The 57671-nt window shown below is 72.3% G+C and carries 46 protein-coding genes, 2 tRNA genes and 1 riboswitch (2 of these 49 running past the window's edge); of the genes, 28 read left to right on the top strand and 20 right to left on the bottom strand.

Going from position 1 to position 57671, the window contains the following annotated elements; all coding sequences use genetic code 11:
* Both J2S55_RS03755 and J2S55_RS03750 read right to left on the bottom strand, forming a co-directional pair.
* Window positions 1–263: the 5' portion of an MIP/aquaporin family protein gene (locus tag J2S55_RS03755; RefSeq protein ID WP_306857290.1), read on the bottom strand. Its footprint begins 559 nt before the window's first position; only the first 263 of its 822 coding nucleotides appear in the window; it begins with the start codon at window positions 261–263; the stop codon falls past the left edge of the window.
* A 296-nt stretch (window positions 264–559) separates the two neighbouring features.
* Entirely contained in the window at window positions 560–1900 is a 1341-nt protein-coding gene (locus J2S55_RS03750) for an APC family permease (protein WP_306857288.1), read from the bottom strand.
* 240 nt (window positions 1901–2140) lie between these two features.
* On the opposite strand from J2S55_RS03750, the gene J2S55_RS03745 reads away from it, so the two are divergent.
* The 9 genes from J2S55_RS03745 (at window position 2141) to J2S55_RS03705 (ending at window position 17859) form a co-directional block, all read left to right on the top strand.
* A complete protein-coding gene (locus tag J2S55_RS03745; protein WP_306857286.1) occupies window positions 2141–2890 on the top strand; it encodes a helix-turn-helix domain-containing protein in 750 nt (249 codons plus the stop codon).
* A complete protein-coding gene (locus J2S55_RS03740) occupies window positions 2887–5403 on the top strand; it encodes a PEP/pyruvate-binding domain-containing protein (RefSeq protein ID WP_306857284.1) in 2517 nt (838 codons plus the stop codon). The genes J2S55_RS03745 and J2S55_RS03740 overlap by 4 nt, the downstream gene beginning before the upstream one ends.
* A 118-nt stretch (window positions 5404–5521) precedes the next feature.
* Window positions 5522–7066, top strand: coding sequence for a PucR family transcriptional regulator (locus tag J2S55_RS03735; RefSeq protein ID WP_306857282.1), 1545 nt, complete (start codon window positions 5522–5524; stop codon window positions 7064–7066).
* Between the two features lie 145 nt (window positions 7067–7211).
* Window positions 7212–8462, top strand: coding sequence for an NAD(P)/FAD-dependent oxidoreductase (locus J2S55_RS03730; protein ID WP_306857280.1), 1251 nt, complete (start codon window positions 7212–7214; stop codon window positions 8460–8462).
* 87 nt (window positions 8463–8549) lie between these two features.
* Complete coding sequence (locus J2S55_RS03725) at window positions 8550–9572, top strand: hypothetical protein (RefSeq protein ID WP_306857278.1); 1023 nt, start codon at window positions 8550–8552, stop codon at window positions 9570–9572.
* Window positions 9573–10190: 618 nt separating this feature from the next.
* On the top strand, window positions 10191–13016 hold the full coding sequence (locus tag J2S55_RS03720) for a carbohydrate-binding protein (protein WP_306857276.1): 2826 nt from the start codon (window positions 10191–10193) through the stop codon (window positions 13014–13016).
* 156 nt (window positions 13017–13172) lie between these two features.
* Window positions 13173–15272 (top strand): ThuA domain-containing protein, encoded by a 2100-nt coding sequence (locus J2S55_RS03715; protein WP_306857274.1) that lies wholly within the window; start codon window positions 13173–13175, stop codon window positions 15270–15272.
* A 237-nt stretch (window positions 15273–15509) separates the two neighbouring features.
* On the top strand, window positions 15510–16142 hold the full coding sequence (gene ybiA, locus J2S55_RS03710) for a riboflavin biosynthesis intermediates N-glycosidase (protein WP_306857272.1): 633 nt from the start codon (window positions 15510–15512) through the stop codon (window positions 16140–16142).
* A gap of 34 nt (window positions 16143–16176) precedes the next feature.
* Window positions 16177–17859, top strand: a complete 1683-nt coding sequence (locus J2S55_RS03705) for a tetratricopeptide repeat protein (protein ID WP_306857270.1) — start codon at window positions 16177–16179, stop codon at window positions 17857–17859.
* A gap of 39 nt (window positions 17860–17898) precedes the next feature.
* Here the strand turns inward: J2S55_RS03705 and J2S55_RS03700 are convergent, their stop codons facing one another.
* Window positions 17899–18645 (bottom strand): restriction endonuclease, encoded by a 747-nt coding sequence (locus J2S55_RS03700; protein WP_306857268.1) that lies wholly within the window; start codon window positions 18643–18645, stop codon window positions 17899–17901.
* Between the two features lie 503 nt (window positions 18646–19148).
* Between J2S55_RS03700 and J2S55_RS03695 the strand changes: the two genes are divergently transcribed.
* The 3 genes from J2S55_RS03695 (at window position 19149) to J2S55_RS03685 (ending at window position 22297) form a co-directional block, all read left to right on the top strand.
* Window positions 19149–20402, top strand: a complete 1254-nt coding sequence (locus tag J2S55_RS03695) for a DUF418 domain-containing protein (RefSeq protein WP_306857265.1) — start codon at window positions 19149–19151, stop codon at window positions 20400–20402.
* 272 nt (window positions 20403–20674) lie between these two features.
* Window positions 20675–20989 carry a hypothetical protein gene (locus tag J2S55_RS03690; RefSeq protein WP_306857264.1) on the top strand — a complete coding sequence of 105 codons (315 nt, stop codon included), beginning with the start codon at window positions 20675–20677 and terminating at the stop codon, window positions 20987–20989.
* 312 nt (window positions 20990–21301) lie between these two features.
* On the top strand, window positions 21302–22297 hold the full coding sequence (locus J2S55_RS03685) for a phosphotransferase family protein (RefSeq protein WP_306857262.1): 996 nt from the start codon (window positions 21302–21304) through the stop codon (window positions 22295–22297).
* A 172-nt stretch (window positions 22298–22469) separates the two neighbouring features.
* Here the strand turns inward: J2S55_RS03685 and J2S55_RS03680 are convergent, their stop codons facing one another.
* A complete protein-coding gene (locus tag J2S55_RS03680; RefSeq protein ID WP_306857260.1) occupies window positions 22470–24188 on the bottom strand; it encodes a tetratricopeptide repeat protein in 1719 nt (572 codons plus the stop codon).
* 475 nt (window positions 24189–24663) lie between these two features.
* Window positions 24664–25188 (bottom strand): PadR family transcriptional regulator, encoded by a 525-nt coding sequence (locus J2S55_RS03675; protein WP_306857258.1) that lies wholly within the window; start codon window positions 25186–25188, stop codon window positions 24664–24666.
* Between the two features lie 62 nt (window positions 25189–25250).
* Here J2S55_RS03675 and J2S55_RS03670 point away from each other — a divergent pair, with 62 nt between their 5' ends.
* A complete protein-coding gene (locus J2S55_RS03670) occupies window positions 25251–26018 on the top strand; it encodes an alpha/beta fold hydrolase (protein WP_306857256.1) in 768 nt (255 codons plus the stop codon).
* Between the two features lie 1161 nt (window positions 26019–27179).
* The gene (locus J2S55_RS03665) at window positions 27180–27515 is read left to right on the top strand and encodes a hypothetical protein (protein ID WP_306857254.1); all 336 of its coding nucleotides are present in this window, start codon (window positions 27180–27182) and stop codon (window positions 27513–27515) included.
* 428 nt (window positions 27516–27943) lie between these two features.
* On the opposite strand, the gene J2S55_RS03660 is transcribed toward J2S55_RS03665, so the two are convergent.
* Window positions 27944–28342, bottom strand: coding sequence for a GbsR/MarR family transcriptional regulator (locus tag J2S55_RS03660; RefSeq protein WP_306857253.1), 399 nt, complete (start codon window positions 28340–28342; stop codon window positions 27944–27946).
* Between the two features lie 675 nt (window positions 28343–29017).
* Between J2S55_RS03660 and J2S55_RS03655 the strand changes: the two genes are divergently transcribed.
* A complete protein-coding gene (locus tag J2S55_RS03655) occupies window positions 29018–29986 on the top strand; it encodes an AraC-like ligand-binding domain-containing protein (RefSeq protein ID WP_306857252.1) in 969 nt (322 codons plus the stop codon).
* Between the two features lie 155 nt (window positions 29987–30141).
* On the opposite strand, the gene J2S55_RS03650 is transcribed toward J2S55_RS03655, so the two are convergent.
* Window positions 30142–30215 (bottom strand) — tRNA-Ile (locus J2S55_RS03650).
* Between the two features lie 153 nt (window positions 30216–30368).
* Here J2S55_RS03650 and galK point away from each other — a divergent pair.
* Genes galK through J2S55_RS03635 form a run of 3 tightly spaced genes read left to right on the top strand, consistent with a single transcriptional unit; the run spans window position 30369 to window position 32181 of the window.
* On the top strand, window positions 30369–31487 hold the full coding sequence (gene galK, locus J2S55_RS03645; RefSeq protein ID WP_306857251.1) for a galactokinase: 1119 nt from the start codon (window positions 30369–30371) through the stop codon (window positions 31485–31487).
* A 23-nt stretch (window positions 31488–31510) separates the two neighbouring features.
* A complete protein-coding gene (locus J2S55_RS03640; protein ID WP_306857250.1) occupies window positions 31511–31756 on the top strand; it encodes a hypothetical protein in 246 nt (81 codons plus the stop codon).
* Window positions 31753–32181: an SRPBCC family protein gene (locus J2S55_RS03635; protein WP_306857249.1), complete on the top strand. Its 429-nt coding sequence runs from the start codon at window positions 31753–31755 to the stop codon at window positions 32179–32181. Before J2S55_RS03640 ends, J2S55_RS03635 begins: the two co-directional genes overlap by 4 nt.
* A gap of 54 nt (window positions 32182–32235) precedes the next feature.
* Here the strand turns inward: J2S55_RS03635 and J2S55_RS03630 are convergent, their stop codons facing one another.
* Window positions 32236–32859 carry a MarR family winged helix-turn-helix transcriptional regulator gene (locus J2S55_RS03630; RefSeq protein ID WP_306857248.1) on the bottom strand — a complete coding sequence of 208 codons (624 nt, stop codon included), beginning with the start codon at window positions 32857–32859 and terminating at the stop codon, window positions 32236–32238.
* A 65-nt stretch (window positions 32860–32924) separates the two neighbouring features.
* Between J2S55_RS03630 and J2S55_RS03625 the strand changes: the two genes are divergently transcribed.
* The gene (locus J2S55_RS03625) at window positions 32925–34244 is read left to right on the top strand and encodes an MFS transporter (protein WP_306857246.1); all 1320 of its coding nucleotides are present in this window, start codon (window positions 32925–32927) and stop codon (window positions 34242–34244) included.
* On the opposite strand, the gene J2S55_RS03620 is transcribed toward J2S55_RS03625, so the two are convergent.
* The 6 genes from J2S55_RS03620 to J2S55_RS03595 all read right to left on the bottom strand — a co-directional run bounded on the left by J2S55_RS03620 (window position 34190) and on the right by J2S55_RS03595 (window position 42184).
* Window positions 34190–35800, bottom strand: coding sequence for a dipeptide ABC transporter ATP-binding protein (locus J2S55_RS03620; protein WP_306857245.1), 1611 nt, complete (start codon window positions 35798–35800; stop codon window positions 34190–34192). The two genes, J2S55_RS03625 and J2S55_RS03620, sit on opposite strands and share 55 nt — an antisense overlap.
* Entirely contained in the window at window positions 35797–36666 is an 870-nt protein-coding gene (locus J2S55_RS03615; RefSeq protein WP_306857244.1) for an ABC transporter permease, read from the bottom strand. Before J2S55_RS03615 ends, J2S55_RS03620 begins: the two co-directional genes overlap by 4 nt.
* A 127-nt stretch (window positions 36667–36793) precedes the next feature.
* Window positions 36794–37765, bottom strand: coding sequence for an ABC transporter permease (locus J2S55_RS03610; RefSeq protein ID WP_306857243.1), 972 nt, complete (start codon window positions 37763–37765; stop codon window positions 36794–36796).
* Window positions 37762–39387, bottom strand: coding sequence for an ABC transporter substrate-binding protein (locus tag J2S55_RS03605; RefSeq protein WP_306857242.1), 1626 nt, complete (start codon window positions 39385–39387; stop codon window positions 37762–37764). The genes J2S55_RS03610 and J2S55_RS03605 overlap by 4 nt, the downstream gene beginning before the upstream one ends.
* Window positions 39388–39438: 51 nt before the next feature.
* Complete coding sequence (locus J2S55_RS03600; protein WP_306857241.1) at window positions 39439–41193, bottom strand: FAD/NAD(P)-binding protein; 1755 nt, start codon at window positions 41191–41193, stop codon at window positions 39439–39441.
* Between the two features lie 46 nt (window positions 41194–41239).
* Window positions 41240–42184 (bottom strand): glutathione S-transferase C-terminal domain-containing protein, encoded by a 945-nt coding sequence (locus J2S55_RS03595; RefSeq protein ID WP_306857239.1) that lies wholly within the window; start codon window positions 42182–42184, stop codon window positions 41240–41242.
* Window positions 42185–42221: 37 nt separating this feature from the next.
* A riboswitch (SAM riboswitch) is annotated at window positions 42222–42334 on the bottom strand.
* Between the two features lie 52 nt (window positions 42335–42386).
* Between J2S55_RS03595 and J2S55_RS03590 the strand changes: the two genes are divergently transcribed.
* Window positions 42387–42887 (top strand): ribonuclease FAU-1 family protein, encoded by a 501-nt coding sequence (locus tag J2S55_RS03590; protein ID WP_306857238.1) that lies wholly within the window; start codon window positions 42387–42389, stop codon window positions 42885–42887.
* A gap of 45 nt (window positions 42888–42932) precedes the next feature.
* On the opposite strand, the gene J2S55_RS03585 is transcribed toward J2S55_RS03590, so the two are convergent.
* The 3 genes from J2S55_RS03585 to J2S55_RS03575 all read right to left on the bottom strand — a co-directional run bounded on the left by J2S55_RS03585 (window position 42933) and on the right by J2S55_RS03575 (window position 45350).
* Entirely contained in the window at window positions 42933–43706 is a 774-nt protein-coding gene (locus tag J2S55_RS03585) for an enoyl-CoA hydratase (RefSeq protein ID WP_306857237.1), read from the bottom strand.
* Between the two features lie 93 nt (window positions 43707–43799).
* Window positions 43800–44921, bottom strand: a complete 1122-nt coding sequence (locus J2S55_RS03580; protein WP_306857235.1) for a nitric oxide synthase oxygenase — start codon at window positions 44919–44921, stop codon at window positions 43800–43802.
* 356 nt (window positions 44922–45277) lie between these two features.
* A tRNA-Asn gene (locus tag J2S55_RS03575) sits at window positions 45278–45350 on the bottom strand.
* Between the two features lie 165 nt (window positions 45351–45515).
* Here J2S55_RS03575 and J2S55_RS03570 point away from each other — a divergent pair.
* Window positions 45516–45830 carry a YtxH domain-containing protein gene (locus J2S55_RS03570; protein WP_306858553.1) on the top strand — a complete coding sequence of 105 codons (315 nt, stop codon included), beginning with the start codon at window positions 45516–45518 and terminating at the stop codon, window positions 45828–45830.
* Between the two features lie 199 nt (window positions 45831–46029).
* On the opposite strand, the gene J2S55_RS03565 is transcribed toward J2S55_RS03570, so the two are convergent.
* The 3 genes from J2S55_RS03565 to J2S55_RS03555 form a co-directional block, all read right to left on the bottom strand.
* Window positions 46030–46491, bottom strand: coding sequence for a hypothetical protein (locus J2S55_RS03565; RefSeq protein ID WP_306857233.1), 462 nt, complete (start codon window positions 46489–46491; stop codon window positions 46030–46032).
* A complete protein-coding gene (locus tag J2S55_RS03560; RefSeq protein ID WP_306857232.1) occupies window positions 46488–47774 on the bottom strand; it encodes an MGH1-like glycoside hydrolase domain-containing protein in 1287 nt (428 codons plus the stop codon). Before J2S55_RS03560 ends, J2S55_RS03565 begins: the two co-directional genes overlap by 4 nt.
* 87 nt (window positions 47775–47861) lie before the next feature.
* Window positions 47862–51113 (bottom strand): AfsR/SARP family transcriptional regulator, encoded by a 3252-nt coding sequence (locus tag J2S55_RS03555; RefSeq protein WP_306857231.1) that lies wholly within the window; start codon window positions 51111–51113, stop codon window positions 47862–47864.
* Window positions 51114–51295: 182 nt separating this feature from the next.
* On the opposite strand from J2S55_RS03555, the gene J2S55_RS03550 reads away from it, so the two are divergent.
* The 7 genes from J2S55_RS03550 to J2S55_RS03520 form a co-directional block, all read left to right on the top strand.
* Window positions 51296–51520, top strand: a complete 225-nt coding sequence (locus J2S55_RS03550) for a hypothetical protein (RefSeq protein ID WP_306857230.1) — start codon at window positions 51296–51298, stop codon at window positions 51518–51520.
* A 434-nt stretch (window positions 51521–51954) separates the two neighbouring features.
* On the top strand, window positions 51955–53394 hold the full coding sequence (locus J2S55_RS03545; RefSeq protein ID WP_306857229.1) for an aspartate aminotransferase family protein: 1440 nt from the start codon (window positions 51955–51957) through the stop codon (window positions 53392–53394).
* Window positions 53376–54422, top strand: coding sequence for an NAD-dependent epimerase/dehydratase family protein (locus J2S55_RS03540; protein WP_306857228.1), 1047 nt, complete (start codon window positions 53376–53378; stop codon window positions 54420–54422). Before J2S55_RS03545 ends, J2S55_RS03540 begins: the two co-directional genes overlap by 19 nt.
* A gap of 18 nt (window positions 54423–54440) precedes the next feature.
* The gene (locus J2S55_RS03535; RefSeq protein ID WP_306857227.1) at window positions 54441–55496 is read left to right on the top strand and encodes a UbiA prenyltransferase family protein; all 1056 of its coding nucleotides are present in this window, start codon (window positions 54441–54443) and stop codon (window positions 55494–55496) included.
* Window positions 55497–55522: 26 nt separating this feature from the next.
* Window positions 55523–56554, top strand: a complete 1032-nt coding sequence (locus tag J2S55_RS03530; protein WP_306857226.1) for a glycosyltransferase family 2 protein — start codon at window positions 55523–55525, stop codon at window positions 56552–56554.
* Between the two features lie 3 nt (window positions 56555–56557).
* On the top strand, window positions 56558–57568 hold the full coding sequence (locus J2S55_RS03525) for a glycosyltransferase (protein WP_306857225.1): 1011 nt from the start codon (window positions 56558–56560) through the stop codon (window positions 57566–57568).
* On the top strand, window positions 57565–57671 hold the 5' portion of the coding sequence (locus J2S55_RS03520) for a hypothetical protein (RefSeq protein ID WP_306857224.1). Its footprint extends 919 nt past the window's final position; 107 of the gene's 1026 nt are visible here — the first part of the coding sequence; the start codon lies at window positions 57565–57567; its stop codon lies beyond the right edge, outside the window. The genes J2S55_RS03525 and J2S55_RS03520 overlap by 4 nt, the downstream gene beginning before the upstream one ends.

Below are 57671 nucleotides of genomic sequence, written 5' to 3'. Positions count from 1 at the left end.
ACCTTGCGCCAGGAGAAGCCCTTGAAGACCGCCAGCGCGACCGTGACGGCCGGGTTGAGGTGCGCCCCACTGGTCCGGGCCGCGGTGTAGACGCCCAGGGTGACACCCAGACCCCAGGCCCACGCGATGCTGTCGTGATCGCCGAGGTGGGCCGCGACGACCTGCGCCACGACGCCCACCCCGAACAGGATCAGGATCAGCGTGCCCGCGAACTCGGCAGCCATCTCAGCGGCGAGTACGGGGGCTTTCCTTGGGTTCGCCATGTATGCCCCTTCTCGAAGCCGTACGGCTCGCCCTTGCCGCGGGCCGCCTCCCGGGACGGGGACCGGTCACGGGCGGAGCGCCGGGGTCTCACGCCCGCCGGCCGGAGGACTTCCCCCACGGCCGGCGGTCGCCGGACCCCCGGGCGGTCGCCGCGCCTCAAATGCCGGACGGCATTTTCCGATCGCTATTGAGATCTCCGGATATGCCACCGATAACACGTATTCGACCATCAACAGATGGTGCGGACTGCCTAAAGAACAGCACTGACCAGCACGTCGGCGCCGGCGCCGCCCGGTCACACGGCGGACGTCTGACGGCGGGTCACCAGCCAGTTGACCACCCACAGGAGCAGGCCGACGCCCATCAGGACGCCCGCCCGGATGTAGACCTCGGCGGGCCGGCCCGTCAGGGGACTGGCCAGGACGAACGCCAGGACGGCGCCGAGCACGGGCAGGATCGTCGGCACCCGGTAGTGCGGGTGGTCCACGGTGTCCTTGCGGAGCACGAGGACGGCCACGTTCACGACGGTGAAGACGCACAGGAGCAGGAAGGCGGTGGTGTCGCCGAGCCCCGAGATCTCTCCCGTCGAGATCAGGGCGATGGCGAGCGCCGTGGTGAAGAGGATGCCGACCACGGGGGTGCGGCGGCGCGGATCGACCCGGCCCAGGGCGCGCGGCACGACCCGTTCGTTGGCCAGGCCGTACACCAGACGGGAGGCCATCATCATGTTGATCAGCGCGGAGTTCGCCACGGCGAACATCGCGATCACCGCGAACAGCTGGGGCGGGAAGCTGATCCCCCCGGCCTTGACCACCTCGAGCAGGGGCCCGGACGACTTCTCCAGGACCCGGTAGTCGACCAGGAGGGAGGAGGTGAGGGCGACGAGGATGTAGATCGCGCTGGTGATCGCCACCCCGAGGAAGATCGCGCGGGGGAAGTTGCGCGAGGGATCCTGGGTCTCCTCGGCCATGTTCACCGAGTCCTCGAACCCGACGAACGCGAAGAAGGCCAGGGCGGTGCTCCCGAGCAGGGCGATGAACAGGCCGCCCTCCTGGTCGGTGCGGATCTCGGTCAGCCGGGCGGGCTCCCCCGCGCCGGTGGCGACCGCGTACACACCGATGACGATGATCACCACGAGCCCGGTCAGCTCGATGAGCGTGAACACGATGTTGGTCTTCACCGACTCCGACACGCCGCGGTAGTTCAGCAGCGCGACCGCCACGATGAAGACGATGCCGACGATGACGCCGGGCACCGTGACGAACGTCTTCAGGTAGTCGCCGCCGATGGCCCGCGCCGCCGCGCTGGCCGAGGTGAGCCCCGAGCACATCACCGCGAAGGCCACCATGAACGTCAGGAACGGCGTCCGGAAGGCGCGCTGGGTGTAGAGGGCGGCTCCGGCCGCCCGCGGATATTTCGTCACGAGCTCGACGTAGGACATCGCCGTCAGCACGGCGATCACGAACCCGATCAGGAACGGCATCCACAGCGCGCCGCCGACCTTGCCCGCGACCTTGCCGGTGAGGGCGTAGACGCCGGTGCCGAGGATGTCGCCGACGATGAAGAGGAGGAGCAGTCTGGGGCCGATGGCCCGCTTCAGGGATACCTGCCCGGCCTCGGGGGTGGGGGATGTCATGCCCGATCCCGTTCCCCGCTCCAGGCTCCTGACACGGCGATCTCCGGGATTTCACACCGCCGGTCCGGTGCCGCCGCGGGCGGCGGTCACCGGCCGTCCCGCGCGCCCTTCCCCTCCACCCGCCGCTCGCCCGCCCGGCCGTTCCGGAGGGTCGCTCCCGCGCCGGACCGGGGTGTGGTATCAATTAAATGACCAAATAATCGAATCTGGTCATCTTTTGGATGAACGGCGGATGAGACCGTGGAACCACGGACCAGAAGGGCGGGGCGGCCGCCCCAGGACGCCTCCCACCGGCTGGAGCGGGCCCACCGCATCCTCGACACCGCCGCCGACCTGATCCTGCGCTGGGGTTACGACAAGACCACCATCGAGGACATCGCGCGGCGGGCCGGGGTCGCCAAGGGCACGATCTACCTGCACTGGCGGACACGCGAGGAGCTGTTCGCCGCGCTGCTGCGCCGGGAGCGGGTCGAGATGCTCTCCCAGGTGCGGCTGCGCGTCGAGGAGGGAGCCGGCACGCTCCGCGACCTGCTCAGGCTGCTGGCCTCCGAGCTGCTGAGGAGACCGCTGATGAGGGCGAGCCTCCTGGGCGACTCGGAGGTGCTGGGCAAGCTCACCCGGCTGAAGCGGGACCGCGCGGCCACCGCCGACCTGCCCGCCGGGTTCGAGGGCTATCTCGGCGCGCTGCTCAGGCTCGGCGCGCTGCGGACCGACCTCTCGCCCACCGAGCACATGACCACGCTCGCCTCCGTCCTCTACGGCTTCCTGCTCGTCCCGCCGATGCTGCCCGCGGGGTACGGGCTGCCCGACGAGCGGCTGGCCGAGCTGCTGGCCGACGTCGGGAGCCGGGCGGTGGAGCCCGGCGGCCCGATCCCGGCGGCCGGCGCCCGCGCGGTCCCGCGGGCGACCCTGGAGTTTGTCGACTTCGCCGTGGAGACCGCCCAGCGGAAGCTGCGCGCCTCTCTCGGCACTGAGGAGAATGCGACATGAACGTCCTCCCCCTGCACGACGCGGCGGCCGATCTCGCCCTGGCGGGCGGCAAGGGGGCCTCGCTGGCCCGGCTGGCCCGCGCGGGCCTGCCGGTCCCCGGGGGCTTCCACATCACCACGGACGCCTACCGGGACTTCGTCTCCCGCGACGGCCTGCACGGACTGATCATGCGGGCCCTCGCCGACGCGTCCCCCGAGCAGGCCGCGCCGCGGATCGCGGCCCTGTTCGCCGGGCGCGAGATGCCGCCGGAGACCGCCGCGGAGATCCTCGCGGCCTACGCAGAGCTCGGCGACGACACGCCGGTCGCCGTGCGCTCCTCCGCGACCGCCGAGGACCTTCCCGAGATGTCGTTCGCCGGGCAGCAGGACACCTACCTCAACATCCGGGGCGAGGCCCTGCTCGACGCGGTCAGGCGCTGTTGGGCCTCCCTGTGGACCGCGCGCGCCATCGCCTACCGGGCCGGCAACGGCGTCCCCCACGACGACGTGGCGCTGGCGGTGGTGGTCCAGGAGCTGGTGCCCGCCGACGCGGCGGGCGTGCTGTTCACCGCGGACCCGGTCACCGGCGAGCGCGGCAAGGTCGTGATCAACGCCTCGTGGGGCCTGGGCGAGGCCGTCGTCGGCGGACAGGTGACGCCCGACGTCGTCGTGGTCGACAGGGCCGGCGGCGAGGTCGTCGAGGAGCGCGTCGGCGACAAGGCCGTCATGACGGTCCGCACGCCCGGCGGCACCCGGGAGGAGCCGGTGCCCGAGGAGCTGCGCCACCGGCCCGTGCTCGACCGGGCGCAGGCCGTACGGCTCGCGCGGATCGGGACCCGGATCGAGGAGCTGTACGGCACGGCCATGGACGTGGAGTGGGCCGCGCACGACGGGGCGTTCTTCATCGTGCAGGCCCGTCCGGTCACCGGGCTCAGGCAGCCGGTCGAGGAGTGGAACGACAGCCTGACCGGCGACTACCTGTGGACCGGCGCGAATCTCGGCGAGGCCATCCCCGACGTGATGACGCCGTGCACGTGGTCGCTCGTCCAGATCTTCATCCACGAGGCCATGTCCGCCTCGGCCCTGCCCGGCTTCGACCTGGTCGGCAACATCGGCGGCCGGTTCTACATGAACCTGAGCGTCGTGTTCTCGATGGCCAGGGCGCTGGGCATGCAGGGCCGGATCAGCGCGACCGAGCAGGTCTTCGGCAAGCTCCCGCCGGGCCTGGACGTGCCGCTGCTGCCCACCTCACGCCGGCGGATCATCAAGGCCGTGCTGCCGCTCGCCCTGACCCTGCGCAGGAGGGTGGCGGCCGGCCTGGAGAGGATGCCCGGCTTCCTCGCCACGGCGCAGCGGCGCTGCACGGAGCTGCGCGAGCGGGCCGCGACCGCGGCCACCGCGGGCGAGCTGGCCGAGCTGTGGGAGCAGGAGCTGCTGCCGTACTTCGTCGAGTCCTGCCGGATGCTGGAGGCCGCCGGACGCCAGGGCGGCAGCTCCCTGGTCTGGACCCGCGACAGGCTGCGCAGGATGGTGGGCGAGACCGACGCCGAGGCCATGCTCACCGGGGTCAACTCCGACGGGGAGCTGGCCAGCCTCGGCCCGCTCGTCGGCCTGGAGAAGCTCGCCCGGGGCGAGATCGATCGGGAGGCGTTCGCCCTCGCCTACGGGCACCGCGGCCCGCACGAGTTCGAGGTCTCCGTCGCCCGCCCCGGCGAGGACCCTGACTGGATCGACGCGCAGCTCGCGGCCATGTCCGACACCCCGCACGACGCGGACAGGCTGCTGGAGCGCCAGCGGGAGGCGCGGGAGGCGGCCTGGGCGCGGTTCGAGAAGCGCCGGCCCGTGAAGGCGGCGAAGATGCGCCGGCGGGTGAGCCGGTGGAACGCGATCGTCCGCGACCGGGAGACGACCCGCTCGGAGGTGATCCGCGCCTTCTGGGCACTGCGCGCCTTCGTCCGGCGGGCCGGAGAGCTCACCGGCCACGGTGACGACCTCTTCTTCCTGTCGATCCAGGAGATCGTCGCCGTCCTGCGCGGTGACGGCGCCCCGCCGGCGGAGGTGGCGGTCCGGCGGGCGACCTACGAGCGCTACGCGGCCCTGCCCGCCTACCCCACGCTGATCGTCGGCCGTTTCGACCCGGTCCGCTGGGCCGCCGACCCCGACCGGCGCGGCGACATCTTCGACGCCCGGGGCGGCGGCGCCCCGGTGAGCGACACGGTGACCGGCTTCCCCGGCGCGCCGGGCGTCGTGGAGGGCGTGGCCCGCGTCATCGCCGGTCCCGAGGACGGCGACCGGCTCGCCCCGGGCGAGATCCTCGTGACGACACTGACCAACATCGGCTGGACCCCGATGTTCCCCCGCGCCGCCGCCGTCGTGACCGACATGGGCGCGCCCCTGTCGCACGCCTCGATCGTCGCGCGCGAGCTCGGCATCCCCGCGGTGGTCGGCACCGGGAACGCGACCATGCGCCTGCCCGACGGCGCCAGGATCCGGGTCGACGGCGAGCGTGGCACGGTAGAACTGCTGACGACGTGACCGCGCCCCGGCGCCGGTGAGGGAGTCGGAGGGAGAATCGATGGGTGTGGGACGGAGCCGTACGGGAGCCGGCCGTGGGTGAGACCGCGGCGGCGCCGGCGATGGGTGGGCACGGCGGATGCTGAAACTGGACCGGCTGGTGAACGTTCTCGGCGGTTACGGCGCCCGGCTGTGCTGCGCTCCCGCCTCGCGGGAGGTGGAGCTGCGCAGCGTCGTGGTGCACGATCCGACCGACACCCGCCCGGCGACCGGTGACGTGTTCCTGTCGGTCGGCGTGGACTCGGCGGCCGACGCCGTACGGCTGGCCCGGGCCGCGCGCGCCGCGGCGCTGCTGGTGCGCGGTAGCCCGCCGCTCGACGGCGACGCCCTGGCGGACGCCCTGGACAGCGGGATCGCCGTGCTGCTCGTGGAGCCGGAGGTGTCCTGGAGCCAGCTCTTCGGCGTGGTGTACGGCCTGGTGCTCGAAGGCCGCGAGACCGAGGCGGGGCGGGGGCCGACCGACCTGTTCGCCTTCGCGGACACCCTCGCCAAGGAGATCGGCGGCGCGGTGACGATCGAGGACCAGATGTCACGTGTCCTGGCCTACTCCGGCTCGCAGCAGACCGCCGACCCGGCGCGGCTGGAGACGATCCTGGGCAGGCGGGTGCCCGACACCATGCGCCGGCTGTTCGAGCGGGAGGGCGTCTTCGCGCACCTGACGACCTCCGACGAGCCGCTGTTCGTCGCCCCCTTCCCGACGCACGGCCTCAGGGGCCGCATGGTCGTCGCCGTGCGCGCCGGCCGCGAACTGCTCGGGTCGATATGGGTCGAGTGCGAGCACCCGCTGGCCGGCGAGCGCCGGACCGTCCTGGGCGACGGGGCGCGGGCGGTCGCGCTGCACCTGCTGCGCTCCCGGGTCAGCGCGGACCTGGAGCGTCAGGTGGAGTCCGACCTCGTCATCCGGCTGCTGGAGGGCACGGCCGACGCGCCCGCGGTGGTCAGCAGGCTCGGCCTGCCCCGGGGGCGGTTCCGGGTGATCGCCCTTCAGGCGCACATCGCCGAGGAGCGGCACGCCGCGATCCTGCTGGCCTTCGAGCGCGCGACCACGGGCTTCGGGTGGTCGCGGCCGGGGCGCAGCGCCCTGTTCGGCAACACCCTGTACACGCTGCTGCCCTGCGACAACGACGTCACACCCGCCCGTGACTGGCTCGCCGCGATCGTGGGCGTCCTGCCGCGGCAGGTCACCGTCTTCGCCGGCGTCGGCGGGGCGGCGGGGCCCACCGAGCTCTCCGCGAGCAGGCAGGAGGCCGACGAGAGCCTCGCCCTGCGGGCGGCGCGGCCCGGCGGCGACCTTGCGGTCGTCTACGACGACTCGTGGGACGAGATCCTGCTGCAGCGCCTGCGCGCGGCCGCCTCCTCGGGGCGGACCCCCGCCCGCGGCCCGGTCGCCGAGCTGACCCGGCACGACGCGGAGCACGGCACCCGCTACATCATGACGTTGCGCGCCTGGCTGGAGGCGCAGGGGGACCTGGCCGTCGCCGCCGGCCGCCTCGACGTCCACCCCAACACCGTCCGCTACCGGCTCCGGAAGATGGCCGAGATCACTGACCTGCAGCTCGAACTGCCGGAGAAACGGCTGGCGATGATCATCGCGCTGGCCGTCGGCCAGGGCAGGCCGTCCTGATCCCTCCCTGTTTGTCGGAGCCGGACAACGCCTCCCCCGGTGCTTGTCCAACACGCACAGACCGTTCCGCCGTCACGGCGGCGATGCTCGTCTCACGCGGGCGACGCCCGTGGCAGGCAGCGCATGTCAGAGCGGAGAAGTGGTCATGGGTATCGATGGTGGGCCGCGCACGGCGGTGGTGATCGGCGCCGGTGTGGTGGGGCTGTCCACCGCCTGGTTCCTGCAGGAACGCGGCGTGGACGTCACCGTGGTCGACCGTGACGGGGTGGCCGCGGGCGCGTCGTGGGGCAACGCGGGCTGGCTCTCGCCGGGACTGGCCATCCCGCTGAACGAGCCCGGGATCCTCCGCTACGGCCTGCGCTCCCTGCTCGACCGGAGCGCCCCGCTGCACGTGCCCGCCACCCCCGACGTGGGGCTGTGGTCCTTCCTCACCCGGTTCGCCATGAACTGCACCTGGAAGTCCTGGGGCCGCGCCGTCCAGGCCAATCTCCCGTTCAACGAGGAGTGCCTGGAGGCGTTCGACGTGCTCACCGCCAACGGCGTCGAGGCCCCCACGGTGGAGGCCCCGATCATGGCCGCGTTCGAGAGCCCCCGGCAGGCCGTGGGCCTCCTGCACGAGCTCCAGCGGATCAACCGGTCCGGCCTGGAGATCCAGTACACCGCCTTCGAGGGCGACGAGGTCGGCCGGCAGGCGCCGCAGCTGTCCTCCCGCGCGCGGGCCGGGATCCGGCTGGACGGGCAGCGCTACGTCGACCCCGGGCAGTTCACCCAGTCGCTGGCCCGCTCCGTCACCGCCCGCGGCGGCACGATCCGCTCCGGCTTCCGGGTGACGGAGGTGCGCTCCGGCTCCGGCGGGCACACCGTCCTGTCGAGCGAGGGAGACTCCGTCGGGGCCGACGTCGTCGTCCTGGCCACCGGTGCCTGGCTGAACGGGCTCGGCAAGGAGTGGGGGGTCCGCGTGCCGGTGCGCGCCGGACGCGGCTACTCCTTCACCGTGCCGACCGAGCAGCCGGTGCCCGGGCCGATCTACCTGCCCGCCGTCCGCGTGGCCTGCACGCCGTACCAGGGCAAGCTCCGCGTGGCGGGGACGATGGAGTTCCGCGACGCCGACGCCCCGCTGTACCAGAGGCGGGTCGATGCGATCATCGCGTCCGCCCGGCCGCTGCTCGACGGCGTCTCCTGGGAGGAGCGCACCGACACCTGGGTCGGCCCGCGCCCCGTCACGCCCGACGGCCGGCCCCTCGTCGGCGCCACCCACGCCCCCGGGCGATATGTCGCCGGCGGGCACGGCATGTGGGGGCTCACCCACGGGCCGATCACCGGGCGCATGCTCGCCGAGCAGATCACCACCGGCAAGCAGCCCGCGGCCCTGCGCGACTTCGTCCCCACCCGCTGAGGCCCGGCCCGGCCGGCGCGGTGCCGCCCTACGGCTCCCGCCCGGCCGGGAAGAGCTCCGGGCGGGGCCATGCCCTACTATTCTGCGATGCTTGATCACAAGTATGACGATCTTGACAGCGCCATCGCGAACGGGGACGTCCCGGGCCTCTTCGAGGCCATGGGCGGGCTGTGGCAGGCCGCCCAGCAGGCCGGCCCCGGCGATCTGAGCCGCGTCGTGGCCCGCGCCCCCGGCCTCTTCGAACAGCTGCCCTCCATCGGGCTGCGGGCGCATCTCGCCGTGCTGTTCGGCGGGCTGGCCGAGCTCGGCGCCGACCCCGCCCCCCTCGCCGGGCAGCTCGGTGAGGGCCTGACCGAGGCGCTGGAGCTGGTCGTCGAGTACGCCGCGGTCTGGAAGGACGCCGTCCCCGAGGAGCCGCCGCCACCGATGGAGAGCAAGTCCTTCGAGGTCTCCGTCCCCGTGCTCGCCCCTCTCGTCGGTGACGAGCACGCCCAGCGGCTGGCCCAGGGCTGGGCCGAGATCGGCCAGTGGAAGATGGCGGCCATCACGATGCTGCAGAGGTCCAGCACGGTCCGGGGCCACCTGGCCGGCAGCGAGCGGCTCATCGAGGCGATCACCACCGCCACGACCGTGGACCACGATCTCGACTGGCCCACCCGGCTGCTCGCCGTGCTGGACGACGAGCCCCTGCTCGTCCTGCATCCCGCCACGGGGCGCGGTTACGAGCTGACCATCGGCGGCATCGGCGACAACTTCCAGCTCCACACCCTGCTCGCCGACGCGCTCGGCGACTCCCTCGGGGTCGACCGGCCCGACCCGAGCTGGGTCGCCTCCGCCGTCGACGGCCCGCTCGAACCCGAGGTGTGGCCGATCCGGGGCCAGTTCAACCTGGTCGACGCCTACGGCTCCGCGATCTGGAACGAGGGGGTGCCCGCGGACATCCCGATCTTCGAGGGCCGGCGCGTGGTCGTCCTCAAGCCGCCGCCCTACCCGCGGACCTGGAACATCGGGCGGCTCTACCCGATGATGCGCCCGCTCCTGCGCGTCGACAGGCCCCTCCCTCCGGAGGAGGCCGCCACCTGGCTGGGGAAGATCGCCTCTCACGTGTGAGCGCCGGAGAGGCGCCCTGCCACGCGTGAGCGCTGGGAGACGCCTCGTCACGTGTGAGCGCCGGAGCAGGCGCCCCGCCACGCGTGAGCGCTGGAGAGGTGCCCCGCCACGCCCCGCACGAAGTAAGGCACCCCGCCGGAACGGGCACTTCTGCATATTTCAGCAAAAGTACTGAATCCTCAATCAAAAGTATTGACGCTGCCGCCGTAAGTACTTACATTCACGGCAAAAGAACTCCAAAAGGGAGAAGCTCGTAATCTTCGCGGAACAACGGGTGCGGAGGTACGCACGACGGTCCCGGCAGCCGGCGGCCGGGAGTCCGTGCGTCACCGGTCGCCGCGTCCGCTGAGGGGCGTCGACCCGCTCCCCGGGCCGGGGCCCGGCCGCCCGCGCGCCCGGACGGCGCCGTCCCCCACCTCGGTGGCGTCCCGCCCGGGCGCCACCGCCCGACCGCCCAACGTCCTACCGGCTCGCCGCTGAACATCCGGCGGCGCGGTCCGTCCAACGCGCATGCCGTCCTGCCGCCGGCCCGCTCGCGTGCCGTCCGGCCGTGCCCAGATACACCCATGCCCAGATACACCCCCACGCCCAGGTAAACCCCCCATCCCTGGAGAGCCCGTGTATCACAGGAGAAAACGGACACCGAGCGCGGCGCTGGCCGCTGTTCTCGTCGCCGGCGCCACAGCGTCCGCCCTGGCCGCCGGCACCCCGGCGGCGCACGCCGCCGTCATCGACCCGGCGGACTACCAGCAGGTCACCCTCGCCAAAGGCGTGGCCGAGATGGGCGAGCCGATGTCGCTCGCCGTACTGCCGGACCGCTCGGTCGTCCACACCTCCCGCGACGGCGCGCTCCGGCGCACCGACGCCGGCGGCAACACCTCCGTGGTCGCCACGCTGCCGGTGTACAACCATGACGAGGAAGGTCTCCAGGGCGTCGGAGTGGACCCCGCCTTCTCGTCCAACCGGCACATCTACCTCTACTACGCGCCGCCGCTGTCCACCCCGGGCGGCGACGCCCCGGCCACCGGCTCCGACTGGTCGGCGTGGCAGGGCGTCAACCGCCTGTCACGGTTCACCCTCACCACGGACTGGAAGCTCCAGGCGGGCAGCGAGGTGAGGATCCTCGACGTGCCGGCCGACCGCGGCATCTGCTGCCACGTCGGCGGGGACATCGACTTCGACGCCGCCGGCAACCTCTACCTGACCACGGGCGACGACTCCAACCCCTTCGACTCCGATGGCTACAGCCCGATCGACGAGCGCGCCGGCCGCAACCCCTCCTACGACGCGCAGCGCACCTCGGCGAACACCAATGACCTGCGCGGCAAGGTGCTGCGGATCAAGGTGAACGGCGACGGGAGCTACTCGATCCCCTCGGGGAACATGTTCCCGCCCGGCACGTCGGGCACCAGGCCCGAGATCTACGCGATGGGGTTCCGCAACCCGTTCCGGATGAGCGTCGACAGGTCGACCGGTGTCGTCTACCTCGGCGACTACGGTCCGGACGCGGGCGCCTCGAACGCCTCCCGGGGGCCGAGCGGCCAGGTCGAGTTCAACCGGATCACCGGGCCGGGCTTCTACGGCTGGCCGTACTGCACCGGCGACAACACCGTGAACGAGACGTACAACGAGTACGACTTCGCCTCCGGCGCCTCCGGCGCCAGGTACGACTGCGCCGGCGGGCCGACGAACAACTCCCCCCGCAACACCGGCCGGCCCACCCTGCCGGCCGCGAAGCCCGCCTGGATCAAGTACGGCGGCGACGCCGGCTCGCCGCCGGAGTTCGGCGGCGGCTCCGAGTCGCCGATGGGCGGCCCGGTCTACCGCTACGACGCCGCGTCGAGCTCGGAGGTGAAGTTCCCCCAGTCCCTGAACGGCGTGTTCTTCGCGGGCGAGTTCGGCCGGGGCTGGATCAAGGCGATCGAGGTCGGCTCGGACGGCTCCCGCGGGGCCATCAGCGCCTTCCCCTTCACCGGCAAGCAGGTGATGGACCTGGCGTTCGGCCCCGACGGGGCGCTGTACGTCCTGGACTACGGCACCGGCTACTTCGGCGGTGACGCCAACTCGGCCCTGTACCGCGTCGAGTACATCGCCGGCCGCAACCGGGCGCCGGCCGCGAAGGCGGCGGCCGACCGGACCTCCGGGCAGGCGCCGCTGACGGTGGCCTTCTCCTCCTCCGGCTCCTCCGACCCGGAGGGCGGCGCCCTCACGTACTCGTGGACGTTCGGCGACGGCGGCACCTCGACGGCGGCGGCCCCCTCCCACACCTATACGGGCAACGGCACCTATACCGCCACGTTGAAGGTCACCGACCCGCAGGGCGCGACCGGCACGGCAAGTGTGATCATCACGGTCGGCAACACCGCCCCGGTCCTCACCATCACCTCTCCGAAGAACGGGCAGCCGTTCACCTTCGGTGACACGGTCCCCTACTCGGTCACGGTGACCGACCCCGAGGACGGTCCGATCGACTGCTCCAAGGTCACGATGACCTACCTGCTGGGCCACGACAGCCACGGACACGCCATCACCTCCAAGACCGGCTGCACCGGCTCGATCGCGACCCAGGTGGACGGTGAGCACTCCACCGAGGCGAACACCTTCGGCATCTTCGCCGCGGAGTACACCGACGCGGGCGGCCTGAAGGGCACCGCCCAGGCGACGCTGCAGCCCCGGCACCGCCAGGCCGAGCACTACGGCTCCGCGTCCGGGGTGGACCCCATCAACCACACCGGCGCCGAGGGCGGCAAGACGGTCGGCAACATCCACAACGGTGACTGGATCGCCTTCCAGCCCTACCAACTGGACGGCGTCACCTCGATCACCGCCCGCGTCTCGTCCGCCGGCGCCGGCGGCACGCTGGAGGTGCGGGCCGGTTCCAGCACCGGCACCCTGCTCGGCTCGGTCCCGGTGCCGGTGACCGGCGGGTGGGAGACGTTCCAGAACGTCACCACGGCCCTGGCGAAGGGGCCCGCCGGCACCACCGCCCTGTATCTGGTGTTCAAGGGCGGCTCCGGCGCGCTGTACGACCTCGACGCGTTCACCCTGTCGACCGGCGCCACCGGTGGGACCGGTCCGGTCAGGGGGCTGGCGGGCAAGTGCCTGGACATCAGCGGAGCCGCCACCGCCGACGGGACCAAGGTCCAGCTGTACACCTGCAACGGCACCGGCGCCCAGCAGTGGACGGTCAACGGCCAGATCCTCAAGGCCCTGGGCAAATGCCTGGACGTCTCCGGCGGCGGCAGCGCCAACGGCACCAAGGTCCAACTGTGGACCTGCAACGGCACCGCCGCCCAGAACTGGACCGCCCAGCCCGACGGCACCCTGAAGAACCCCAACTCCGGCCGGTGCCTGGACGTCGAAGGCGCCAACCCCGCCGACGGCACCCAGACCATCATCTGGGACTGCAGCAACCAGGCCAACCAGAAATGGACACTGCCGTAGCCGCCCCGACCTGCGGCCCTCCGCGTCGGGCCCGCGCCGTACGCGCGGGCCCGCCGCCGGGGCCCCGGGGGTTCCGGCGGCTCCGTCCGGGAAGCTCCGGCGGCTCCACCCCGAAAGTTCCATCCCGAGAGTTTCATCCCGAGAAGGGAACGCAAGGTGAGAAACTTTCTGCGCCGGGTGTTGCCCCTGGCGGTGGCGGGCATCACGATCATCGCCTGCACCGGCACAGGTATGGCGGCAGCGGCCGCCGACAGCGCCTACAAGGTGCTCGTGTTCTCCAAGACGGCCGGGTTCCGGCACGACTCGATCGCCGCGGGCATCCAGACCATCCGCGACCTGGGGGCGGCCAACGGCTTCGCCGTCGACGCCACCGAGGACGGCGGCGCGTTCACCGCCGCCAACCTGGGCCAGTACGCCGCGGTGGTCTTCCTCAACACCACCGGCGACGTGCTCGACGCCGGCCAGCAGAGCGCGTTCGAGTCCTACATCGGCTCGGGCAAGGGCTTCGCGGGCGTCCACGCGGCCGCCGACACCGAGTACGGCTGGCCGTTCTACGGCGACCTCGTCGGCGCGTGGTTCGCCTCGCACCCGGCCATCCAGCAGGCCACCGTCAAGGTCGAGGACCGGGCGCACGCGGCGACCGCGCACCTCGGCCAGACCTGGCCCCGCACCGACGAGTGGTACAACTACCGCACCAACCCCCGCTCCAGCGCGCACGTGCTCGCGGCCCTGGACGAGACGTCCTACTCCGGCGGCTCGATGGGCGGCGACCACCCCATCACGTGGTGCAAGGCCACGGGCGGTGGGCGGTCCTTCTACACCGGCGGCGGCCACACCCTCGAGTCGTACGGCGACAGCGCCTTCAGGGCCCAGCTGCTGGGCGGCATCCGGTACGCGGCCGGCCAGACGGAGGCCGACTGCCGGCCGGAGACCGGCTACACCAGGTTGTACGACGGCTCGACGGCCGGCTGGTCCCAGGCCGGCCCCGGCGGGTTCACCAACGCCAACGCCACCCTCACCTCCACCGGCGGCCTGGGCATGCTCTGGTACTCGGCCAAGGAGCTGCGCTCGTACTCGCTGAAGCTGGACTGGAAACTGGCCGGCGACGACAACTCCGGCGTGTTCATCGGCTTCCCCGCGAGCGACGACCCGTGGTCGGCGGTCAACAACGGCTACGAGATCCAGATCGACGCGACCGACTCCGCCGACCGCACCACCGGCTCCGTCTACGGGTTCAAGTCGGCCGATCTCGCCGCCCGTGACGCCGCGCTGAACCCGCCGGGAGAGTGGAACACCTACGAGCTGCTGGTCGAGGGCGAGCGGGTGCAGGTCTTCCTCAACGGCTCCAAGATCAACGATTTCACCAACACCGACCCGGCACGCAGCCTGCAGCAGGGCTACATCGGCATCCAGAACCACGGTGACGGCGACGAGGCCGCCTTCCGCCACATCCGTCTCAAGGAAATCGGCGCGTCGCAGGACAGGACCATCGAGGCCGAGTCCTACAGCGCGGTCAGCGGGGCCTCGCCGTTCAGCAAGACCGGCGCGCACGGCGGCAGGACGCTCGGCTACATCGATCCCGGTGACTGGTCGTCGTACGCGGGCGTCGACCTGACCGGCGTGACGGGGTTCCGGGCGAGGGTCGTCTCCGGCGGGCCGGGCGGCACGATCCAGGTCCGGACCGGCTCGGCCACCGGCCCGATCCTCGGCACGGTGAACGTGCCGAACACCGGCGGATGGGAGACCTTCGCCGATGTGCAGACCGGCCTGACCGGCGTGCCGTCGGGTGCCCAGACGCTGTATCTGACCTATGCGGGGACCGGTGCCGGCCTGTTCGACCTGGACGACTTCACCCTCGTCAGAGGCACCCCGCCGGCCCGCACCGGTCCGGTCAGGGGGCTGGCGGGCAAGTGCCTGGACATCAGCGGAGCCGCCACCGCCGACGGGACCAAGGTCCAGCTGTACACCTGCAACGGCACCGGCGCCCAGCAGTGGACGGTCAACGGCCAGATCCTCAAGGCCCTGGGCAAATGCCTGGACGTCTCCGGCGGCGGCAGCGCCAACGGCACCAAGGTCCAACTGTGGACCTGCAACGGCACCGCCGCCCAGAACTGGACCGCCCAGCCCGACGGCACCCTGAAGAACCCCAACTCCGGCCGGTGCCTGGACGTCGAAGGCGCCAACCCCGCCGACGGCACCCAGACCATCATCTGGGACTGCAGCAACCAGGCCAACCAGAAATGGACACTGCCGTAGCCGTCACCGGGGACGGACGCCCCCGTGGCCGTCGGCGCCGGACGACGGCCACGGCCGGATAGGCGGTCCCGGCCCGATATGCGGTCCCGGCCAGGTAAGCGGTCCCGGCCAGGTAAGCGGTCCCGGCCGGATAAGCAGTCCCGGCCAGGTAAGCAGCCCCGGCCGGGTAGGCGGCCACGGCCGGGAGGGCCGGTAACCCGGTGGCCGGGCGGTAGCCGTACATGGCACGGTAGGACGATGTCCGATCTCAGCATGCTGCCCCGCTCGGTCGCCGAGGCCGTCACCGCCGAGCGGGACGGCCGGCGGTTGCGCCACCTGTTCTTCTGGGGCCACCGGCCACCGCGTGCCGGCGGTGTCGGGGCCGGATGCCTCAGCCAGTGGTGGGAGGCCGCCTTCACCGTGGACGGGCACGTCTTCCGGTCGGCCGAGCACTACATGATGGCGCACAAGGCGTGGCTGTTCGGCGACGGCGAGACCGCCGCGCGGATCCTCGCGGCCGGGCACCCCGCCGAGGCCAAGAAGCTCGGCCGCGAGGTCCGCGGCTTCGACGAGGCCGCGTGGGACGAGCACCGCTACGAGATCGTGGTGCGCGGCAGCACCGCCAAGTTCGGCGCCCACCCCGAGCTGAGGGACTTCCTGCTCGGCACCCGTGGCCGGGTCCTGGTCGAGGCCAGCCCCGTCGACCGGATCTGGGGCATCGGGCTCACCGCCGACGACGCACGCGCCGCCTCCCCCGCCACCTGGCGGGGCCTGAACCTGCTCGGCTTCGCCCTCATGGACGCCCGCGACACCCTGGAGGCCCACGACAACCTGGACGCCCGCGACGCTCCGGAGACCGCATCGGGAAACAGGGTCGCCCGCGGGCGGTGATCCACCGCCCGCGGGCGGCTGGGACAATCTGTCCATGACACAGGAGCCGACGCGCGATCCGCAGAGCGAGGGCGAGAAGCTCGTCGCCGCCGCGCACGCCGGAGACAGGGAGACGGCACGCCGTCTCACCAGTGCGTTCGTCATGGGCGGGCACATCGACGAGGGCCTTCCCCACTGGGAGCGGGCGGCGGCGGCCGGGGACGCCTTCTCCGCCTTCACCCTCGCCCGCTACCGCAAGATCCGCGGAGACCGGCCGGCCGCCGAGCGGCTCTACCGCAGTGCCGCCGAGACCGACGCGGGCTGCGCGTACGGGCTCGGCGTCCTCCTCAGGGAGAACGGCGACCCCGAGGCCGCCCGCTGGTTCCGGCGCGGCTGGGAGCTGGGCGACCTCGACTGCAAGATCGAGCTCGGCAAGCTCCTCGCCCGCGAGGGGAAGCTCGACGAGGCGCCGAAGTTCCTGATGAGCGACGCCGACCTCGGTGACATCGCCGTCTTCCGCTGGGTGGAGCTCTTCGAGCGCATCCGCGGCGACTTCGACCGGGTCGACGCCGACCTCGCGGCGGCCGAGCAGGAGGGCGACGCGGAGGCGGCGGCCGAGGCGCTGTATCCGCTGTCCGGCATGGAACGCCACTTCCAGGACTACCCGGGCCTGCTCGACGAGGCCGAGAGCTACTACCGCAGGGCCGCCGCCCTCGGCAGCGCGCCCTCGCTCGTCGACCACGCGATCCGCGTCGAGGAGGTACGGGCCCGGGACCGCTGGCCCGAGGCCCGCGAGCTCCTCCTCCGCGCCCACGGGCAGGGCTACGACGGCGCCGCCTACGTGCTCGGCGTCCTCCACGAGCAGCGCGGCGACCTGGCGGAGGCCGAGCGCTGGTACGCGGACGCGGCCGCCGCCGGTCACGAGTCCGCCCAGTGGAACCTCGGCAACCTGTGCAGACGGCAGCGCCGGCTCGACGAGGCCGAGCTGTGGTTCCGCAGGGCCGGCGAGAGCGGCGAGGACGTGGCGGACCAGCTCGCCACCGTCGCCCGGCTGCGCGAGGAGGACGCCGTCCCCCCCGACCGGGATCTGCGCCGCCTGCCCGAGCTGCGCCGGCAGGCCGAGGCCGGCGACGTGCGGGCCGGATACGCCTACGGGCGGATGCTGCACGCCTGGGGCGGCGCCTCCGCCCGCCACATGGCCGCCTGGTTCAGGCCCGCGGCCGAGGTGGGCGACGCCGAGGCCGCCTTCCGGCTCGGCGAGCTCCACAAGGAGCTGCGCGAGCCCGAAGCGCGCGACCACTGGCACCGCCGCGCCGCCGAGCTCGGCCACCACGAGGCCTGTTTCGCCATGGGCATGCTCTCCCACCACCACAAGGACTGGCAGGAGTCCGAACGCTGGTTCGTGCGCGCGGCCGAGGACGGCATGGGCCTGACCGCGATGTTCGCGGGCAAGCTGAAGGCCCAGCGCGGCGCGTACGCGGAGGCGGAGCCGCTGCTGCGGCATGCCTGGGAGAAGGGACACGACCGCGCGTACGGCGTCGAGACCGCGGGCTACTACGGCATGGTGCTGCACCGCCTCGGCCGGCCCTCCGAGGCGGTGCCGCTGCTGCGGATCGCCGCCGAGCGCTGGCGCGAGGTCAGGCGGCGCTACGACCCGGACGACCTGGAACTGCTCGCCAGGATGGTGGACCCGGGGAAGGAACTCGCCGGGGCCGAGGCCGCCCTGGTCGACGGATAGCCACGGGCCGGCAGCCGGACACGGCCGAAGGCGCCCCCCTCACTCCGCGACCGCCCCGCCCAGATCGAGATCGTCGTCCTGGGCGGCCGGCGGCCGGCCCCGACGCTCCCGCGCCGTGCGTCCGCCGCGCAACCGGACCAGCCAGGCCGGCGCGGAGCCCCCGCCCGGCCCGAGGCGGTAGGCGCCCAGCAGCCAGTCGGCCAGCCGGTCCCGGTCGATGACGATCATGTCCTGCTCGCGGGCCGTCCGTGCGGCCTGCGCGCTGAGACGGTGCGAGGTCACGAAGACGCCCTGATGGCCTCGGTACGGCCGGGCCTGCAGCGCGCCCACGAAGTCGCGCACCGCGCCGGGACCGATCGCCCGCGTGTAGTACTTGCACTGGATCGCGTACGGCCGGCCGCCGGGTGCGACGCCGAGGACGTCCACGCCTCCGTCCCCGGCACCGCCGACGACACGGACCCGGCCGAAGCCGTCGCGCCGCAGCAGCTCGGCCGTCAGCTCCTCGAACCGGCGCGGATCCAGCCGGTCCAGCTCGGCGCGTAGCAACGCGTCCCTGCGGTAGGCCGCGCCCATGTGGCGCACCACGAAGGCGGCGGCGGCCAGCAGCACGGCGAGCACGGCGGCGACGCCGAGCAGCGTCGTCCAGACCGATTCCAGGGCCTTGAGCGCCGCGGGCGCCACGACGATGACCGCCAGCGGGACGATCAGCCACAGCGGGCTGATCCCGCTCTTCTTCCGGCTCCGCCGGGTGGTGCGTTTCCGTGCCGGTGGTCTACGCCTCGCCATCGGAGCCTCCAGGAGGAGAACGGGAGAGGACACCGAGTGTGAACGACGGCTCCGACAGAATCCGCCACACCGGTACGGCCACACCGGTACGGCCATGCCACGCCGTGACGTCCCAGCCGGTCCGCGCCAGTACGGCCACACCGGTACGGCCACACCGGTACGGCCACGCCGCGCCGTGACGTCCCAGCCGGTCCGCCCGGCCGACCTCCCGAAGCCGGTCCACTCAGCCATCCTCCCGAGGCCGGACGGTGAGCTCCTCTCGTCAGAGGCCGATGGCATGACCCGTCCGGTGGCGGGCCCGGGAGGCGGTGAGGGGCCGATCACCGGCCAGCTCACACCGGCCGTGTGGTCCGGACCGATCAGCGGACCGCTGTGGACAGCCGGCGAGACCGCCATACCGAATGCCGAATGCCGAATGCCGACTGCCGACTGCCGACTTTGGTCGTAGCACGCACGCCCAAAGTTCGATGTGCGCCATCGGCCGGATTCCTACGATCGAGGACATGATCCCGACCGTGGCGCCGACATCCAGCCGCATCCAGGGAATCGATGCGGTGCGCGGCTTCGCACTGGGCGGCATTCTGGTCGCCAACATCGGTTTCTTCGCCGACCCCGGATACTCCGTCGGCGTCGGCACCATGCCCATCAGCGAAGGGCCTGTCGCCCTCACCGTCAGCACCCTGGTGCTGACGAAGTTCTACGTCATCTTCTCGTTCCTGTTCGGCTATTCCTTCACCCTGCAGATGCGCGCGTGGGGCGAGAAGGTCAGGGTCCGCACGCTCCGCCGCTGCCTCGGCCTGGCCGTACTGGGCGTGGTGCACGGATTCCTGCTCTGGATCGGCGACATCCTCACCCTCTACGCCGCACTGGGTCTCCTCCTGCTGGCGATGCGCAACCTCCGGCCCAGGACCGCCGTCAAGGCCGGTTGCTGGATCATCGGCGTGACGGCGGTGCTCTGGCTCCTGCTGGCCGGGCTCACCCTGCTCGACCCGGGCGGCGGGGCGGGCCCGGTCCCTGATCCGGCGGCCGCCGCCCGGGCCGAGGCGCTGGTCACCGGAGGGCCGCTGAGCTTCCTGCGGTTCCAGGCCGAGACCTATCCGATGCTCGCGATGTTCGTGTGGATCGGCCAGGGGCCGATGGCGATGGCGCTTTTCCTGTTCGGTCTGGCGGCCGGCAAGTCACGGCTGTTCGAGGAGCCGGAGCGCTGGGCCCACCTGGTCCCCCGGATCCTGTGGCTGGGTTACGGCGTCGGCCTGCCCGGCGCGATCTTCTTCACCTGGTCGTCCCAGGCGTACGGCGCCATGGAGCTGGTCGGCGTGGCGGTCAACAACGTGACCTCGCTGCTGCTGTCTGCCGCCTACGTGGTCACCCTGCTCGAACTGGTCAAGCGCGTCCCGGCGGTCGGCAACGCGCTGGCCCCTGCCGGCATGGTCGCGGCCTCCAACTACATCGGCCAGTCGGTGCTGGCCTGTCTGGTCTTCACCGGATACGGCCTGGCGCTGGCGGGTGAGCTGGCGCCGACAGCGGTGATGGGTGTGGCCGCGGCGATCTACGCGGTCCTCCTGACGCTGAGCGCCTGGTGGCTGCGTCACCATCGGCGGGGCCCGGTCGAATGGGGCCTCAGACGCCTCACCTTGCTCTCCGCGACTCCGCCGCGGCCCCGTGGACCGTCATCCGATCCTGCGGCCGGAGCCACCGCCGGCGCGGACGCCGCCCTCGGCCGGCCCGGCCGGGGCGACGATCCCCGGCTGCCGTGACCACTCCGCCGACGTCCGCGGCCTGAGGAACGGGCAACCCGGAGCCGGCCGAGCTGCTCTGGGACGCCTACCGGCGGCGCCTGGAGGCTCCGGAACCGGCCGGACCGGCGGCCGGGTAACCGTCCACGTGCGTGAAGGTGCCGCCGATCCACGGCAGAGCATGATCAGAAATTCACAGCAAGATCGAAATATGTCACTCCACCGTTATATACAGCAAATTTCGCCGCCACATAAATTGATCAAGAATCCGCCGCCAAGAACAGGGAGAACAGATGAATCTCCGACTGAAAATGCTGGCCGGAACCACCCTTCTTGCGTTGGGCGCCCTTACCGCGACCAACTCGGCGAGCGCGAGCACAGCCGCCGGCTGCTCCGCGATATCTCCAACCTACATGGACTTCCAGAACGACACGCCCGTACATTCCTGGTACAGCGGAAGCAGCAGCGTAATAGCCTGGATCTCCACCCCTAAGCTTGTTGAGGCCTCATGCATCAGCACCGCCGGCAAGCAGTGGTGGAAGTTCTCCGTGGGCAGCGGATACGGATATGTCTACGACGGATACCGTATTTATCCGATTACCGAGTGAGCATTCCATAAGCTCCCCCTTCAGCGGGCCTCCGTCTCGGGTCCGGATCATGCCCCGTGCGATCGCCACATGAAACGGACCGGCCGCGAGCCCGGCGTGCGGCAGGACCCCGCGGACGGCGGCGTAGGCGCAGCTCATGCCGGTCGCCACACCGTGGATCCGCCCGCGCCGGGCAGACGGAAAGATCACGAACCTCGGAACCGCCCGCGTCGAGGTGGAATACGCTGCCTCCGTACTGCCGGCCCCCTGGCCGGCGGCGACGGCACCGATCCCGGCTGCCCGCGCATCCGTATCAGACCGAGGAGCCTCCCCGTGGAATTCCAGCCGATCGAGCGCAGCGCGCGGGCGTTCCAGCAGACGGTGACCGCAGCGGAGATCCAGGCGATCTGCCACCGTGTCTTCGGCGCCGGAGCCCGTGCCGTCTCCGCCGTCGAACTGGGTCTGGGGATGTACAACACGACCTACCGGATCACCGTGACCGGGCAGGAACGACCGGTGATCCTGCGGGTCGCCCCGGAGCCGGAGCGGCAGTTCCGGTCCGAGCGGCAGCTGATGCGCAACGAGTACGCGAGCGTGCCGTGGCTCGCGGTGATCGCGCCGCTGACGCCGCAGGTGATCGCGGCGGACTGGTCACACGAGGTAATCGGCCGGGACTGGATGGTCCAGAGCCTGCTCGACGGCGTGCCCGCCCCGGACCGCCTCGGCGCCTATCCGCGCTCGGCCCGGCCCGGCTTCTTCCGGCAGATGGGCGCGATCGCCGGAGCGGTGCACGCGGTGCGCGGCCCGCACTTCGGCCCCGTCGCCGGCCCGTCGCACGCCACCTGGAGCCAGGCGGTGATCGCGTCCCTGGGGGACATCGCCGCAGACCTGGACGGTATCGGCCTGGACGCCGCCGACGTGCGCAAGGTGGCGGCCGTGGCCGCCGAGCACCACCCGCTCCTCGACGAGATCACGGAGCCGCGCATGCTCACCGGCGACCTGTGGACCGTCAACGTGATGCTGGACGCCACGGCCCCGGAGCCCGTGATCACCGGGGTCCTGGACATGGACCGCACCTTGTGGGGCGATCCCGCGGCGGACTGGACGATCCGGATGGCGCTGGCCAAGCCCGGCACCGAGCGGGACGCGTTCTGGGACGGCGACGGCTACGGCGCGCTGGACCGCTCCGCCTCCGCGGTGTGGCGCTCGCGGATCTACGAGGCCCGCCATCTCGGGGCCGTCCGCCTGGAGCGCCACCGCCTGGGCAACGCCGAGGGTGTCCGCGGCACCTACGACGACCTGGCCGCCGTAGTGGCCGAGCTGACCTGACCGCGATGCCGTCCAGCTACGACAGCACTTACAGCGTGACGTGATCGCCGGCCGTTCCGGCACGCATTCGGCACAGCGCTGATCCAGCGGGGGCCACCCGGTGCGACTGCTGTTCCGGAACGTGACGCCCCCGCCGACGTCCGCCCCCGCCGACGTCCGCCCCGGCCGGCGGTCATCCGGCCATGGCGCGCCGGCAGCGGGCCAGTTCCGCGCGCAGGTCACGGCGGAGCGCCCGGTCCAGGCCGGGCTGGGCGAGCGCGTGGGCGAAGTCACGGGCGGCCTCGTCCCACCGTCCCAGCCGCATCAGCGCCGTGCCCCGGTTGTAATGGGGCACCGGCGCCGCCGACAGCGCCACCGCCCGGTCCAGGTCGGCCACGGCGGCGGCCACGTCACCGCGTTCGAACCGGACGGCGGCCCGGTTCGTCCATGCCTCGACCAGCTCCGGATCACCGGCCAGTGCCCGGGTGAGCAGTCCGTCGGCTTCGGCGAGGCCGCCGCGCTCCGAGCGGATCAGCCCGAGGGTGCACAGCAGCGCGGGCTCCTGCGGGGCCAGCGCCAGCCCGGCCCGCGCGTCCGCCTCGGCCGCGTCGAGCGCGCCGCGCTCCACCTGCAGGTTGACCAGAGCGATCCGGGCGTCGAGGTGCCCGGGGTCGACGGCGAGCGCGCGCTCCAGGTCGTCGCGCGCCCGCTCGGAGCGGCCCCGCTCCTGCTGGAGCACGGCCCGGTTGTAGTACGCCTCGGGCAGGTGCGGGCCGAGGCGGATCGCGGTGCCGTAGTCCCTGATCGCGGCCTGGGAGCGACCCGCCGCACGGTGCAGGGCGGCCCGGTCCACGTAGTACTCACAGTTGCCGGGGTCGTGTGCGATCACGGTGTCGAGGTCGGCCAGGGCCTGCGCCGGATCGCCCAGGGCCAGGTGCACCTGCGCCCGGTTGTGACGTAACCGGGCCAGGTCCTGCGGGCGCTCACCGGGGGCGAGCACCGCCGTCAGCCGGGCCAGCCCGTCGTCGATCAGCCGCAGCGCGCGGGCGGGCTCACCCGCCCTGCTGTCCAGCAGCGCCAGGCCCTGCTCGTAGAAGACGGTGGACAGCACCCGCTGTCGCGGGTCGTTCAGTCCGGCGGCGAGGTGGAGCGCCTGTTCCAGCCAGTGCCGCGCCTGCGCCGCGTCCTGGTCGGCCGCCGACAGGTGCCTGGCGTACAGCATGGCGGTGGCGTACGCGGCCGACATGGTGATCTTCGGGTCGTCAGTGGCGGTGCGCGCCTCGTGGTAGAGGTCGAGCGCTTCGGCGGCGCGGTCCAGCGCCGCCAGGGCGGTGGCCAGGCCGGTGGTGAACGCCCACCAGTGCCGCAGGTCGCCGTCCGGGGTGACCGTGGCGCGCCCGCGCCGGGCGGTTCGGGCCGCGTGGTGGTAGAAGCCGCGGGCCAGGCTCTCGCCCAGAGCCGTGCGCATCGCCTCCGGCGCCGGGTCGGCCGCTGCCGGCTCGCGGGCGCCGCCGTCGCGCAGGTCCAGGTGCACCGGAGACGGCCCGATCCGGCGGATCAGCGCGTCCAGCAGCTCGCGGGTGGTCTCGTCGGCCTCGCCGACGTGGTCGAACCGCACCGTGACCGGGTGCCGGAGCGTGTCCGCCCAGGCCGCCACGTACTCCGCCGCGCCGTAGGCCAGACAGGCGGTGCGCCGGGCGGGATGGAACCGGATCGGCTCCTCCTCGGCGGCCGGTCGTGCCGCGCGGTCGAGCCAGGGTGCGATGGCGTGCAGCTCGACCTCATGGCGGGCCGCCAGGCGGGGACGGTCGGCGGCGATCCGGGCCAGGAAGGCCGAGACCCCGGCGTACGGCCCGTGGTCGCGGTGGCAGTCGTAGCCGCCCGGCCCGCCGGTCACGGCCGGGCCGATCACGGCCGGGCCGATCGCCGCAGGGGCGGACGCCCGAGAGCGCCCGCCGTGTCGGCAGCTACCAGCACCACTCGATCCAGAGCCGGCGGGCACCGGACATCAGGCGCAGCGCACTCTTGCGGCGGATGGGCATCTTCTTCATGAGCACCTCCGTGTGATCCACTTCAGGACTGCCCAGAGCATAATCACGATCAACGGAAATATGAAGACTGCTCGCGATCGCAGTGGCGCGGCAGACGATCACGACACCCGCGAACAGCCGGATGCGACAAGTTCTCACCGCCCCTCCGAGGGGCCGCAACGAGGTGGCCTCGCTCCTCCTCCACGACCGTGGACGGGCGAACTTCTCCTGGTGGACGGCCACGACGATCCCGGTACGGCTCCGCGTGGCGCGGCCCGGCGGCCGGCCCGCCCGGTGTGCGCGTTCAACCAGGCGCTCAGCTACGCCGCCGGATGGCCACGGCACGCGCTCGCCGCTCTAGGCGTCCAGCGCGGCCAGGGTTTCCCGTAGCCAGCCGATCTCGGTCCTGCTGGTCGCGGTGGCGATCGTGAACAGCCCCTTGCGGAACGGGTCGTCGAAGTCGGCGGCCCGCAGGGGCCGGTCGCCCTCCCAGAAGAAGCTGGCCGGTTCGGTGAGGAAGGCCAGCCTGCGTCGGAGCACGCCCGCCTGGAGCGCGGGCTCGCCGAGGTGGCGCAGGAACGCCAGCATCGTGAACCAGCGGTTCTCATCGGTGATGAACGGCTCATCCGGTTCGGCGAGCCGCCGCCGCAGCTCGGCGCGCCCGGCGTCGGTGAGGATGAGCACGTGCCTGGGCGCGGCCTGGGCGCCGGGCTGCAGGTCGCGTTCGAGCAGGCCGTCGCGCTCCAGGCGTTTGATCGCCGGGTAGAGGGTGCCGTCGGCGATGGGCCGGACGTGGCCGGTCAGGGCGGCGACGCGTTTGCGCAGCTCGTACCCATGGAGCGGCTCGTCGTAGAGGAACCCCAGGATCGACAGCTCAATCATGCCGCTATGCTACCCCGAAGACTTAGTACATCGATGGCTAGGTATCTCGGGAGGAGATGATTATGAGGGACACGCAGGTGCTGCCGGACGGGAGCCGCATCCGCTGGGCCGAGGTGGCCGGGCGGGAGCCGGTCCGGGTTTACGTGCACGGGCTGGGCGCGGCGGCGGCGCCGTACTTCCTGGAGGCCGCGAGCCGGCCGGAGCTGGCCGGGCACCGGAGTCTGTTCGTGGACCTGCTGGGGTTCGGGACCAGCGACCGGCCCACCGGGTTCGGCTACACGATGGAGGAGCACGCGGACGCGCTCGCGACCGCGTTGCGGGCGGCGGACGTGCGCGCGGCGCAGGTGGTCGCGCACAGCATGGGTGGGACGATCGCGGCACACCTGGCCGAGCGGCACCCGGAGCTGGTGGCCGAGCTGGTGCTGGTGGATTCCAATCTGGACCCGATCGAACCCGCGCTGCGGCCGGGCAGTTCGGGCATCGCCACCTACACGGAGGAAGACTTCGTACGGCACGGCTGGGACGAGACGCTGGCGCGGGTCGGGCCGCACTGGGCGGCCACGATGCGACTTGCCGGACGGGAGGCGCTGCACCGGAGCGCGGTCCACCTCACGCGGGTGAACACGCGGGAGCGGCTGCGGCGGCTGCCGATCCCACGCGCCTACCTCTACCCGGAGGCGGACGGCGAGCCCATCGGGGCGGCCGAGCTGGTGGCCTCCGGGGTACGGCTGATCGCCGTCCCGGACACCGGCCACAACATCATGATCGACAACGTGGAAGGGTTCGCCCGGGAGGTGAGCGGCCTTCTCATGGGATCGCAAGCGGGTTGACCGTCCCGCCGCTTGGATCGCAAGCGGCTTGACCGGCCCGCCGCTGGGATCGCAAGCGGCTTGACCGGCCCGCCGCGCCGCCTCGCAGGACCGCGGGCAGGCTGACCGGCCCCATCACCCCGCCTCACAGAAGGGCGAGCGAGCAGGCCGACCGCAAACGCCGTGCACAGCAGCCACCGGAGCAGTAGATCGCATCGCCACGAGCCCCCCAGCGCAATCGCCGGCCACAGCTCGGGCAGCGCCGCGCCTCGACCACAACCGCCATCATCCGTCGCGGCTCAGGAGCCGAGCGGCAGGCGACTCAAGACGTTCTTCATGGTCATGCACTACGCCGGTCTACGTCCCGAGGAAGTCGTCAACCTCCGCACGTTCAACGTCATCCTTTCTACGCCAGATGCGTCGCCGGTCAGGACGAGGCCGCCCGGCGCCGGATCTCCGAAGCTCTCGGGGAGACGTGATCCCATGGGAAGGCATTGGGAAGAGCCAGCCACAAACGATCGGTGACAGTCGGATACGACCGGACACGACGAAAGCGCCCCTGATTGTAAATACGCAGGTCAGGGACGCTTTTCGTATGATCACGAGGGGTAGGGCGGGCGGGACTCGAACCCGCGACCCAGGGATTATGAGACACGAATACAAAAACCTGCGACCATGCCGCCTAGCTGCGACAACGCTTATGGCGAGACGTGTCTGAGGGGAGACTTGAACCGTTCGCCTGCCTCCTGCATGGCCAGGTAGAGCCATAGGCGGAGAAGACCGGCTGGGCCCTTCAGGTGATGCGACCGGTCCAGTACGAGTCCGCGGCGCGGAAGACCGTGAACAGCCCGCTGTCGAAGTACGGGGAGACTCCCGTGTCGTAGCGACCCGTCGCCGTCGGCGTGGGAGACGCCGGTCGTGATGCCGTTGAGGTAGCCGAGACGCTCGTCGTCGCTGCAGCTCTCGCGAAGTGGCAGAGGTACGCCTCGGATCCTCCCTACGGTGATTACGAGACGGCGGCCGGACGGTTGCGCGTTGCCGTGTATGCGCTCGCTGTCAAGGAACACTACACGCTCTGGTAAAGACTCTGATGATCAGCCGCAAGCATACTGAGCAGGTCGGATCCACCGAACGGGTTTGACGCCGTCAATTTCCAAAGGCTTCTCAGCATAGGGGCAGGAAATGAAAAGAAGTCTCAAGCGATGGGGTGCCCTCGGCGCCGCGGCCGTCTCCCTGGCAGGGGCCATGGTCATCACGGGCGGGGCCACATCGGCGCACGCGGACACCCGGTGCAGCTGGGGCTGGATCTGGATCAACGACAGCTCCGGCGGAGACCCCAAGACGCAGGCCCGCGGCCACTCCCATGACACCGGCAACCACTACGTCCGCGACTACGGATGGGACGCGGTTTCGGGGCAGTACATCTGGAACTGGTGGGCCGACAACGACGGCGGGTCGGACGGTGACACGGCGGACACCTATTTCAGCTCGCGCTGGTGCAGTAACGCCCCGTGGTAGTGGCACTCACGAAGGAGCGAGACCCCGGTCCGTGAAAGCCTCCCCGGCCACGGGGGGAGGCGTCGAAGAAACGTCGGCGCTCTTCCGTCGCGGACCGTCGCGGACCACGGGCGCGGGTGGGTGAAAGCGCCGGTCCGTCGGCCAGGAAGAGCGCCTTGGCAAGACACGTCGTGGCCTTCCCGGTTTTCCCGGGAAGGCCATTGCCTTCCCGGGAGTTGCCGTTCTTGTTCGAAAGGCGTTTCACCTTCGGAAAACCTCGATGCTTGAACGATCCCTCCGACCGCCCCGGACGGTTGCGGCGCCATGGCGCTCCATTCGCCGGGTTATGCCGGTGTGGATCTTCCACACGATGCCGCTGAGGAGGCGCCGGTCATCTTGACCGGGTGTAAGGGGCATCCCAGTCCCGAGACACCCCTACCAGTAAGCCTTCAGCCCGGTCTTCCTCCGGTGTCGGCCCGCTGCCGCCACTTCTCCAGGAGCGCCGGCACCTCCAGCCGGAGGAACTCCAGGAACTCCTGGCTCTCCTCCAACCGCGCCGCCGCCCGGCTGCCCGTGCCCGTTACCTCGATCCCGTCGAGCAGGGTCCGTTCCCACTGCCTGAGCAGTGTCTCCTTATGGTTATGGGCGATGCTCTGGTACCACACGTTGCCGCGCATCCGGTAATGATCATGGCGTGCGCCCGGCTCGCACTCCCGGATCATCAGAGCCGTCTGCGTCAGGCAGCGGACGGCGCCCGAGATCGCGGCTGGGCTCACCTGAAGAAACTCGGCTATCTCAGCGGCGTGCAGCTCACCCTCCTCGGCCACCGGGATCGCGGCCCAGGCCACGCCAGCATCCGGGGCATACCGGGCCCGGTCAGGTCGAGGGCGAAGCGCTCGACGGACCGTCGCACCGCCTCCTCGTCACGTCCGGGGCCGGCCACCCCGCGCTCCGCCGGCTCTGCCATGTCGATCTCATTCTGCAGCCGGCCGTGACAGCGAGTTTATACACTTCTAATTTTTTATTAATTTGTAAAAAATGTGTAGCTTGGGAATGTGATCAGCAACCACCAACGGCAACCGCAGCCCCCCGAGGAACCATGGACCGCGAAAAGATCACATTCGCCGGTGCTCAGGAGGTCATGACGGCCCACGCGAGCTCGAGGGCCGGCACGGCGGACCGAAGTGCCTCGACGTGCCGCGCAGCATCGATACGCCCCGCCTGGACGGACTACCCGCCTCCAGCCGGTCGGCCATGTGGGTGATGGCGCGCCTGCCCGGTTTCCACGATGTGGCCCGCACCCTCCGTTACCGGTTCTGGCATCTACCCCGACGTTCGCCGCCTGGCCACCGCCCGGCCGGTCGCCGGCGCCCACACCACCTCGGTACAGGACGCCGGTGCGGCAAGACTGCCGTGGTGTCGCCGACCGGGTCCGGCCTCCCCGAGGCGGCAGGACGGCGTCCACTCGTGCCGCCATCGCGAGACCCATTGAAACGCAACCGATGTGTCATGAGAGGTGCTTGATGAACTTCATCGCCTTGCAGAGCACGGACCTACCCCCCGGTCAGCGATTCGACTGGTGGTGCGATCTGATCAGCCATGACGTGGCCCCCACCCGGATCACCAGCGATCACACCGACGACTTCAGGGCCACCGCCGGGGCCGTGGACCTGAACGACCTGAGGATCACCACCATGTCCTTCCCCGCGCTGAGATCGGAGCGCACCCCGGCACTGATCCGCCGCTCCGATCCGGAGATGTACGAACTCACCCTCATCACGGGGGGCGAGATGTGGATCTCTCAGGCGGGCAAGGACGCCAGAATCCATGCCGGGGACCTGGTCATGTGGGACACCTCCCGCCCATATGACGGGCGTGGCCTTGAGGGAACGTCACGGGCGATGATCCTGCACCTGCCGAGAGCCCAGCTGCCCCTGCCCGTGAAGAAGGTCGACGAACTCCTCGCCCGGCGTATGCCCGCGCGTGCCGGTATGGCGGCGATCCTCGCCCATTACCTCAGGAGCCTGGTCCGCCAGACTTCCTCGATGGCGCTTCTGGACGTGAGGCGGCTGGGGACGCTCACTCTGGATCTGGCCATGGCCTTCCTCGCGCACCGCCTGAACGCGCAGGACCGCCTCCCGCTCGAGACCCGGCAGCAGGCGCTGAGGGTGCGCATCCGGGCCTTCGTCGAACACAACCTCGCCGACCCGCACCTGTCTCCCGCCGCCATAGCCGCCCACCACCACATCTCCGTGCGTTACCTGCACCTGCTCTTCCAGCGGCCGGAGACCACCGTAATGGCGTGGATTCGGCAACGCAGGCTGGAGAACTGCCGCGCGGACCTCGCCGACCCCCGTCTGCGAGCGCACTCCATACAGGACATCGCAGCCCGATGGGGGTTCACGCACGCCACGGACTTCAGCCGCTCCTTCCGCCGGGCGTACGGGATGTCCCCCAAGGACTACCGCCACTCCGTGCTGGACTCCCCGTGATTCCCGAGGGCTGACGATCTTCTCGAAACTTCGGCACGTATTCGGCACAGCCCACCGCAGAGAACCGGGGGCAGCCGTGAACAGCCGGACACGACGAAAGCGCCCTTGACCGGGAACACGCAGGTCAGGGGCGCTTTTCGTATGATCACGAGGGGTAGGGCGGGCGGGACTCGAACCCGCGACCCAGGGATTATGAGTCCCCTGCTCTAACCGGCTGAGCTACCGCCCCTCATGCATGCCGTACTGCCGCATTCAACCAAAGGTCCGGCCGGTTCGCACATCCGCCGGGCGGGGCGCGTTCAAGATGTGACCTTCGGCGGCGGAACCGGCGTTCCGGGGAGTCGCTAATCTACGAGGGGACGTTGTTTAGGAGTGTTGGATCATGCGCGTTATTGAAGCTTTTCGTGAGTCGTTCGGCGTTGAGCCGCAGGGGGTGTGGCACGCTCCGGGGCGGGTCAACCTGATCGGCGAGCACACCGACTACAACGACGGGTACGTACTGCCGTTCGCGGTGCCGTGGGGGATCACCGCGGCGGTCACGCCGCGCGAGGACGGCGCCGTCCGGCTGCGGTCGCTCCAGGCGGGCGAGCCGGTGACCGTCGAGAACCTCAACCAGGCCGAGGGCTGGGCGCGCTACGTCGTCGGGGTGTTCTGGGTGCTCCGCGAGGCCGGGCATCCGGTCAGGGGCGCGGATCTGGTGATCGACGGGGATGTGCCGCAGGGGGCGGGACTGTCGTCGAGCGCGGCCCTGGAGGTGGTGGTCGGGACGGCGCTCAACGAGCTGTACGGCCTGGGCCTGACGAAGATGGAGATCGCCCTGGCCGCCCAGAAGGCCGAGAACGACTTCGTGGGCATGCCGTGCGGAATCATGGACCAGGCCGCCTCCGCCCTCGGGGAGGAGGGGAAGGCCCTGTTCATGGACTGCCGGAGTCTCGGCACCAGGAACATCCCGTTCGACCTGGCCCAGCACGGCCTCCAACTGCTGATCATCAACACCGGGGTCCACCACGAGCTCGCCGACGGGCAGTACGCCCGGCGCCGTCAGGACTGCGAGAACGCCGCCAAGCACCTGGGGGTGGCCGCGCTGCGCGACGTCACCGACCTGGCGGGCGCCCTGAGCAGGCTCAGCGGCGACGAGCGCAAGCGCACCCAGCACGTGGTGACCGAGAACCACCGGGTCGAGGCGCTGATCGGACTGCTGCGCGCCGGAGCCGTGCGGGAGATCGGGGCCCTGCTGAACGCCTCCCACCTGTCGCTGCGCGACCAGTTCGAGGTGTCCTGCGCCGAGCTGGACGTGGCCGTTGAGTCGGCGGTCCGAGGCGGGGCCAGAGGCGCGCGGATGACCGGCGGCGGGTTCGGCGGGTCGGCGATCGCGCTGGTGGCCGACGACCGGGTGGAGGCCGTACGGGAGTCGGTGACCCGGGCCTACGCCGAACGCGGCTGGGCCGCACCGGAGATCTACCCCGCCACCCCGGCGGCCGGAGCTCGCCGGCTCCACTGAGGGGATTCTGTTATCTTGGTAACATGGTAACAGTCGAGCGCACCCAGACCGGGCTCCGGATCGAGAAGAACGTCCTGAAGGTCCTCAAGGGCCTCGCCGAATATCTGGACATGTCCCTCGGCGACCTCGTCGAGGGCATCGTCCTGCACTCCTTCGAGGGCAAGGCCCCCTTCTCCCCCGAGACCATGGCGAAGATCGATCAGCTCAAGGCCGTCTACGGGCTGACCCTGACCTCCGCCGACGCGCACCGGCTGGAGGAGGGGCGATGAGGCTCACCGGCACGCTCACCGTCGGCCTCCCGCCACGCGAGGCTTTCCGTCTGTTCACCGCGCGTGGCGAGCGGGACTGGGCGGCGGGCTGGGAGCCGCGGTTCCCGGTCCCGGTCGACGACGACACCGTGCCCGGCACCGTCTTCGAGACCGACGCCGACGGGCGGACCACCACCTGGATCGTCACCGGCCGCGACGAGGGCGTGAGCATCTCCTACGCCCGCCTCACCCCCGGCCACCGGGCGGGGACCGTGACGGTCGCCCTGACGGGCGGCGAGGAGGGAGGGAGCGAGGTGACGGTCACCTACGACCTCACCCCGCTCACCGGCGAGGCCGCCCGGGAGCTGGCGGAGTTCGCCGACGGCTACCCCGCCTTCCTCCGGTCGTGGCAGGAGGCGATCGAGAGCCTGCCACGCGGCGCCTGACAGCCCCTGACTGACCCGCGGCGGCGGGACGTCACCGGGGACGTCATCGCGCCGTCATGACGGGCCGCCGTCCGGCTTCCGCCCGCCCGAAGGCCATTCCGGCATCAGCGGCGGCCCGTTCTCCTCCACGCCGCGGACCAGCCGGCGCAGCAGGCCGTCGAGCAGTCCGAGCTCCGCGGGGCCGAGCGTGCCGAGCAGGGCCCGCTCCGAACGGTCCCCCTCCTCCATCCGCTCCTCCCACACCGCGCGCCCCTCTGCGGTCAGCGCGACGAGCAGGCGGCGGCGGTCGCCGGAGTCGTGCGCACGGGTGATGTAGCCGGCCTGCTCCATCCGGTCGAGCCGGTTGGTCATCGTGGCCGGATGGGTGTCCAGCCACTCGGCCAGCAGTGACGGCGCCACCCGGTAGGGCGGCCCGGCCGCGACCAGATGGTGGAGCACCTCGAACTCCCAGGGCTTGAGCCCGGAGGAGGCCAGCCAGCCCTCCTTGTTGCGCCTGAGCAGCCGCACGAGCATCTGCATGCGCGTCACGATCCCCTCGATCTGCGGATCGAGGTCGGACAGCTCGCGCGACCAGTGCGCGATGTGCCGATCGACGGAGTCCGGCCCCGGGGCGCCGAGCCGATCGGCGGAGTCCGGCCCCGGGGCGCCGAGCCGATCGGCGGAGTCCTGCGCTGACATGCCCACAGGGTAGCGGCCATCGTTATACGGATGCATATATTTTGATTTCGTAGTAACTTCCCGCCATGACCCCCTTACGAGATCCGCGCTTCCGCCTGCTCTGGAGCGGTCAGGCCCTCTCCCACATCGGCGACGCCGTCACCCCCGTCGCCCTCGCCCTGGCGATCGTCACCGCGACCGGCTCGGCCACCGACCTCGGCCTGGTCCTGGCCGCCCAGTCGACGGCGACGGTGGCGCTGATGCTGCCCGGCGGCGTCTGGGCCGACCGGCTCCCCCGCCAGCGCGTGATGCTGGTCGCCGACCTGGTCCGGGGGCTCGCCCACGCCGTGATGGGCGTCGGGCTGATCACCGGCACGGTCGGTACCCTCCACCTGGCGGCGCTCGCCGCGCTCTCCGGCGCCGCGTCGGCGTTCTTCCTGCCCGCCACGACCGGCCTGCTGCCCGCCACCGTGGCCCCCGAGCACCTGCCCCGGGCCAACGCGCTCATGGCGATCGCCAACCGAGGCTCCACGCTGCTCGGCCCCGGGATCGCCACCGCCCTCGCGCTGACCGCCGGGCCCGGCTGGGCGCTGGTCCTCGACGCCGCGACGTTCGCGGTCAGCGCCGTGCTGCTGAGCCGCCTCCGGCTCGCGCCGGTCCCGCCCGTGCCGCATGAGCGCTTCGGCAGGCAGCTCGCCGAAGGCTGGGCCGAGCTGCGCCGCCACCGGTGGTACTGGACGAACCTCGTCGGCCACTCCCTGTGGAACCTGGGCCGCTGCGTCCTGATCACGATCGGTCCGCTGATCGCCGTCACCGGCCTCGGCGGCGAGCTGGCCTGGGGGACGATCGTGCAGGGCGGCACGGTCGGCGCCCTCTGCGGGGCGCTGCTGGCGCTGCGGGCAAGACCGCGCCGGCCCCTCCTGGCGGCCAACCTCGCCCTCGCGCTCGGCGCGCTGCCCTTCGTCACACTCGCCGCCGGGGCGCCCGCCCTCGCGGTCGCGGCGGCCTACGGGCTGATGACCGGCGGTCTGGCGTTCATGGCGCCGTTCTGGGAGACGGCCGTGCAGGAGCACATCCCGGCCGAGGCGATCTCCCGGGTGTCCGCCTATGACTGGATGCTCTCCCTGGGGTTGATGCCGCTCGGCATGGCCCTGGCCGGACCGCTGTCCTCGGCGGCGGGGACGGCCCCCACCCTGTACGGCGCGGCGGCCCTGATCGCGCTCTCCTGCCTGGGTGTCCTCGCCCTGCCCGACGTCCGCCGGCTCGGCCGGGCACCCGCCGGAGCCCAGCCTCCCGGTCAGGCCCCGCCTCCCGGTCAGGCCCCGCCGTCCGGTCAGGCCCCGCCGTCCGGTCAGGCTCCGGCCGGCACCAGTTTGGGCACCGCGCCGAGCAGCTCCCGGGTGTAGTGGTGCTTGGGGATGAAGAACACCTCGTCCACGTGCCCCTCCTCCACGATCCGGCCCGCGCGCATGACCAGCACCCGGTCGCTGATGTGGTGGACCACCCCGAGGTCGTGGGAGATGAAGATCAGCGCGGTCCCGTCGGCCGCCTGGATCTCCGCGAGCAGGTCGAGCACCTGCGCCTGGACCGACACGTCCAGCGCCGACACCGGCTCGTCGCAGACGAGCACGTCGGGCCGGGGGGCCAGGGCCCTGGCGATGGCCACCCGCTGGCGCTGCCCGCCGGACAGCCGCCGGGGGTGCCGTCCGGCGATGTCGGCCGGCAGGCCCACGCGCTCCAGCAGCTCGGCCACCCGGGCCCTGCGGTCCCTGCCGGCCCCGTCGAGAGGCTCGGCGACCAGGCGGCCGACGGTGTAGCGGGGGTCGAAGGAGCCCAGCGGGTTCTGCGAGATCACCTGGATGCCGGAGCGGCGGGCGCGGCGCCTGCGCTCGGGGACCGCCGACCAGGGGTCGCCGTTCAGCCGGACCTCGCCGGAGGTGGGCGCCATCAGGCCCAGGACGAGCCGGGCGACGGTCGTCTTGCCCGAGCCCGACTCCCCCACGATGCCGACGGTCTCACCGGGATGGACCTCGAAGGAGACCTCGTCCACCACCCGGCGGGAGCCGTACGCGGCCGACAGGCCCGAGACCTCCACCACCGGCGAGCTGTGATCCACGGTCCGCTCGGGCAGCGGGGTGCGCAGCGCCACGCCTCCGGCGGCGACGGCGGCCAGACGGGTGCCGCGCGAGGCCGCCGAGGGGACGGCGGCCAGCAGCAGCTCCGTGTAGTCGTGGTCGGGCTCGGACAGCACCCGGGCGGTCGGCCCCTCCTCGACGACCACGCCGTCCTTCATGACCAGCACCCGGTCGGCGATGGAGGAGACCACGGCCAGGTCATGACTGATCATGAGCAGCGCGGTGCCCGTGGCCTTGCGGGCGGCGAGCAGGCGCAGGATCTGGGCCTGCACGGTGACGTCGAGCGCGGTCGTCGGCTCGTCGGCGATGATCAACGGCGGATCGGCGGCGATGGCCGAGGCGATGAGGGCCCGCTGGCGCAGCCCGCCGGAGAGCTGGTGGGCGTACTGGCGGGCACGCAGCTCCGGTTCCGGCACCCCGACGGCGTCGAGAAGCTCGATCGCCTTCGCCGTACGGCCCGCGCGCGGCACCACGTCATGGGTGGCGAGCACCTCGGCGATCTCGTCGCCGACCGTGCGGAGCGGGTCGAGCGAGACGAGCGCGTCCTGTAGCACCAGCCCGGCGAACCGGCCGCGCAGCCGCCGCCAGTCCCGCGCCCCGAACCGGAGCGCGTCCCTGCCGTTCACGGTGAACTTCCCGGCCGTCACCTTCCCGCCGGGACCGGTCAGCCCCACCAGGGTCCTGGCCGTGACACTCTTGCCCGAGCCCGACTCCCCGACGATCGCCACGCACTCGCCCGCCGCGATCGACAGGCTCACCCCGCGCACGGCCTCCACCCCGGAGGAGGGGAAGCCGGCCCTCAGGTCCTCCACCTCGATGAGGCTCATCGGTCTCTCCCTTCGAAACGGCGCTGGAGACTGCGCCCGACCAGGGTCAGGCTGATGACGGTCAGCGTGACGGCGAGGCCGGGGAAGAGCGCCGTCCACCAGGCGACGCGCAGGTAGTTACGGGCCTCCGACAGCATCGAGCCCCATTCGGGACTCGGCGGCTGCGGCCCCATGCCGAGGAAGCTGAGACCCGAGGTGGCGATGACGGCGGTGCCCATGCCGATCGTGGCGAGCACCGGGAGCGGGCCCAGGACGTTGGGCAGCACGTGACGCAGGACCAGGACCGGCCGGGGCAGGCCGAAGGTGACCGCCTGCTCGACGTAGCCGGACCGGCGGACGACGAAGGTCTGGGCCCGGATCACACGGGCGTAGTTGGGGACCTGGGCCAGGCCGATCGCGAGGACGACGTTGCCGGTCCCGGGGCCGGTGACCGCGATGACCAGCAGGGCGAGCAGCAGCTCGGGGAAGGTGGCCAGCACGTCGAACAGGCGGCTGAGCAGCTCGTCGAGGTATCGGGGGGAGAGCCCGGCCAGCATGCCCAGGACGGTGCCGGTCCCGGCGGCGAACAGGATCGCGGCCGCGCCGATGCCCAGCGAGTGCCCGGCGCCGTGGACGATCCGGGACAGCACGTCCCGGCCGAGGTGGTCGGTACCGAACCAGTGCCCGGCGTCCGGCCCGGCGAGGGCGTGCAGCGGGTCGGCGGTCAGCGGGTCCACCCCGCTCAGCAGGTCCGGGACCAGGGCGGCGACCGCGACGGTGGCCAGGAACAGCAGCGGGACGACCAGCCGGGGGCGCAGGCCGTACCGGCGCCCGGTCCGGGCGGGAGCGACGGCCGTGACCGGCGGCGCCTGGGTGACCGTCGTCATCGGCCCCTCCCCGGACGGAGAACAGTTTTGATCGTCGGCTCCTCCGGTGAGGGGGCGACCCTCACCACCGGCACCTCCTCGGCGGCGACCCTCGCCGCCGGCACCTCCGGGCGGGGAACGGTCCTGATCATCGGCTCCTCCTCAGGCGGGGGTCGATCGCCAGGTAGGCGAGGTCGACGACCGTGCTGACCGTCACGTAGACCAGGGCCGACAGCAGCACGATCGCCATCACCACGGGCATGTCCTTGCCGGTCACCGCCGAGACGGTGACCTGGCCGAGGCCGGGGCGGCCGAACACGGCCTCGACGACGATCGCGCCGCCGAGCAGGACGCCGGTGAACCATCCGGTGAGGGTGACGGCCGGGAGCAGGGCGTGCCGCAGGGCGTGGCGGGTGACGAGGCGCCACTCGGTGATGCCGCGCGAGCGCGCGGTCACCGCGAACGGCTCCTCCAGCGCCCGTTCGAGACCTTCGCGCAGCACCTGGCCGAGCACTCCGGCGATCTGCAGTCCCAGCGCGGCGGCCGGCAGCACGAGCGCGGCGGAGCCCCGGTCACCGGAGACCGGGAACCAGCCGAGGCTGAAGGAGAAGACGGCCAGCAGCAGGATCCCGATCAGGAACGGCGGCACCGAGACCGCCACCAGCTCCGACAGCCCGGCCAGGCCGTTGGTCCAGGACCTGCGGCCCGCGGTGACCAGCGCCAGCACCAGGGCCAGCGCCACCCCGAAGACCGCCGCGGCGAGGGCGAGCCTCACGGTCGGCCCGATCTGCGAGGACAGGACGTCGCCGACGCCGCGCTGCAGGATGTAGGAGTGGCCGAGGTCGCCCTGGAGCAGCCGGATCAGATAGTCGCCGTACTGCTGCAGGGCCGAGCGGTCCAGCCCCCATTCGGCGATGATCTGCGCCCTCCGCTCGGGGGTGTCGAGACCGTCGCCGATGAGGACGTCCACGGTGTCGCCCGGGGCGAGCAGCAGCGCGACGTAGGCCGCGGTGGCGGCGGCCCAGAGCACGGCCACGCCGGATCCGAGCCGCCGGGCCACCGGGCCCAGCCACCCGGCGGCGGCCAGCCCCCGCCGCCGGGTGAGTGTGAGGGTGCTCATGTCCCTGTCCGGATGTCATAAGCACTGTTGGGGGTGCCGGAGACCGGTTCGAAGGTGAGCCCGGTTACGGAGGCGCTGTAGGCGATCTGGTCGGCCGGCACGTAGAGCGGCAGGAGCAGGGCCTCGTCGGCGACGAGCTTCTGCACCTTGGCGTAGAGCTCCTTGCGCTCGGCGGCGTCGGAGCTGGCCGACGCCTCGGTGAGCAACCTGTCCAGGCCGGCGTCCGCGAAGTGGGTCCGGTTGATCGCGGCGCCCTTGGGGAGGATCAGGTTGAGCGCGGCCCCGGCGTCGGTGTCGCCGCGCGAGTTCTCGAAGACGTCATATTGGTTGTCGTCGTAGGCCTTCTGCGCGGTGCCCTGGTCGACCAGCTTGACCTGGAAGTCGATGCCGGCGCTCTGCTTGACCGCCGCCTGGATCGCCTGGGCGAGGATGTCGCGGCGGTCGCGGACAAACGGGGCGGAGTTGACGGCCCGCACGGTCAGCCGCCTGCCGTCCTTGACCCGGTAACCCTCGGCGTCGCGCTTGTCCCAGCCCGCCTCGTCGAGCAGCCTGGCCGCCCGCTGCGGGTCGTTGCCGAAGGTGTTCTCCAGTGAGGCGTCGTAGAGCTGCGGGCTGCCCTGGCCGATGATGCTCCAGGCCCGTTCCGCCGTGCCCTGGTAGACCGAGTTGAGGACGGCGTCGACGTCGACGGCGTCCCGGAAGGCCTCGCGCACCCGTTTGTCGTCGAAGGGTGGGTGCGACTGGTTGAAGTAGTAGGAGAACGCGCTGCCGGAGTTGAGGCTGGTCTCCAGCTTCAACCGGGGGTCGCCCTTGATCAGGGCGATCTCCGTGGCGGGCACGCCCTCGATCACCTGGACCTGGCCCGAGGTGAGCGCGCCGACCCGGACGGCGGCCTCGGGCAGGAAGCGGTAGGTCACCTCCGCCAGGTGCGCCGGCCCCTGGTGGGCCGAGCCGGCGGGCGGCCAGCCGTAGTCGGGGTTGCGCTTGTAGTGGACCTCCTGTCCCGGGGTGAACCGGTCGAGGACGAACGGCCCGGTGCCGACGACGTCGACCCCGCCGGCCTTGAGGTCCTTGGCGTTCCTCAGCGACTTCGGGGAGATCTGGCCGGCGTACGGCGAGGACAGGAAGTCCAGGAACAGTCCGTCCGGCGCCTTCAGTGTGATCTTCAGGGTGTGCGGGCCGGCCACCTCGGCCCTGCCGAAGTTACGGAGCTGGACGGCGGCGACCGCCGGGTTGTAGCCCGGTGCCAGGAACTGGTCGAAGTTGGCCTTCACCGACGCGGCGTCGAACTTCTCCCCGTCGTGGAAGGTGACGTCGTCGCGGAGGTGGAGGGTGTAGGTCAGGCCGTCCTTGGAGACCTCCCAGGACTTGGCCAGCCACGGCAGGAACTCGCCGTCCTTGCCCCGGGCGACCAGCGAGTCGAACTGGTTGTGCACCAGCAGGCGGGCCTTGTTCTGGCCCCACAGCTGGGGGTTGAACGTGATGGGCTGCGTCTCCACCGCCCACACCAGCGACCCGCCGCCCCCGCCGCCGGCCGCGGCTGTCGGGGCCTCCGTCTCGGCCCCGCACGCCGCGAGCGCCAGCACCGCGGTCAGCGTCAGGGCGCCCCATCGGACTTTCACGTTCTTCTCTCCTTACAGCTCAGGCGACAGGCAGCTCGGGCGGCAGACAGCTCAGGCGACGTGTCGGATCTGGGTGGTGACGGCCTCGGACAGCACGATCCGGGCGAGGGCGTCGGCGTGCCGGAAGAGCGGGGCGTTGAGGCCGGGCCGGGCGAACCCGCCGGTGGCCCTGCCGCCCACGACCCAGGGGCCGAAGGCGAACCTGCGGGGGTGGGGGGTGTCGGAGCGGTCGAGCAGGCGGCGGTCGGCGGGCCGTACCTTCAGCAGCCCGGAGTCCTCGTCGATCTCGCCCCGGTCGCGGAGCGCGGAGATCAGCGGGTCGGTGGCCCGGCTCACGCTGGGCGCGGGCAGCCGGGCCTCGATCAGGGTCCGGGCCGCCACCGTGCCGGGGACGGTGGGGCTGTGCGCCTGCCACCGCCGGTCACGGTGCTCCACCTTCAGGTCCGCGCCGAGGAAGGTGACCACGCCGGCCCTGGCCAGCGCCCGCAGCTCCTCCAGCCGGGGGCCGGGCGGACCGCTGGCGACGTAGCTGAAGAAGCCGTGGAACCAGGGGTCGGAGACGCCCAGCTCGGCCAGGACGCCGTAGACGGACAGCAGCCCGAGGATCATGGCGTGGTCGGCGCTGTGCGCGGGGTCGGAGCGCCGCTCCAGGTCCGCTCCCAGGTAGCCGTGCATCCACCTGCGCAGCCCCGCCGGATCGCCGAACCGCATCCGCTCCAGCGGCCGGTCCAGCCGGTCGAAGTCCAGCCGGTCCAGATGCCGGGGTACGGCCCTGCGGATCAGCGCGCGCATCCCGGGACTGCGCCACTCCTCGGCCGCGTACGCCTCCTCGAACTCCGCCCAGCCCGTCCGGGCCCGCTCCGGGTGGGCGGTGAGCAGCTCGTGGTAGTAGGCGTGGCCCAGCTCCTTGGCGGCCAGCGGCCACACGTCCCTGCGGAAGTTCCACGGCCCCTCGCCGAGCGCCTGCGCGGTGAGGAAGCGCGGCACCGGCGGGCGGGCGCCGCGGAAGGGGTATCCGGTCTTCGAGTGGTACGGCACGCCGCGGCGCGAGCCCACCTGGAGCAGCGGCTCCCGCCCGCTGGGCAGGTAGACGAGCTCCCCGTCGTACTCGCGGACGAACCGGCCGCCCCGGCCCGAGGTGAGCAGCACCATCAGGTCGACGAAGGCCAGCCCCATGCCCCGGACGATCACCGGCTCGCCCCCGGGCACCCGGTCCAGGTCGAGGTCGGCGGCGTAGCCGGTGGGCAGGTAGTGCAGCCCGCTGCCCGCGGCCGTCTCCGCCAGTGCCCGCTCCTGCCTGGTCGGGATCACGTCGCCGTGCCCCTGCGCCAGGATCACCGCGTCCACCTCGATCGTCCGGCCGCCCTCCAGCGTCACGACCTGCCCGCCGGGGACGTCGGTGAGGTCCAGCGCGCGGGCCGCGTGGACGTGCACCCGGACGCCGCGTGGAGCGGTGTCGACCGCCTGCTGGAAGACGTGGGACAGGTAGGCGTTCTGGACGGGCCGGGAGGCGAACCTGCCGGGGTCGCCGCCGAGCCACTGGGCCAGCGAGGGGCCGGGGCGGATCGGGCCCCGGCACTGGACCGACGCGTCGGTGAACAGCGTCACGTCGGCGGCGGTGGAGTTCATCCAGAGCAGCTCGGGCTGCTCCCTGCGCCAGACCCGTCCGCCGCCCGGGGGGTAGGGGTCGATCACGTGGACGTCCAGCGACGGCCAGTCGAGCAGGTCGGCCGCGTTGGCGCAGATCCGCTCCACCAGGCAGGTCCCGGTCGGCCCGGCGCCGACGACGGCGACGGAGGCGCTCATGCGATCTCCTCGCCCGGCCGCACGGGGGTCGCGGCGCTCGCGGGGCTCATACGGCGGCTCTGCGGTGCGGCTCGTCCCAGTCGGCGTGGAGCGGCTCGACCGGGATCCGCCAGGGGTCGGTCTCCGTGGCGGCCGGGGAGGTGATCGCGGAGAAGTCGGTGCTGTCACGGAAGGCGGGGTGCCGGTAGAGGTCCCGGGCGTAGGCCCACAGATTCGGGAAGGCGGTCAGCGGGCGCTCGCTGATCCTGGCGGAGGGGTTGTCGGCGAGGTCGAAGCGGAGCAGCGTCGGCCAGAGCCGCACGTCCGCCTCGGTGATCCCGGAGCCGAACAGGAACCTGCGGTCGGCGAGCCGGGCGTCGAGCTCCTCCAGGAAGGAGATCACGGCCTGACGTGCCTGGCCGTACTCCGTCTCGCCGGCGGCCGAGGCGACGCGGCCCGCCGCGGTGTTGGCGTACTCGTAGATCCTGGCGTTGAGCGCGTCGATGTCCGGCCGGAGCTCCTCGGGGTAGAGGTCGATCTCCGGGTCGCCGCCGAACCGGGTGCCCAGGTCGATCGTGATGTCGGGGAAGTCGTTGCTGACGATCCGCCCGCCCGCCCTGTCCCACAGCACCGGCACCGAGACGTGGCCGTCGAAGCCCGGCTCGGTCGCCTCGTACGCCTCGCGGAGCGTGGTGAAGCCGTTCACCGGGTCGGCCCCGCGCCGCTCGCGGAAGGCCCAGCCGCGCCCGTCACGCTCGTCGTCCACGTAGGACAGCGAGATCACGTCCTGCAGTCCCTTGAGCGAGCGCACGATCACCGCGCGCTGCGCGTAGGGACAGACCGCCGCGACGTAGAGGTGGTAGCGGCCCGGCTCGGCGGGGAACTCGCCGGCGCCGTCGGCGGTGATCCGCCCCTGGAAGGGGTAGCGGGGGCCGGGCCGGTCGCCCGGCCGGTAGCGGCCGTAGGCGTCGAGGTCGACGGGGCCGGCGTAGTTGAGTGTGATCTCGGACATGTACTGCTCCCAGGCATGCCTCGGTGACCCGTTGAGGGGTCCGCGCTTGCGGCACGCCGACCGTGCCGCCAGGTCTCCCCCGGGGGCACCCCGCCGCGGTGCGAGGGTTGCCGGTCAGTGAGCCGGGGCTCTGCACTGACACTCTTAACCTAGTTAGAAGGTAGGAAATACATAGATCTCTGTCAACCCTTATGGTCGGGGGATGACACGCGAGATCGTGAATGTGGTCTACCGCAAATACGACGGCTCACTGCACTGGCACCACCCCGCGCTGCTCCTCGGCGAGGACGAGCACGGCGTCTGGACCGGCTGCGTCGCCGGCTCCACCGGCAGCAAGGGCGACGAGCCGCCGGTGACCTGGACCGACGCGTTCGTGATGCTCTTCCCCCGCGACGCCTGGTGGACGGCCACCTTCAACGCCGAGCCGAACAGGGTCGAGATCTACTGCGACATCTCGACCGTCCCCCAGTGGCGCGACGGCGAGGTGACCATGGTCGACCTCGACCTCGACGTCCTGCGCATGCGCGACGGCCGGATCCTCCTGGACGACGAGGACGAGTTCGAGGAGCACCAGGTCCGCTACGCCTATCCCCCCGAGGTCATCGAGAACGCCCGCGCCACGGCCGCCCGGCTGATGGAGGCCGTCACCACCGGCGCCGCCCCCTTCAGGACCGCCCCCCACTGGCTGTCCCACGTGACCTGACCGCCCCGCGCCACCGCCGCGGGCGAGGCCCGGCGGCGGGCGGGCTTACAGGGGCGGAAACCTGGGGGCGCGGCGCTCGACGAAGCTGGCCACGCCCTCGGCGAAGTCGGGGCGGCCGAACGACTCGGCCATCAGGCGCACGGCGGCCGACTCCGACGCCTCCAGGGTCCGGTCCCAGTCGCCCCAGACCTGGCGCTTGATCACGGCCATCGACGCCGGCGAGCTGTGCGTCGCCAGCTCGCGGGCGTAGGCCAGGGTCTCCTCCAGCAGGTTCTCCCCGGGCACCGACCGGCCGGCCAGGCCCAGCCGGTACGCCTCCGCCCCGGTGAACGTGCGGCCCGACAGCAGCAGGTCCATGGCCCGGGCCTGGCCGATGAGCCTGGGCAGGATCCACGACAGGCCGTACTCGGCGATCAGGCCGCGGCGGGCGAAGGCGGTCGTCCACTTGGCCTCGGCGGCGGTGAAGACCAGGTCGCAGACCAGGGCGTGGACCATGCCGAGCCCGGCACAGGCGCCGTTGACGGCCGCGATGACCGGCTTGCCGATGGTGGCCGGGAAGGTGGTGGGCCGCCTGTCCGGCTCCCCTTCGTAGGAGCCGTCCTGGATGGCGTTGAGGGTCTGGAAGTCCGCGCCGGCGCAGAAGCCCCTCCCCGCCCCGGTCACGACGATCACCCGGACCTCCGGGTCCTTCTCGGCCTCGGCGAGCTGGTCGAAGTATCGCCGCCCCATCGTGTCGGTCCAGGCGTTGAGCCGCTCGGGCCGGTTGAACGTCAGGGTCAGCACGCCCTGCTCGACCGACGACAGCACCAGGTCCATCATTCCGCGCCCTCCTCACCCGGCCACCATACCGAATCATGTTCTACAGCTTCTCCGCAACGCCCCCGCCCCGCCGCCGCGCCGTCCCGCCCTCCGTCACCACCCCGGCACGGGCCAGCGGCCGAGCCCCCGCTCCACGGAATCGGGGTGGTGGACGTAGCTCGGCGACAGCTCCGCCTCGTCGTAGTAGCGGTGGAAGACCGGCGTGGCCGAGCCCGAGATGGGCGGGACGATCCAGCTCCAGTCGGCCGGGCAGACCCGGCCGGCCTTCTCCTCGCGCGCCAGGTGGGTCAGGAAGCGCCGCGACTCGGTGTGGTGGTCGGTCACCGTCACCCCGGCCTGGTCGAAGGAGTGCAGGACCGCCACGTTCAGCTCAACCAGGGCGTGGTCGCGCCAGAGCGAGCGGTCGGTGGAGGTGTCCAGGCCCAGGAGCTGGGCCATGATCGGCATCAGGTCGTAGCGGTCGATGTCGGCGAGGTTGCGCGCGCCGATCTCGCTGCCCATGTACCAGCCGTTGAACGGCGCCGCCCGGTAGTGGATCCCGCCGATCTCCAGGCACATGTTGGAGATCGCCGGTACGGCGTGCCAGCGCAGCCCGAGCTTCTCGAACCAGCGGTAGGACGGGTGGGTGAGCTCCACCTCCAGCACGGCGTCGGCGGGCACGCCGAACATCAGCGGCGAGCCGCCGCCCGCCGAGACGACCAGCGGCAGCACGTCGAAATGCGTGCCGGGGCCGCCGGGCCAGCCGAGTTTGCGCACCATCGTGGTGAAGTCCACATACCGGGGGTCGCCGACGACGGACCCGTCGTCCATCGCGTACCCGGCGTAGCGGATGAGCTGCTCGTTCCAGATCCTCGGGCCCGGCCTGCCCGGCCGGTCGGGGGCGAACACCGTGATCGTCGGCCGGACCTTGCGGTTGGGCGCGGCCTCCCTCAGGTGGTTGACGCACTCCACGGCCACCTCCTCGGCCGTGTTCACCCAGCGCCGGTCACGCACCTGCAGCGAGTGCCAGTACAGCCGGCCGATGCACCTGGAGCTGTTGCGCCAGGCCACCCGGGCGCCGAAGGCGAGCTCCTCCGGGGTGTGCGTGTAGCTCCCCGTCCGGTAGATCTCGATCTGGACCTCGCGCATGCGGGCCTCCACCGGCCCCGCCTCGGGGTTCTCGGCGTGGAACAACCTCAGGAAGTCCGCGGCCGCCGCGATATCGATCTCTTGCACGACCGGGACAGGCTCCTTCGCCCTCAAGAACTTGGCCACCGCGCGCCGGACACCGCCCATCAGATCCGGTGCACGACGCCGAGACCTCCGCCAGATCAGCACAGAACAACCACCCATGCGTGCTCACGGGCACGGTCGGCCGTTCCGGGCGGCGCGGTGCCCTGTGTGCAGCGGCCCTGCCCCACTGCGATCGCTGTGTTCCGCGGCAACCGCGCCGTCCTCGCTGACTGGCGAGCATAGCGATACATGACGCGGTATCTGACATCTTCTACGGCCAGGGAGGATTTGTCTCCCGAATCGGGCCACAGCACGCCGAAGGCCCCCGGAGCTGGGCTCCGGGGGCCTTCTGTGTGTTGCTCCCGCGATAGGACTCGAACCTATAACCTGCCGGTTAACAGCCGGCTGCTCTGCCGATTGAGCTACACGGGATCGTGCTTTGCGCCGCTCTGACCGGGAAGTTTTCCCCGCTCCTTGCGGCGCAGGAATAGATTAGCGCACTCTGAGCGTGTGTGTCGCATCGCTACACCGGGGTAGGTCGGAAACGACCCGCGATCCGCGGGTAGGGTCCGGCGGAGCATGGCTGTGGAGGTGGAGATGCGTTACCGGATGATGTTCGGGGTGGGTCTTGCTGTGGGCTACATCCTGGGGAGCCGCGCCGGGCGGGAGCGTTACGAGCAGATCAAGCGGATGGCCCTGCGGGTGTCCGACAGTCCGAGGGTGCAGGAGACCGCCGGCCTGGTCGGCGCCCGGGTCTCGAAGGTCACCGGCGCCGCCAAGACGAAGGTGACCCATGCGGCCAAGAACCGGCTGCCGTTCCTGCACTCGGACAACGGCTGGCAGGCCGACAAGCACGACGAGACGGGCACCGGCTGGCCGGAGGACGACCGGGCCACCTCTCCACACCCATGACGGGCACCCCTGACGGACGGAAGGCCCCCGCGGGGGCCTTCCGCACGTCCGGGTCGAGACCGCCGGCCCGGGCTCGGGCTCCTGCCCGAGCCCGGACGCCCGCCCGCGTCCGGACGCCCGTCCGGACTCGGGTCTCCGCGCGGGCTCAGATCTCTGCCCGGACCAAGGTCTCTGTCCGGGCTCGGGCCTACGCCCGCGCTCAGACGCCGAAACTGCGGCGCGTCTCCTCGAGCGCCTGCTCGGCCAGGGCCCGCAGGCCGGGGTCGGTGGGGTCCATGCCGGGGTCGAAGACGAACTCCCAGATCATCTGGTCGTCCCCGGTCCTCCTGGCCACCAGCCGGACTCCCCCGCGCGCGTCCAGCGGGGCGTACTGGTTCACCACGATGGAGGCGGTCACCCGCTCCCGCACGGCCTCGGGGATCCGCCCCGGCTCGGGCAGCAGCGCGCGGTGCGACCCTCCCGCCGTGGTGACGACCGTCAGCCCCTCCTCGTCCCACACGCCGCGGTCCACCTGGAACCACGGCAGCCTGACCCCGCCCAGATAGAGCGCCTTGTCGGTGGCGATCACGTAGCCGTCCGGCCCCTCGGCGTAGGTGAGCACCCGGTCGGTCGGCGCGACGGCCGCGCGGACCTCGGCGGGCATACGGTTGAAGAGCTTCATGCGTCCACGTTATCCGCGAGCAGATCGAGGGTGAGCGCGGCCGACCAGGAGAAGTCCCGGCTGCCCCGGCCGCTGCCGTCGAAGGGGTCGAAGCACTCGCGGAAGCCCGCCTGCCGTACCAGGCGCAGGGTGCCCGCGCCGAGCAGTCCCGCCGGCCCCGTCAGGCCGTGTACGGCCAGCGCGCGCCGGAGCAGCCAGTTGGTGTTCACCCAGGAGGGCCCCCGCCAGTAGCAGGACCGGTCGAACTGCGGCGCACGGATCTCGCAGCTCGGCACCGGGTATCCCGCGGCACCCATGAACCGGGGCGACTCCAGCACGCCCACCAGCTTCTCCACCCGGTCGGCGGACAGGCCGGGATCGAGCATCGGCCCGAAACCGCCGACCGTGCAGACGGGGCTGAGCCGCCCGCTGCGCAGATCCCGGGCGCGGAAGACCCCGTCGGCCCAGAGCCGCTCCAGCACCCCCGCACGGATCCGCTCGGCCGCCTCCCGGTGCGGCCCGGGGTCGGCGCCCGCCAGCGGGGCCAGCTCGGCGAGCACCTGGCAGGAGGCCAGCCAGATCCCGTTGAACATCGGGTCCTCCACCGCGAACGGATGTTCGTCACGCAGGTAGGCGCCGTCGTAGCCGGAGTCGCGGTAACGCAGGGCCAGCCAGATGTAGCGGTCCTGGTGGCTGTCGGGGAGCTCCTCGCCCCGGTAGGCGTAGCGGACCGCGGGCAGCGCTCCCAGCGGGGCGTCCCATACGGGGCTGTCGTCCATCCCCGACTCCCACGGGTGCACGATCGCGGCCAGCCCTCCCCCGCCCAGGTCCCTGGTCGTGGCGAGATAGTCGTGCTGGGCCACCAGCATCGGATACAGCCGGCGGACGAGGGCGGCGGCCTCGGCGCGGTCCGCCGCGTGCCGCCACACCCACCACAGGGCCAGGGCCTGCAGCGGCGGCTGGGTCAGCCCGGAGGTGATCGCCTTGTTGGGGGAGGCCGGATGGTCCTGCGAGCGCCAGACGGAGGGGCCGGGGAAGTAGGCGTCGGAGTGGGACGGGTGGAAGACGATGTGCGGCACCATGCCGGTGCTCCACTGCCCGGCCAGCAGGCTGAGCAGCTCGGTCCCCGCCCGCCGGGTGTCCCAGCGGGCCAGGCCGATCGCGACGAAGGTGGAGTCCCAGTTCCACTGGTGGGGGTAGAGCCCGGGTGCGGGCACGGTGGCGGACCCCGTCCAGTTCGCGTCGAGCACGGACCACGCCTCGCGCCCGAGAGCGGCGTCGTCTACGGCCGGCCGCGCCTCCATCCGCTTAGTCTGCGCCTGTATCCGCCAGGAAAACAGGGGTTAAACCCAATAGTCGTCGCAATACCCTCCAAGACGGGTCGAAGGCCGCTATGACCGGCGGTCGGGATCACGCAGATGGGCGTAGATCTCCTCGGCGCTGATCTCCTCGACCTCCGGGACGCCCAGGTCGGTGAGGATGTCCAGGGCACGCCGCCACTGCTCGCGGGCCTCCTCGTGCCGGCCCAGGTCACGGTGGGCGCGGGCCAGGCCGTGCAGGGCGCGCACCTGGCCCGCCGGGTGGCCGAGGTCATGGGCGATGTCGAGAGCGGTCCGGTGGTAGGTGAAGGCCCGGTCGGGGCGGCCGGTGGCCTGGTGGACACGGCCGAGGCCGTACAGGCCCTCGAACTGGGCGTTGCGGTCGCCGATCCGGCGGGCGATCCGCAGGGCGCGGCGGTAGCGGTCGGTGGCCGGCCGGTGCTCGCCCCGCATGAGGTGGGTGATGCCGAGGCCGGTCAGCGCGCGCAGCTCGCCGTCGCGGCTGCCGGTGACGTCGGCGATCTTCAGTGCCTGCTCGAAGTGGTCGGCGGCCCGCCCGAACCAGCCCTGCGCCCGGTGCACGTGCCCCAGACCGCACAGCGCGCCCAGCTCCCCGTCCCGGTTGCCGGTCACCCGGGCGATCTCCAACGCCCGCTCGAAGCAGTCGGCGGCCCGCCCGAACCAGCCCTGCGCCCGGTGCACGTGCCCCAGACCGCACAGCGCGCCCAGCTCCCCGTCCCGGTTGCCGGTCACCCGGGCGATCTCCAACGCCCGCTCGAAGTAGTCGGCGGCCCGCCCGAACCGCCCCTGGGCGAGATGCACGTCGCCCAGGCCGCACAGGGCGGCGAGCTCCCGGTCGCGGTCGGCGAGGGCGCGGGCGGCGTGCAGGGCGTTGCCGTGCAGGGTGCGGGCGTGGGTGTAGTGCGCGCGGGTGTGCAGGTGGCGGTGGAGGGACGCCCACAGGTGCAGGGCGTGGGCGGGCCAGCCGTGCCGGGCCGCGTACGCGGCGGTGGCGAGCAGGTTGGTCAGCTCGGCGTCCAGCCACTCCGACGCGCGCGCCCGGTCCCCGGGGGCCCCGGAGCGGGCGTCCTGCCCCCGGGCCCGGACGGGGTGGTCGGTCTCGTAGGTGTGCGCCGTGTCCACGGCGGCCGAAGCGGTGCGGATGTAGTGGTCGAACAGGCGCATCAGCGCGGTGCGCCGGTCGGCGTCGGCGTCCTCGTCGGCCAGGGTGGCGGTGGCGTGCGTGCGTACCAGGTCGTGGAAGCGGTAGCGGCCCGGGACCGGTTCCTGCAGCAGGTGGGCGTCGACCAGGTCGTCGAGGAGATGGCCGGCGTGCTGGGGGGTGGTGCCCGCCAGGGCCGCGGCCGCGTGCCGCTCGATGTCGGGCCCCGGGTGCAGGCCGAGCAGCCGGTACATGCCCTGCCTGCCGGGGCTGAGGTGGTGGTAGGACAGGTCCATGGTCGCCGTGATGCTGAGCTGGCCGACTTCGAGCTCGCTGAGCCGGTGCTGGTGGTCGCGGAGCCGGCCGGCCAGGTCCGCCGGGGTCCAGCCGGGCCTGACGCGCAGCCGGGCGGCGGCGATGCGGATCGCCAGCGGCAGCCGGCCGCACAGCTCGACGATCTCGGTGAGCAGCCCGGGCGGCTGGCCGGCCAGGCGCTGCTCACCGGCGGTGCGGGTGAACAGCGTCAGCGCGTCGCCGGGCGGGAGGACCTCCAGGGAGAGCGTCCGGACGTCGTCGAGGCCGGCCAGGCGCCTGCGGCTGGTGATCAGCGTCAGGCAGCCGGGAGTGCCGGGCAGCAGGGGCCGCACCTGGGCCTCGCCGAGCGCGTTGTCCAGCAGGATGAGCACGCGCCGGCCGGCCAGCCGGGTCCGGTAGAGGGCGGCCCGGGAGTCGAGGTCGTGCGAGATCTGCTCACCGGGCACGCCCAGGGAGCGCAGCATCTGGTCCAGCGCGTCGGCCGGGTCGACCGGCGCCACCCCCTGGGTGAAGCCGTGCAGGTCGACGAAGAGCTGCCCGTCGGTGAAGCGGTCCGCCAGGAGGTGCGCGGCGTGCACGGCGAGCGTGGTCTTGCCGACCCCGGCCATGCCGCGGATGGCGCCGATCACCGGCACCTCGGGGCCGGACGCCGGGGCCCCCGGACCCGGCGCGGGCGCGTCGGGGCGGTCCGCCGGATGGGCGAGCGCCAGCAGGTCGGCCAGCTCCGCGGCCCGGCCGGTGAAGCTGGCGATGTCCCGGGGGAGCTGCCTGGGTACCGCCGGCGCTCCGGCCGGGCCACCGGCCGGGCCACCGGAAGCGGCCCCGGAGGCGGCCCCGGCCGGGACTCCGGACGCGGCTCCGGAGGCGACCCCGGACGCGGCTCCGGACAGACCACCGGACGGACCGGAGGCGGCCCCGGACGCGGCTCCGGACAGACCACCGGACGGACCGGAGGCGGCCCCGGACGGACCGCCGGACACGACACCGGACGGACCGCCGGACGGACCGCCGGACGGACCGCCGGGCGAGGCACCGGACGGGGCTCCGGGCAGGCCGGCGGGGGCGTCCGCGGGCGGGGCCAGGCCGGCGTGACCGGCCAGGATCTGGCGGTGCAGCCGCTGCAGCGGCGGGCTCGGCTCCACGCCGAGCTCGTGGACGAGCTGCCGGCGCAGCTCCCGGTAGGCGCGCAGCGCGTCGGCCTGACGGCCCGAACGGTACAGGGCGAGCATCCACTGGGCCTGTAATCGCTCCCGCAGCGGCTCCTCGGCGACCAGCACCCCCAGCTCGGCGAGCAGGTCGCCGTGGTGGCCGAGGGCGAGCTGGGAGTCGATCCAGGTCTCCTGCGCGGCGAGCCTGCGCTCCTCCAGCCGGACCAGCTCGGTGCCCAGCGCCTGGTCCAGTGCCGGGTCCAGCGCGACGTCCTCGAACGGCCGGCCGCGCCAGAGCCCGAGCGCCCGCCGCAGCCGCTCGGCCGCCAGTCCCGGCCGCCCGTCGGTCAGCGCCTGGCGTCCCTGCGCCGCGAGCTCCTCGAAGGTCAGCAGGTCGAGGTCGGCCGGGGAGAGCCGCATCTGGTAGCCGCCCGGCACGGTGCACAGCAGCGGGGGCTCGGTCCGGTCGGCCGGCCCGAGGGCCTGCCGGAGCGCGGACACGTAGGTGCGCAGCGCGACCGCGGCGGTGCGGGGCGGCCGCTGCGGCCACAGCGCCTCGACCAGCCGGTCGGCGGGGACGGGCCGGTTGACGTTCAGCAGCAGCACCGCCAGCAGGGTGCGCTGCTTGGCGGCGCCCAGCCGGACCAGCCGGTGGTCACCGGAGCGGACCTCGAGCGTGCCGAGGACGCTAAAGCGCATGACCCGGCACCGCCGGACGCCGTCCGCCCCGCGGCAGGTCCTGGCCCGTCGATATTCGGGCGGCCGGAGCCGCTCCGTCCGTCAGCGCCGCACAGCCACATATCATCAGCGCCATATACCCATATATATGACCACCTGTCGATATCTGAAGTTCACGGCGAATTGCCCGATAAATGGTGGTCATGTTCTATTTATCGCTGGCCACAACCACGGTTTGGGGCCGCATCAACGAGGACCGGCCCGTCGTGGCCCACCACCTGCCCGTCAAGTCCCGCACCGCGAAGGCGGAGAACGAGGATCCCGCCGGAATCGACGGCCTCCGGCCGGGCAGCGCCGCGGCCGCACCGGACGGCGCCCCGCCCGTTCCGGGTTACGGCGCCACCGGCCCGGACACGCCTTTCGGATAACCCTTTTCCGGATCTTTTCGACCGGCCGGATGAATGGCGGAAAGGCGGGGCCTTTCTCACGCCCCCGGCATCGGACGGCGGACGGCGGAGCCGTGGGCGTCCGCCCCCGCCCTCCCACGGCACGCCGTACCGGACCGGAGCGTTCTCGAATGGTGAGACGGCGCCCGCGGGACCGGCCGGGCCCGCGCCGGAGAACGGACACGCCGGACGTCGGGCTCGCGGCTCCCCATCTGTCTCATCATCTGGAAACGCGTGACTCGACGGTGTCAAGCCGCGCCTTTACCCGCCCTTGACAGCCGGGCCGCATCGTCGATGCGACTCCACTTCACTTCCGGAGGGGGCCCGGGGCCGATCGCCGTTCCGGGGCCGCCGGAACCGTGGCGCCGCGTCCCGATGAGCACCGATCCCCCGGCGACGGGGAAAGGAGAGTGCGCGTGTCCGAACTGATCAGCCTCGAAGAATGCGAGCGGCTCACCGCCAGAGACGTTCACGACCTCTACCGCAAACACGTCAGCCGCAGCCAGGTGTCGCTGATGACCTCGTTCGGTTTCGGCCGGGAGCTCGTCGAGCGCGCCGAGGGCGCCTGGATCTGGACCCGGGGCGGCCGGAGGATCCTCGACTTCACCGGCGGGGTCGGCGTGCTCAACCACGGCCACAACCACCCCCGCGTGCTGGCCGCCCGCCGGCGCTTCCAGGAGGCGCACAGGATGGAGGTGCACAAGACCTATTTCTCACCCTACGTGGCGGCGCTCGGCCACAACCTCGCCCAGCTGCTGCCCGGCGACCTGAACATGTCGTTCTTCCCCAACTCCGGCGCCGAGGCGGTGGAGGGCGCGGTCAAGCTCGCCTACAAGTACCACGGCGGGCGCCGGCAGCGGATCCTCCGCGCCGACATCGCCTTCCACGGCAAGCTGCTGGGCTCCGGCACCCTCACCGGCACCCCGGACCGCTTCCGCTTCCCGGGCATCCCGGGGGTGGGCACCTTCCCCTACGGCGACCTGGACGCCGTGCGCGCCGCGACCGCCGCGGCACGCACCCGCGACGGCGGCTGCGACGTGTACGCGATCATCATCGAGCCGTTCAGCGCCTCGACCATGCGTTCCTGCTCCGAGGAGTTCCTGCGCGGGCTGCGGGAGCTCTGCGACGCGGACGACATCATGCTGATCTTCGACGAGATCTACACGGGCTGGGGCAAGACCGGCAGCCTCTTCTACTTCATGCGCCATCCCGGCCTCGTCCCGGACATCGTGACCACGTCGAAGTCGTTCGGCGGCGGCAAGTCGTCGATCTCGGCGTACATCGCGCGCGAGCGGGTGTTCCGCAGGGCCTACGACAACCTCGCCGACTCGGTGATGCACAGCACCAGCACGACGTACTACGGGTTCGGCGAGGAGACCGCCACCGCGATCGAGGCGGTCAACGTCGCCGTCGAGGACGACTACCCGGGGCGGGCGCGCGAGATCGAGCGCGTCCTCGCCCCGGGCCTGGAGCGGATCCGCAAGGGGCACCCGGACACGGTGGCCGCGGTGCGGGGCGCGGGCGCGCTGTACGGGATCTTCCTGGACGGCGGGCCGAAGATCCTCGACCTCGCCGCGAGGCTCGCCCCGGGCGGCCTGGCCAAGGACCCCAACTTCCGCATCAAGCTGATCACCTGCTCGGTCGTCGACGCGCTCTACCGCGACCACGGCGTCTACGCCTACTACACGCTGAACGGGGACAACCCGCTGGTCGCCGCACCCCCGCTGGTCGTCGAGCCCGCGGACGTCGAATACTTCCTCGACAGTCTCGCCGCCACCCTGGACCAGGGCCTGCCGCGGCTGCTCACCCGGTTCGTGCGGGAGAAGGTGGCGCCGCGATGGCCGTCCGGGTCGTAGTCACGGGCAGCTCCGGGATGCTGGGCGGGAACCTGGTCCGGGGCCTGACGGAGGCGGGGTACGACGTGCTGGGCGTGGACCTGCGCCCGCGCTCCGACGGGTGCCCGCGGGCGCGGTACGCGATCGGCGACATCCGTGACACCCCGCTGATGACCGGACTGGTCACCGGGGCCGAGGCGGTGGTGCACTGCGCCGCGGCGCTGCCGAGCTACCCGGCCGGCGAGATCCGCGACGTGATCGTCGGAGGCACCCGCAGCGTGCTGGAGGCCGCCCGCCGGGCCGGCGTGCCGCGCGCCGTGCACGTCTCCTCCACGGCGGTGTACGGCCTGCCGCGGACGGTCCCCACGGCCGAGAGCCATCCCCGGGAGCCGGTCGACCCCTACAGCCGGGCCAAGGCGGCGGCGGAGGAGGTGGCGGAGGCGTTCCGGGAGGAGGGGATGTGCGTGCCGGTCCTGCGGCCCAAGACCTTCCTCGGCCCCGGCCGCATGGGACTGTTCTCGATGCTCTTCGAATGGGCCGAGGAGGGCCGTAACTTCCCGCTGCTGGGCCGCGGCGACGTGCGCATCCAGATGCTCGCGATCGACGACCTGGTCGAGGCGATCCTGCGCGTGCTCCAGGCGCCCGCGGACGTGGCCGGCGACACCTTCAACATCGCCGCCGCCGCGTTCGGCACCCTGCGCGAGGACTTCCAGGCGGTGCTCGACGCGGCGGGCCACGGCAGGCGGCTGGTGCCGCTCCCGGCCGGGCCGACCCTGGCCGCCCTGCGGCTGCTGGGCAGGACGGGGCTGTCCCCGGTGTACGAGCGGCTGCTGTACAAGCTGCTCGCGGACTCCTACGTCAGCATCGACAAGGCCCGGGACCGTCTCGGCTTCGAGCCCCGCTTCTCCAACCAGGAGGCGATCCTGCGCACCTACGCCTGGTGGCGGGAGAACCGGCGGCAGCAGGGCCGCGGGGCGCCCGCGGCCGGCCGGACCAGCCGCGACGCGTGGCGGCAGGGTGCGCTGTCGCTCGCGAAAGTCTTCTTCTGATCCCGGCCGGAGGTGCATATGCGTGTCATCGAACCTCCCGGCTCCCAGGGGGTGGCCCGGCCGCCGGAGCCGCTCGCCGACGGTGCGCCGGACGGCACGGCGGACGATGCGCCAGGCGGCACGGCGGACGGTGCGCCAGGCGGCACGGCGGACGGTGCGCCGGGCCGGCGGCCGGGGCTGCCGGCGGACCTGGCGGCCCTGATACGGCCGCTGCACGCGGCCAAGAGCGTCCTGCTGGTGCCCCTCGCGCTCGCCGACGCGAGCGTCTGGACCCTCGCGATGCTCGGCGCGACGGGCTGGGCCGTGGCCGGCTTCGTCCTGGCCGGGGCCTGCGTGTACGTCGGCAACGACATCGCCGACCGGCACCGGGACCGCCACCACCCCGTCAAGCGCCACCGTCCGGTCGCCGCCGGGCGGGTGCCGGTCTGGGCCGCCTGCCTGTACTGCGCCGCCCTGCTCGCGCTGCTCGGCGTGGTGGCCGGTTCCGGTCCCGGCCGGCCGTACTGGCCCCTGCTGGCCTACCTGGCGCTCAACGTCGCCTACACCCGCGTGCTCAAGCACATCCCCCTGATCGACGTGTGCGCCGTCGCGCTGGGCTTCGCGCTACGCGTCGTCCAGGGGTACGCGGCGATCGGGGAACCGGTCTCCGGGTGGCTGCTGGTCGCGGTGTTCTCGGTGTCGCTGCTGCTGGTGACCGGCAAGCGGCGCCAGGAGCTGCTGGAGTCCGGGACCGCCCACCGGCCCGCGCTGCGCGGCTACTCGGTGGGGCTGGCCGACCAGATGCTCCAGCTCACCTGCGTGCTCACCGCGGTCGCCGGCCTGATGTACCTGCGCACCGAGGCGCCGTTCGGCCCCTACGGCCAGCCGGCGATGCTGCTGGCCACGCCGTTCGTGATCTTCGCCCTGTTCCGCTACCTGCAGGTGGTGCTCGTCGAGGGGGGCGGCGGCGATCCGGTGCGGGGGGTGCTGCGCGACCGGGGTCTGGCCGCCACGGCGGTGGCGCTGGCCGTCGTGCTCGGCGTGACGCTCGTGCTGGCCCACCACCCCGCGCTGGCCGCGACGGTCCTGCGATGAACCCCACGACCCGAAAGGCGGCAGTCATGTCCCGGCCGTACCCCCTGGTCTCGGTCGTCGTCCCGGTGCACAACTCGGCCAAGACGCTGCGCGCCTGCCTCACGGCGGCGCTGGCGCAGACTTACCCCAGTCTGGAGGTGATCGTCGTCGACGACGCCAGCACCGACCGGTCCCGGGAGATCGCGGGCGCCTTCCCGTGCCGGCTGGTGGCGCACCCCCGCAACCGGGGCGTGTCGGCGGCCCGCAACACCGGGGCGGCGGCGGGCCGCGGCGAGATCCTGTTCTTCCTCGACTCCGACGTCGGCCTGGCCCCGGACGCGGTGCTCAACGCGGTGCGGCTGCTCGGCGAGGACCCCGGATGCGGGTGCGTCTACGGCGTGTACGCCAAGGAACCGCTCATCGACGACGGTCCCGTGGAGGTCTACCGGACGCTGCACCTGCACCACGCCCTCACCCGGGCGGCGGGTCCGACGGCGACGGCGGTCTTCGCCCTCGCCGCCGTCCCACGGGCGGTCTTCGACGAGGTGGGGCCGTTCGACGAGAACCTGCGCTGCGCCGAGGACGACGAGTACAGCGAGCGACTGCTGGCGCGGCACCGCATCCGGATCTCGGCCGAGGTCACCGGCCGCCACGACGAGGCCGACCGGCTCCTGCCGCTGCTGGCCGAGCAGTACCGGCGCGCGCAACTGCTGCGCTTCTCCGCCCGCAACCGGCTGCGGCCCGACGCCCTGAAGGTCAACCGCGTGCCGGGTCTCCTCGCCGTCGCGCTGGCCGCGGCGAGCGTCCCCGCCGGCCTGGTGTGGCCGCCCGCGCTGTCGCTGACCGGCGCCTGCCTCGCCGCGTTCGCGCTCTGCGATCCGCCGCTGTCACGGTTCGTGCTGCGGGAGAAGGGCCCGGCGTTCCTGGCCTTCTTCACCGGGGTGCACCTGCTCACGCACGCGGCGCTGCTGTCGGGCGCCGCCACCGGATGGGTGCGCGCCACGCTCGACTCCTCCTTCGGGCCCTCCCGGCGCGCGGCCGGGCGCCGGCGCCCGGCCGACCCCTCGAAAGGCTGGTGAACCATGACCGCCACGCCCCTCGTCTCGGTCATCATCCCCAACTACAACTACGCCGACGTGCTCGGGCTGTGCCTGCGCTCGGTCCAGGAGCAGACGTACTCCCCCATCGAGATCATCTACGTGGACGACTGCAGCACCGACGACTCCGTACGGGTCGCCGAGTCCCACGGGGTGCGGGTGCTCAGCACGCCGCGCAACAGCGGGGTGTCCGCCGCGCGCAACCTCGGCGTGGCGCACGCGCGGGGCGAGGTGCTGTTCTTCCTCGACTCCGACGTCGCGCTCGCCCCCGACGCGGTCGCCCAGGCCGTGGCGCTGCTGGGGTCCGACCCCGGCATCGGCGCGGTCTCCGGCAACTACGAGGCGGTCCCGCTGCGGCGTGACAGCCTGGTCAAGGAGTACCGCACCCTCTACCGCCACTACTGGTACCTGGTCGCCGAGGGCCCGATCAAGGGATTCCTGCCCGTCGCGATCATCGCCTTCCCCGCCGCCGTGTGGGCCGAGGTCGGGCCGTGGACGGCCGAGCTCACCCAGTCGGAGGGCGCCGACATCGGCGAGCGGCTCAACGAGCGCTACACCGTGCTGCTCACCTCGGCCGTGCGCGGGCGCCACGACGACGACGCCACCCTGCGCATCGCGCTGCGCAAGGTCTTCACCCGCACCCGCGTGCACGTGCCGTTCTTCCTGCAGCCCCGGCGGGCCGCGGGCGTGGTCGGCTCGCCGGAGTCGGCGGCGAGCCTGGCCGCCGCGCTGACGCTCCTCGCCCTGCCCGTGCCGCTGCTGACCGGCGCCGCGTGGTCGGCGGCGCTGCCGGCCCTGCTGCTGGCCGCCTGGCTGGGCATCGACCGGAAGATGTACCGATACGTGTTCGCCACCCGGGGCGCGGGCTTCGGGCTGTTCTTCGTCGGCACGCACTTCCTCGTCAACCTGACCATCGCGGCCGGGGCGGGCGTCGGGATCGTGCAGTGGCTGACCTCGCGCTCGTTCCGCCGCATGTACGCCAAGGCGCCCGCGTGACGGCCGTGCGGGGCGCCCGCCGCCTCCTGGCCGCCCCGGCGGGCCGCCGGGCGCTCGCCGGGCTGCGCGTGGCCGCCTACCTGCTCGTGGCCGGCTTCCTCGG

Origin of the sequence: Streptosporangium brasiliense (assembly GCF_030811595.1) — a bacterium.
Classification (GTDB): Bacteria; Actinomycetota; Actinomycetes; order Streptosporangiales; family Streptosporangiaceae; genus Streptosporangium; species Streptosporangium brasiliense.
Note: the sequence above shows the minus strand (reverse complement) of the source record. Positions and strands in the feature narration are given on the sequence as shown.

Excerpts from the sequence above, each read along its gene's own strand:
- J2S55_RS03750 (WP_306857288.1), bottom strand. The coding sequence starts at position 1,900 with ATGACATCCCCCACCCCCGAGGCCGGGCAGGTATCCCTGAAGCGGGCC.
- J2S55_RS03740 (WP_306857284.1), top strand. The coding sequence starts at position 2,887 with ATGAACGTCCTCCCCCTGCACGACGCGGCGGCCGATCTCGCCCTGGCG.
- J2S55_RS03735 (WP_306857282.1), top strand. The coding sequence starts at position 5,522 with ATGCTGAAACTGGACCGGCTGGTGAACGTTCTCGGCGGTTACGGCGCC.
- J2S55_RS03730 (WP_306857280.1), top strand. The coding sequence starts at position 7,212 with ATGGGTATCGATGGTGGGCCGCGCACGGCGGTGGTGATCGGCGCCGGT.
- J2S55_RS03725 (WP_306857278.1), top strand. The coding sequence starts at position 8,550 with ATGCTTGATCACAAGTATGACGATCTTGACAGCGCCATCGCGAACGGG.
- ybiA (WP_306857272.1), top strand. The coding sequence starts at position 15,510 with ATGTCCGATCTCAGCATGCTGCCCCGCTCGGTCGCCGAGGCCGTCACC.
- J2S55_RS03705 (WP_306857270.1), top strand. The coding sequence starts at position 16,177 with ATGACACAGGAGCCGACGCGCGATCCGCAGAGCGAGGGCGAGAAGCTC.
- J2S55_RS03700 (WP_306857268.1), bottom strand. The coding sequence starts at position 18,645 with ATGGCGAGGCGTAGACCACCGGCACGGAAACGCACCACCCGGCGGAGC.
- J2S55_RS03695 (WP_306857265.1), top strand. The coding sequence starts at position 19,149 with ATGATCCCGACCGTGGCGCCGACATCCAGCCGCATCCAGGGAATCGAT.
- J2S55_RS03690 (WP_306857264.1), top strand. The coding sequence starts at position 20,675 with ATGAATCTCCGACTGAAAATGCTGGCCGGAACCACCCTTCTTGCGTTG.
- J2S55_RS03675 (WP_306857258.1), bottom strand. The coding sequence starts at position 25,188 with ATGATTGAGCTGTCGATCCTGGGGTTCCTCTACGACGAGCCGCTCCAT.
- J2S55_RS03670 (WP_306857256.1), top strand. The coding sequence starts at position 25,251 with ATGAGGGACACGCAGGTGCTGCCGGACGGGAGCCGCATCCGCTGGGCC.
- J2S55_RS03665 (WP_306857254.1), top strand. The coding sequence starts at position 27,180 with ATGAAAAGAAGTCTCAAGCGATGGGGTGCCCTCGGCGCCGCGGCCGTC.
- J2S55_RS03655 (WP_306857252.1), top strand. The coding sequence starts at position 29,018 with ATGAACTTCATCGCCTTGCAGAGCACGGACCTACCCCCCGGTCAGCGA.
- galK (WP_306857251.1), top strand. The coding sequence starts at position 30,369 with ATGCGCGTTATTGAAGCTTTTCGTGAGTCGTTCGGCGTTGAGCCGCAG.
- J2S55_RS03640 (WP_306857250.1), top strand. The coding sequence starts at position 31,511 with ATGGTAACAGTCGAGCGCACCCAGACCGGGCTCCGGATCGAGAAGAAC.
- J2S55_RS03635 (WP_306857249.1), top strand. The coding sequence starts at position 31,753 with ATGAGGCTCACCGGCACGCTCACCGTCGGCCTCCCGCCACGCGAGGCT.
- J2S55_RS03630 (WP_306857248.1), bottom strand. The coding sequence starts at position 32,859 with ATGTCAGCGCAGGACTCCGCCGATCGGCTCGGCGCCCCGGGGCCGGAC.
- J2S55_RS03625 (WP_306857246.1), top strand. The coding sequence starts at position 32,925 with ATGACCCCCTTACGAGATCCGCGCTTCCGCCTGCTCTGGAGCGGTCAG.
- J2S55_RS03620 (WP_306857245.1), bottom strand. The coding sequence starts at position 35,800 with ATGAGCCTCATCGAGGTGGAGGACCTGAGGGCCGGCTTCCCCTCCTCC.
- J2S55_RS03615 (WP_306857244.1), bottom strand. The coding sequence starts at position 36,666 with ATGACGACGGTCACCCAGGCGCCGCCGGTCACGGCCGTCGCTCCCGCC.
- J2S55_RS03610 (WP_306857243.1), bottom strand. The coding sequence starts at position 37,765 with ATGAGCACCCTCACACTCACCCGGCGGCGGGGGCTGGCCGCCGCCGGG.
- J2S55_RS03600 (WP_306857241.1), bottom strand. The coding sequence starts at position 41,193 with ATGAGCGCCTCCGTCGCCGTCGTCGGCGCCGGGCCGACCGGGACCTGC.
- J2S55_RS03595 (WP_306857239.1), bottom strand. The coding sequence starts at position 42,184 with ATGTCCGAGATCACACTCAACTACGCCGGCCCCGTCGACCTCGACGCC.
- J2S55_RS03590 (WP_306857238.1), top strand. The coding sequence starts at position 42,387 with ATGACACGCGAGATCGTGAATGTGGTCTACCGCAAATACGACGGCTCA.
- J2S55_RS03585 (WP_306857237.1), bottom strand. The coding sequence starts at position 43,706 with ATGATGGACCTGGTGCTGTCGTCGGTCGAGCAGGGCGTGCTGACCCTG.
- J2S55_RS03570 (WP_306858553.1), top strand. The coding sequence starts at position 45,516 with ATGCGTTACCGGATGATGTTCGGGGTGGGTCTTGCTGTGGGCTACATC.
- J2S55_RS03565 (WP_306857233.1), bottom strand. The coding sequence starts at position 46,491 with ATGAAGCTCTTCAACCGTATGCCCGCCGAGGTCCGCGCGGCCGTCGCG.
- J2S55_RS03560 (WP_306857232.1), bottom strand. The coding sequence starts at position 47,774 with ATGGAGGCGCGGCCGGCCGTAGACGACGCCGCTCTCGGGCGCGAGGCG.
- J2S55_RS03555 (WP_306857231.1), bottom strand. The coding sequence starts at position 51,113 with ATGCGCTTTAGCGTCCTCGGCACGCTCGAGGTCCGCTCCGGTGACCAC.
- J2S55_RS03550 (WP_306857230.1), top strand. The coding sequence starts at position 51,296 with ATGTTCTATTTATCGCTGGCCACAACCACGGTTTGGGGCCGCATCAAC.
- J2S55_RS03540 (WP_306857228.1), top strand. The coding sequence starts at position 53,376 with ATGGCCGTCCGGGTCGTAGTCACGGGCAGCTCCGGGATGCTGGGCGGG.
- J2S55_RS03535 (WP_306857227.1), top strand. The coding sequence starts at position 54,441 with ATGCGTGTCATCGAACCTCCCGGCTCCCAGGGGGTGGCCCGGCCGCCG.
- J2S55_RS03530 (WP_306857226.1), top strand. The coding sequence starts at position 55,523 with ATGTCCCGGCCGTACCCCCTGGTCTCGGTCGTCGTCCCGGTGCACAAC.
- J2S55_RS03525 (WP_306857225.1), top strand. The coding sequence starts at position 56,558 with ATGACCGCCACGCCCCTCGTCTCGGTCATCATCCCCAACTACAACTAC.